We start from the raw sequence: 57,671 nt of genomic DNA on the forward strand, positions 1-57,671 counted from the left end.
GCCGCGGCCCCGCCGAACTCACAGACGAGCGGGGATCTCGGGTCAACTGGAAGGTCTTCATCATCTCCTCGGCCGTGATCCTCGGCTTCTCCATCTGGGCGATGCTCATGCCCGACTTCGCCCAGACCACGATGAAGTCCATCGTCGACTGGATCGCGACGAACCTCGGCTGGTACTACGTGCTGACGGTCACCGTGGTCATCGCCTTCGTTCTGTGGGTCGCCCTGTCCAAGGAAGGCTCCGTCCGTTTGGGACCGGACCACTCCCGCCCGCAGTACAAGCTCTTCACCTGGGTTGCCATGCTCTTCGCCGCGGGTGTGGGCATCGACATGCTCTTCTACTCGGTGACCGGACCGATCACCCAGTTCCTCCAGCCGGTCAACGCCGATCCCGAATCGGCGGCCGCCGCTCAGGACGCCGTGGTGTGGACGATGTTCCACTACGGCATCGCCGGCTGGTCGATGTACTCGCTGCTGGGCATGGCCATGGGCTACTTCGCCTACCGCTGGGGAATGCCTCTGTCGATCCGTGCGGTTCTCTACCCGCTGCTGGGCAAGCGCGTGCGCGGCGCCACGGGTGACGTCATCGACATCTTCGCCCTCGTCGGCACCGTCTTCGGTGTCGCCACCTCGATGGGCATCGGCGTCGTCCTGCTCAACGTCGGCTTCTCCGAACTCTTCGGACTCCCCCAGGGGCTCGCCCTCCAGATCGCCCTCGTCCTCGTCGCCGTCGTCATGACGATCGCAGCCTGCACCTCGGGTGTGGACAAGGGCATCCGCCTGGTCTCCGAGCTCAACCTCTGGTCCTGTGCGGCGATGATGCTCTACATCCTCATCACCGGCAAGACCGCCTTCCTGCTCAACGCATTGGTCGAGAACATCGGCCGCTTCATCTTCACCCTGCCCGAGCGCACCCTGGCCACCTTCGCCTACGTCGATGACGGCTCTGCGTGGATGGGCGCCTGGACACTGTTCTTTTGGGCGTTCTGGTTGGCCTGGGGCCCCTTCGTCGGACTGTTCCTGGCCCGCATCTCCCGCGGACGCACCCTGCGTGAGTTCGTCATCGCGGCCATCACGGCACCGGTGATCTGCGACTTCATCATCGTCTCGATCTTCGGCAACTCTGCCCTGTCCGAGGTCTTCAACGGCAATGAGGACTTCGCGCAACTGGCCATCGATTCCCCCGAACAGGGGTGGTATGCCCTCCTCGACATGTTCCCGGGCTCGACCTTCCTCATCGGCTTGGCCACGCTCTCGGGTCTGCTCTTCTACCTCACGAGCGCGAACTCGGGCGCAATGGTGATGTCGAACTTCTCGTCGACGATCCCCAACCCCGAGGAGGACGGCGCAAAATGGCTGCGGATCTTCTGGGCCGTCGTCACCGCCGTGCTGACCATCGCCATGCTCGTCGCGGGAGGGGTGACGACGATGGAGTATGCGACGCTGATCTTCGCCCTGCCGGTGACGATCATCGCCTACCTCGTCATGGCCTCGTTCTCCAAGGTGCTGCGCATGGAGCGAGCCGAGAGGGAGGGCCGGACCCGCAAGCGTCGGACCACGGCCGTCCACGGTGGCAGGACTCCGGAGAAGACCTGGCGTCAGCGCCTGGCGACGCTGCGCTCCTACCCATCGAAGAAGTCCGTCGACCGGTTCGTCACCGAGGTGGTCGAGCCTGCACTCGAAGCAGTGGCCGCCGAGTTCCGCGAACTCGACTACACGGTCGAACTGACTCAGGAGGCGGGCCCGGAATCGGGAATCACGGAGTCCACGCTCATCGTCGACATGGGCGAGCAGCGCAACTTCCATTATCAGGTCGCCGCTGTCAAACACAATGTTCCCTCGTTCGGCGGACGCAATGCCCCGCGCGGCGATGACGTGTACTACCGGATCGAAGTGTTCACGCAGACCGGTTCCGAGGGCTATGACCTCATGGGGCTGAGCGGGCAGCAGATCATCGACGACGTCCTCGACCGCTACGAGAACCACCTGTCGTTCCTCGCCTACTCGCACGAGCACTCGTATCAGTCGGTCGTGACCCCGCCGACTCCCCCGGCCACGGATTCGATTCCGGCCGTGCCCACCTCGGCCGATGAGGTCGAGGAAATCGAGGAGGTCGGCGAAGCCGAACCGGCGACGGCAGACGACGGGCGCTGATGCGCTGAACCTCTGCCGGCTGCGAAAATAGCCGAACCTGAACCGAGGCTGTCCCCGGCACTGGGGCCAGCCTCGGCGCATTCCTCGGGGTATTGCGCGATCGCGCTCCGGGCACCATAGTCGGGGAAAGGGACGGCGTGGGCCTGGCGAGACCCACGCGGACGCGAGAACCGGGAGGTGAACACCGTGGACATCGCCGCAGTGCTGTCATTCCTGGCCGCCGAGGACTACACGATCGCCCGCGAGGTCCTGCAGCGCGGCGTCGCGACTCTGTTCTTCATCGCCTTCCTCAGCGCCTGGAACCAGTTCCCGGCTCTGCTCGGTGAGCGCGGGCTGACCCCGGCTCCGCGCTTCATTGCACTCACCACCTCGGATCAGGCACCGAGCCTGTTCCGCTGGAAGCACTTCACCTACACCGACCGTCGGCTGCGCATTGTCTGCGGCGTCGGCATGCTGGCAGCCGTGACCGTCGTCATCGGACTGCCCCAGGCCGGTCCCGCGTGGACCACGATCCCGGTGTTCGGGCTGATGTGGTGGCTGTACTTCTCTATCTCGAGCATCGGGCAGCGCTTCTACGGCTTCGGCTGGGAGTCGCTCCTGCTCGAGTCCGGGTTCCTCGTCGGCTTCCTCGGCTCCCACGAGGTGGCACCTTCGCTGCTGATGATCGTCTTCCTCCGCTGGTTCGTCGTCCGCGTCGAGTTCGGTGCGGGCATGATCAAGATGCGCGGGGACAGCTCCTGGCGTGACCTGTCCGCCATGGACTACCACCATCAGACCCAGCCGATGCCGGGCCCGTTCAGCCGCCGCGCCCACCTGATGCCCGGGTGGGTCCATCGCAGTGAGACCCTGGGCAGCCATGTCGTCCAGCTCATCGCGCCGTGGCTGCTGTTCCTGCCCCAGCCCATCGCCTCCTTCGCAGCCGTCGCCATCATCATCACTCAGCTCGCACTCGTCGTCACCGGCAACTATGCGTGGTTGAACTGGGCGACGATTCTGCTCGCCTTCGCCGGGATCAGCGACTCATTCCTGGCCTGGATCGTCGGCGGTCCGTGGCCCGGATGGGGCTGGCCCGTTTCATCCGGCGCCGAGGCGGCCGATGCGTCCGCTTCGACCGCTGCCGTCGGTTCGTCCGACTTCCCCCTATGGTGGGCGATCCTCATCGCAGTCTTCGTCGTCTGGCAGTGCGTGCTCAACGCCCCTGCCCTACGCAACCTCTTCTCGCCCGGTCAGCTGATGAACGCAAGCTTCAACCGGTGGGGTCTGGGCAACGCCTATGGTGCCTTCGGTTCGATGACCGAATCCCGCGACGAGATCATCATCGAAGGCACCCTCGATCCCGAAGCGACGATGACGGAAGGCGACTGGCGGCCCTACGTGTTCAAGGGCAAACCCGGTGACGTGCACCGCCGCTCACCGAGCGTCGCGCCCTATCATCTGCGCCTCGACTGGCTGATGTGGTTCGCAGCCCTCGGCGACTACCGACAGTCCTGGTTCTCTCGGCTCATTGAGCGCATCGGCTCCGGGGATGCACAGATCCGCACCCAGTTGGGTCCCGATCCCTTCGACGGCCAGGCACCGGCACTCATCCGAGTCCGGATCTTCGCATACCGCTACGCCACCGGCACGGAACGGCGCCAGGCACGGGAGGAAGGACAGCCTCGGCCGTGGTGGGTCCGGTCGAATCCGCGCACCATGGTCGAGCCCACGGACCTGCGCGACGGCTGAGGACGGGGCTCAGGTTCGTGTGCGCGCCCGCCTCAGTCGATGCCGAGGGCCAGCAGCACGAGAAGCACGACGTTGAGGACGATGATGAGCGCCGAGGCTGCGATCGCGATGACCGTGATGATCCGCGTGTTCGTGTACTTCCCCATCACCGTCCGGTTCATCGTCAGCCTCACCAGGGGAATCATTGCGAACGGGATGCCGAGGCTGAGGACGACCTGACTGAGCACGAGCGACCAAGTCGGATCCGCACCGATGCCTAAGATGATGAGCGCGGGGATCATCGTCACCGCCCGCTGCCACACGATCGGCACGTTGACCCGCAGCAGCCCCTGCATGATCGAGGCCCCCGCATAGGAGCCGACGGCGCTCGAGGCCAGCCCCGAGGCGAGCAGTCCGATGCCGAAGAACAGGCCGACAAGCTCGCCGAGGTTGGCCGTCACGACCGCGTGCGCGCCCTCGATCGTGTCGGTGCCGTCCTGACCGCGCAGCGAGGACGCGGCGAGGAGAAGCATCGCAATGTTGACTGAACCGGCGATGACGAGGGAGAGGACCACGTCCCAGCGGCTGGCCTTGAGCAGCCGGGGAATCGAGGCCCGCGGAGCCGTGCCGTGCCGGTCGACGGACAGCGCAGAGTGCAGGTAGATCGCGTGGGGCATCACGGTTGCACCGAGCATGCTCGCCGCGAGCACCACCGAATTCGTGCCCTCGAGCCTGGGGACGATTCCACCTGCCGCTTGTCCCCAATTCACATCGCCGACGAACAGGCCTGCTAGAAAGCCAATGGCGATGATTGCGAGCAGGGTGATGATCACCGTTTCGAAGGGGCGCTGACCGCGGGTGGACTGGATCGAGAGCAGGAACAGGGACACGACTCCGACGATGATTCCGCCCAGGAGGAGCGGCAGGTCGAAGAGGATCTTGAGGGCGATGGCACCGCCGATCACCTCGGCGAGGTCCGTGGCGATGGCCACGACTTCCGCCTGCGCCCAGTACGCCAGCCGGGAGCGTCGACTCAGCCTGTCACCGAGAAGACTCGGCAGCGACTGCCCGGACACCAGCCCGAGCTTCGACGACAGGTACTGCACGAGGACGGCGACGAGGTTGGCCGCGACGAGGACCCACACGAGAAGGTATCCATACTGGGCGCCGGCGGTGAGGTTGGCCGCGACATTGCCCGGATCGACGTACGCGATCGCGGCAACGAAGGCCGGGCCCAGGAGTAGGAACGTCGAGACCTTCTTCGGGCGCGTCGCGGAGACTTCGGGGCTGCCGGTTTTCGATGGATCGACGTTCATAAAGTTAAGGTACATTAACTTTCCCTTCCGGGCAACACCTGCTCATTTCACCGCACCCTGTGTCTGAATCTGGTAACTGAACACGGAAAGGCTTAGGATGCGACTATGGTCACTGAACATGTTCACTCACGCACCGATCGGCGGCTGAGAACCGAGGAGAAGATCATCTTCGCTGCCGCCGATCTGTTCCTCGAACTCGGCTACAAGACCACCACGGTCCGAGGAATCGCCAAGCGCGCCGAGGTGTCGGTGGGCAGGGTGATGGCCGCCGGCGACAAGGATGTCCTCCTCGTCCGCTGCTACGACCTCTGGATCGGACAGCTCCAGTCCGGGACCCATGTCCTGCCGACCCGAACACGCACCCAGTCCGGGGCAGCAGCTTCGGCACGAGCCGGGGCAGCGCCCCCGACACGAACCGGCGTCAGGCCGACGGCCACCTCGGCGGTGCAGAATCATCTGCTGGAGATCTTCCTGCCCTTCCTTGAGTTCTTCGCCGGCCACGAAGACCTGTCCCGGGACTACGCGGCCGCACTGATGCGCGTGGTCGGCAAACCACAGGTCTTCGAGATGCTGGCAGCGGACCTGCAGGACAAACTGTCCTCGAGTCTGGTCTCGATCGGAATCAGCACAGCATATGCGCAGGCCAGCGCCTCCGCGCTCTACGACTCCTACTTGGGCATCCTGTTCCGGTGGGCGGCCAGCGATATGGGCCTCGACGAAGCGACCGAGGCGCTCTCACACAGCATCGCGTTCCACACCCAACTGCGCAGGCCGGTGTGACTCTGCGCCCACAGTAAGGAGAACGACATGACCCTGCTCCCCGAACCATGGTGGCCGGTGGCGGTGATGGCCTTCATCGTCCTCGTCGACGGCCTCATGACGTTCAGACCGCCGACGTTCATCGCCGACTGCCTCGACGGAGTCGGGCTCCCTCGCGACTGGTGGTGGCTGCTCGCGGTCGTGAAGTTCCTCGCGGTTGCCGGGCTGGTCGCAGGCGTCTGGATCCCGGGCGTCGGCCTGGCCGCGATCGTCGGCCTCATCGCCTACTTCCTCACCGCCGCGGGCGCCCACCTGCGCGCGGGATATGTCGGCCGCGACTTCTGGCTCAACTGCCTGGGGATGCTCGTGCTCAACATCCTCGTCCTCGTCTTCTGCTTCCTCGTCTGAGGTGCTGCTGTTTCTGCGTCTGAGTTGTTGCAGTTTCCGATCATTCTCGAACCGGCGTGCCCGGCTGCTTGTTTTCCCTTCTCGGAGATTTCATAGTGGAGTCAGGGCCGAGAGGACGGCACCGAGACGGAAGGATTGGCAGCGTGGCCGAATCTGCAGAGGACCGATACGCCCGATGGCAATGGATCCACGAGACAGCGGTGATGACCGGGTGGGACTTCGCCGCCCTCGGCTCGCGCCTCGTCGCCGACGAACCGCCCTGGGATTTTGACCTGACCTGCGCCAAGGCGATGGCACGCCTGCAGCCGTGCCTCGACATGGGAACCGGCGGAGGCGAGCGCCTGAGCAAACTCGTCAAAAGTGTCAGCACCGTAGGAGGCTTCATCAGCCGCAGATCCTCGGTCCACGCCAGCGAAGGGTGGAAGCCGAACCTGGCGGTGGCCACCTCGGCGCTGGAGGAATACGGCATCGAGGTCCGTGAGTACGACAGCGAGACCGGCGAGCCCATGCCGTGGTCCGACGACTTCTTCGATCTCGTGATGAACCGGCATGAGAGCTACGATCCGGCCGAGCTCGCCCGTGTCGTCGCACCAGACGGACGGTTCCTCACTCAGCAGGTCGACGGCACGGAGGCTTCCGAATTCCGGCTCTGGTTCGATGGCCGGCCCGAAGCCCCGGAGAATCGGCTCGGACCACGCCTCGACGAGCTCGAGTCGCAGGGCTTCACCATCACCGATGCCGATGAGTGGACCGGCACGATGGAATTCGCCGACGTCGAGGCGGTCATCGAGTACCTCGCCTACATCCCTTGGGACGTCCCCGGGTTCACGGTGGCCGACAATCTCGTCGCACTCGACCGGCTGGCGGCCCGCAGGTCCCCAATCGAGGTGACGCAGAAGCGCTTCCACATCGCTGCCGAGCGGTAGATTCCCGCCCTCAGCAGATGGTCAGGTTTTCCCGACCTCGGTGACCGGGAAGCCGCATAGGCCGGCACTGGTCGGCGTGGATAGTGTCGAAGACATGACCTCCCCCGACTTCATGTATCCCCAGCCCACCGATGACGAGTTGGCCGCGCAGCAGCCGTACACCACAACGCTGGGGAGTCACGCGCACGTCGTCGACCACACACCCGCCTCATCGGGCACGGAGACCGACCATGACGGAACTCCGCCGGCAGGCGCGAACCGTCCGCGCCTCGGCAAGGTCGCGATGGTTGTCGCGATTATCGCCGCAGGACTGTCCCTCATCGCGTCGTTCGTCCTGGGCCTCACCCTCGGACCGATGGAGATCGAGTACGGCTACTACTTCACCGACACTCCCAGCTGGTACCGGAACCTCGCGATCGCACTGTTCGGCCTCCAGGCCCTGTGCACCGCGATCGGCATCACCGGCCTCATCATGGGCATCGTCTCTGCCGCCACCGGTCGAGGCAGAACTCAGGGAATCATTGCAGTCGCCATCACCGTCTTGGCCCCGTTCGTCTCCTTCGCGATCTTCATGATCCTCGGTTTCGCCTTCGCCTGACGCCGGGGCGAGGCTGTGGCGGATTGATTCCGCATCACACCATTCGGTGCAGACAGAGGTAGAAATCCCTGCGAACGCGTCCGTCATTCAGACTGCCCCTTGACATGATTCCAGTCGCCATGGACGATTGAACAAATCGATTTGGCCGCTGATATGACAAGGGCTGAACATGACGCGCTTCAAAGGAGAGGCCCAATGACTGCACCAACCGAAGCAACTGATGGCGTTCACCCCGTTGATCAGCTCCGACCGATGCACCGGCTCATCCCGTTCGCCATCCAGCACGTACTGGTCATGGTGGCGACACCGATCTCCTCCGTCTTCCTCATCGCCACTGCACTTGACTTGTCGGAAGACATCACCTCGGCGGTCCTGTCTGCAGTCTTCGTGTTCTCCGGCCTCGGTTCGATCCTGCAGTCGGTCGGGATCTGGAAGATCGGCGTCCGGCTGCCCTTCGTCATGCTGCCCGGTGGTGCGGCCACCATTCTCTTCATTACGATCGCGCAGGGAACTGACGTGGCGACCGCCGTGGGAGCGGTGCTCCTGACCGGTGTGTTCTACATTCTCGCAGTGACACTCTTCGTCAAACTGCTCAAATTCTTCCCTCCTCTGGTCATCGGCATCATGGTGATCGTCATCGGGGTCAACCTCGTCCAGGTGACAGGAAAGCTCATCGTCGGCGAAGCCGATGCCGAAGGCTTCGGGGATCCGCAGAACCTGTTCCTCGGCTTCGTCACCATCGCCATCACCGTGCTGAGCTTCCGCTTCCTGCGCGGAATGTTCGCGAAGCTCTCGATCGCAATCGGACTCATCGGCGGCACCGTCGTCGGGGCATTCATGGGTGCGACGAGCTTCTCCGCACAGGCCGGCGGCCCCCTGCTCGCTGCTCCCTCGCTCTTCCCCTTCGGTGCCCCGAAGTTCGATCTCATCGCAGCGATCCCGATGCTGCTGTGGGCGCTGGCCTCCATGGCCGAGGCAACCGGTCAGACGATCATCAACTCAGAGATCGTCGAGAAGAAGGTCGACCCGAGCAGGGACGTGCCCCGACTCATCCGCGCAGATGGCATCGTGACAATTTTCGGCGGACTCTTCGGCACACCTGCCATGGTCACCAGTGGGGAGAATGTCGGCATCGTTCGCGCTTCCGGCATCCGCAGCCGATTCGTCACCGCCTTCGCCGGCGTCCTGCTCCTCATCATCGGCGTCAGTCCGCTGGCTCGAATCCTCAATGGCATTCCCTCGGCGGTCGTCGGCGGGACCGCGGTCGTGGTGTTCGCGATCATCGCGGTCCTCGGCGTGCAGATGCTCGCCCGTGTCGATTTCAACCAGACGGGCAATCTCATCACGGCCACGGTCGGCCTGGCAGCCGGTCTGTTGCCGGTACTCATTCCCGGCATGTACTCTCAGCTGCCACCCAATGCGGCTTCGCTGTTGGGCAGCGGAGTGGCGATGGCGGCCTTCGTCTCTGTTCTGCTCAATCTCCTCTTCCACCACACGGGCAAGAGGAATCGGCACCCGAAGAGCAGAACTCCGATCGATGATCCCAGCAAGCTGGATCAGCGCCCGGGCGATTACCGGATCTGAGGCAGCCTTCGGCGCGCTCCGCTACTTCGCCGGTCCGGCCGTGGATTCCCTGATGACGAGGGTCGGAGCCGCACTTGACCCCCCGGTGCCGGAGAGGTCGTCACTGGTCGGATCGTCCACGCCGGTCTGCGGTGAACCGTCGATGATCGCGACGAGTCGCTCGATCGCCTGGCTTGAGATCTCGTCCAAGCCCAAGTGCACAGCCGTCAGAGGCGGGACGCTGGTGCGTGCTCGCAGACCGTCGTACCGTGTCGCAATGAGCAGATCGCGGCCGATCACACGTCCGGCCTGCGCTCCCGCCCGCACAGCACCGGTCGCGAAGGTGTCGATCGGAATGAAGAAGGCATCGGCTTCAGGATGCTCAGCCAGGATTGACTCGGATGCACGGAACCCGGCGTCCTCTCCTCCGCCTTCGTCCGCCTCGGCGATGATCGGGTCGAAGCCCTCACGCTCAGCGGCTGCCAGATAGGCGGCCCGAGCTGCAGTCTGGGATCCGCGCACGCTGGTGCCGACGACGAGCGCCGGATGCTTCGCCCCGCTCGTCAGCAAGTGGGTGATGAGCAGTTCCGCCGTCTGCGTATGGTGCAGGTCCACAGTCCGCTCATCCGCCGGGCCGTCGATCGCGACGAACGGGATGTCGCGGTCACTCAGGCTTGCGGCAATCGGATCGTCCGCGGTGGGTTCGAGGAGGATCGCGCCGTCGATGTCGAGGCGATCGACCGGGTTGTTGTCGCCCTCCGGTGGTGCGAGGACGAAGACGTAGCCCTTGAGCAGTGCGGTCCGTGCGCATCCCATGGCCAGCTCGGTGAAGAACCCCAACTGCGAGGGCCCGGCAGAGACCGCCGAGGGCATCGAGGACAGAAGAGCGAGCGCCTGGGAACGACCGGAGCGCAGACCCTGGGCACGGACGCTGGGGCGATAGTTGAGGCGGGCAGCAACGTCTTTGACCTTGTCCCGGGTCTCCGAATTGACCTTGCCCAGACCGTTGAGGGCATGGGACACAGTCGTACGAGAGACTCCCGCCTCACGTGCGACATCGGCAATGGTGGCCCGCTGCGGGCGCGACGCTGTCCCCATAGTTTCACCCTACTGGACGATCACGCCGAATAACGGGGTAACGTTCGAGGCACGCACGCGCGCAGGCGTTTCTTGGCACTCAGCCCGTTTATCGGTGGTCGGCGCAGGGGCGCAGGCGTCATTCCCCCACTTTCCCTCATCTCTTGATCACGCTTGGACGATGACGATGGCCCCGGAGATGATCGCGAAACCCAGGACGATGTAGCGCAGCACCGGGCCGTCGAGTCGGTGGTGGACGTACTTGCTGAGGAAGGATCCGATGGCCAGGAAGGGCAGCATGGCCACGGTGAAGAGCATGACGGGCCCACTCACCTGCCCGCTGATGGCGAGGACGATGAGGGAGATGACCTCCCCGACGAGGAAGCACACCGCCACCGTCGAGCGCAGCTCCGGGCCGGGGCTGTGCTGGTAGGCCAGAGCGTAGGGCGGTCCGCCGATGCCCGTCGAAGTCTCCGTGACACCCGTGATGAGTCCGACGACGGCCAGGGCCGGTTTGTTGGGAGTGAACCTCGGGGCCAGGAGCGCAACGACGGCGGCCACCAACGTCGACCAACCGATGAGCAGGGCGAGTTGGTGGAGGTTGACGATGACGAGGATCCACAGCCCGAAGAACGTGCCGGCGAAGCGGCCCACGCTGATCCATTTCACCCCGTGCCAGTGAATGTCGGCTCGTTCCCGGGCCGCGACGTAGAAGTTCAGCGGGATCATCAGCACGAGCAGCATCACTGGGATGAGGCTCGGATCGATGAAACTGACGACCGGGGCCGTGATCATCGCGAAGCCCATGCCAGTGGACCCCTGCACGAAAGCAGAGAGCAGCACGGTGACGGCGACGACGCTGAAGGCGAGAATCGAGAGGCCGAGGACCGTCACAGCCGGTGCTCACTCATCCAAGCGGCGCGGTGTTCACTCGCCGACGGGTCGATGAGGGTGATCGGCGAATCGGCGACGACCCGATGTGAGACCTCGCGGGCACGCTCGAGGAAGGCACGCCCGTCCCAATCGACGGGCCAACCCTTCTCGAGGCGGAGTCTGCCGTCGACGATCACGGCCTCGATCTGGTCGCGATTGGCGATGCGCACGAGCTCCCACGGCACGTCCCACGAGGGCACGAACTCGGGTACCTCGAGGTCGATGACGAGCAGATCCGCGAGCGCCCCTGGTGCGATCTCGCCGACCGCTCCGCTCAAGCCCACCGCGTCGGCACCGCCGCGCAGTCCTTGTTCGAGCCAGGTCCAGCCACCGCCGCCCGAGGAGTCGCCGACAGTGGTTCCGCCGGTGAGCCTCTGTGCCGTTTCTGCTGCATCGAGGAGGCGGAAGGCATCGGAGCGGGTGCCGTCGGTGCCCAACCCGACGCGCATTCCCAGTTCGTGCATGAGGAGCGCAGGGGCGACGGCGTTGCCCTTCCAGGAGCTCGCGACCGGGTTGTAGGCGACGGCTCCTCCGCGCTCGGACAGGACCCGGATCTCGCGCGGAGTCAGCAGCGTTGCGTGTGCGGCCAGAAGTTCGGGTCCCAGGGCGCCGAGGCGGGCCAGTCGTTCCAGCGGACGCTCTCCGTTGGCGATGAGGGATCGTTCGACTGCGGCGAGGTGCTCATTGAGGTGGGTCTGGAACGGAACTCCGGCTTCTCGCGCCAACCGCGTGACCGCGATCAGTGCCTCGTCCGAGGCCACCTCGGGAATCGAGACAGCCAGGGAGGGGTGGATGAGCGAATCGGCATCCCACCTGCTCAGGTGTCGCTGGGCGGCCGCCACCACCTCGGCGACTTCAGCGGTCTTCGTACCCCCGCCAAGGTCATTGCAGATTACGCCGAGCACGCACCGCAGTCCGACGTCGGCAGTGACGTCTGCGATGGCGGAGACGTCGACGCCGGCGCGGGTGCCGGCATCGGCGACCGTGGTGAAGCCGCCGCGCAGGGACTCCCAGGCGGCCAGTCGGGTGGCGACATCGATGGCCTCGACGTCCATGTTCGCCTCCATCGGGACCCAGACGCGTTGGAAGATCTCGGAAGGTTCACCGAAGACGAGCGATTTTCCGAAGGACTGAGTGAGGTGATGGTGCGCGTCGATGAAGCCGGGCATGAGGAGCCGCCCGGGCAGTTCGATGCGGGAGGCGTCGGCGGGTGCAGCGGCAGCAATGGCCTCGAGGGGGCCGACGTCGACGATGCGCCCCTCGGCGACGAGCACCGCATGATGGCGCTGCGGGCCTTCGGGAAGGAGGACCTGTTCGGGGACGAGCAGCGTCGGGGCCTGGTGCATAGTGCGCAGCTTGGTCATGTCATCCTTCGTCGTCACAGGGGCCTCGGCGACCCTGCTTTCCTCGTGGTCAACGATATCGCGCGGAGGGTTCCACTCGAATAGGCCAAATCGATTTGGTTACTCCTAGTCTACGGGGATGGCGAGACCGCGTCAACGGCGCTGCGGTTGGGCTTCCTGCCCTCCGCCGAGGCCGTAAAATGGGTGCATGACGTCTTTGCCCCTCACCCCCACCTCGGCGGACAACGGGCAATTGGAGTGCCACTATTTCAACGACGGACTGTGCCGTTCCTGCACCTTCATCGAGACACCGCACGCGCAACAGGTCGCTGACAAGGAATCCTGGTGCCGCGAGGTGCTGGCCAACCACTCCCCTGCTGCCTGGCTGCCTTCTGTTGTCGGTGCCGACCGCGACTTCCGCAACCGGGCGAAGCTCGCCGTAGGTGGTTCGCTCGGCTCTGTCACCTTGGGCATCCTGGATCAGGGCTTTTACGGCGTCGACCTGCGCGAGTGCGGTATCCAAGCCCCGCAGATCCGCGCGATCATCCCGGTCATCGGTCAGTTCCTCAACGATTCGGGTCTCGACCCCTATGACGTCAACGCTCGCCGAGGTGAGCTGAAGTTCGTCCACATCACTGCGGCCCCGTCGGGGGATCTGATGATCAGGTTCGTCGTCCGCTCACAGCACGGACTTGACGTACTGCGGACCAGACGCGAGCAGCTCATTGAGCTGGCTCCGGCGGCGACTGTCGTCTCCGTCAATCTGCTGCCAGAGCACAAGGCCGTGCTCGAGGGCAGTCGCGAAGAGATGCTGCTTGGTGATTCTCTGCGCATGAACCTCGACCGGGTCGACCTGCATCTGCGGCCGCAGTCCTTCTTCCAAACGAACACCGACGTGGCGATCTCCCTCTACAACCAGATTGCGGCCTGGGTCGACGAGATTGCACCGGCGTCGCTGTGGGATCTGTACTGCGGCGTGGGTGGGTTCGCGCTGCACTGCGCGGGGGCGACCGGTCAGCAGACTTCGCGCACGGTCACCGGCGTGGGCGACGGCGGCGGTGCGGTCAGCCGCCGGGTCACTGGTGTGGAGCTGAGCGAGCAGGCCATCGAATCCGCGAAGATCAGTGCCGCCGAACTCGGATTCGACTCGCAATCCGGCGCCACGGTCGAGTTCATCGCCGGTGATGCCACGGAGTTCGCCGAGGCGAACCTGGCCGCCGGTCAACGTCCGGACTGCGTGATCGTCAACCCACCTCGGCGAGGGATCGGGGTTCGGCTGTCGACGGCGCTCGAGGATTCTGGGATCGAGCACATCGTGTACTCGAGCTGCAATCCGCTCACCCTGGCCAAGGACCTCGATCGGATGCCCAGCTACGCCGTCGAACGGGCGAGGGTCTTCGACATGTTCCCTCACACGAAACATCTCGAGGTGGCGGTGGTGCTGGAACGGCGCGACCACTAAACCAACGTGGAGCATTGAGAGTCACTGCGCGTGGCGCTGTGACCGGTCCTCTTCCTCGATGGTGATGACGGGTTCGTGATGCACGGGGAAGTTCTTTCGCATCCATATGTGAGCTGCTCCGAAAGGGATGAGGAAGATCAGTGACAACGGCAGTGAGCCGACCAGTGCATATCCGGGATCGATGACCAGGAACGTGACGATATTGACGATTCCGTGCATCACCCCCGCAATAAGGCCGCGCTGCCAGATATTGCCCACGGCAATGTAGCCGAACATGATCGACAGACCGATGCAGCTGAGGTTGAAGAGGACGGCGGCGAGGGGATTGACCATGTTCTGCACGTGCCAGGCAGCCCACAGGGCGCCGATGAGAACACAGGCCCAGAGCCGGTGCATCTTTGTCTCCAGCGCTGGCTGCAGGAATCCGCGCCATCCGACTTCCTCACCGATCGACCCGGCTGTCTGCAGTACGAGAAACGCCACGAAGAGTCCGACAGATCCGAACGGGGTCTCGGTGCGCAAAGCCTGACCCAGCCACCCCGCCGCGACGATGAGGAGGCCGAAGGCAAACGTCACACCGATGCCAATGACCAGATGCCGAAGCATGCGCCTCCGGTCGGTTGCACCCGGCAGCAATGAGCGGACGAACGGTCTCTGCTCCGATGGCACATGTGCGAAGACCAGCACCCCGAGCACACCGAGTACCGGAGCAAACTGAGCGATGACGATGAACAACGGATCAATGGCCCAGATGAGCTGCAGGATCTGGAGGCCACCCGCGATAAGCACCACGAGCAGGTACCAGATGCAGATGAGCCAGAAAAGCGATGTGCCGTTGATGAGTGATCTGCCATTGATCATGTTCATGGCTTTCAGTCTCGTCCGCTGCGAACCCGCATGACAGAGGGCGCCCAGTACATCAGCGTACGGTTTTCCCTACCGTCGATGCCCTTGCCTCTATCTGATGCTCTCGGTTGAAATTGCCACTCCCCAAATGATGCTCCACCGAGTAGGGTTTCACCTATGACCGGACAGGCTTTCAGCCGCTCACGGATCGGTAAACCGGTCGACCGCTGAGCCGCACTGGTCGCGAATGCAGAATTCGCGGCCCGCCCCTTTCGAAAAGATCTCCCTCACAGAGCTCCAGCTCACTATGCCCGCAACCAAGTCGGGCCCACTTTTCGAAAGGACATCATGTCAGCAACGTTCAATCACACCATCATCGCCGCCGCCGATCCAGCGGAGTCGGCGCAGTTCTACGTCGACTTCCTCGAAGCCGAGCACACTCAGTCGTGGGGAGTCTTCTCCAACATCACGCTCTCCGAGGGAGTGATGCTGCAGTTCGCCGCGCCACCTCCGGCATACAAGATATTGCCCGTCCACATGGCCTTCCTCTGCACGGACGAGCACTTCGACCGAGCGGTGGCACTGCTGGACGAACGCGGTCTCGATTACTGGGCGGACCCGCAGAGAGCCCGCCTGCACGAGACGAATACGGAGCACGGTGGCCGTGGGGTCTACTTCCTCGACCCATCGGGGATGTACTTGGAACTCATCACGAAGCCGTACATCTAAGGACAGGCGCGACCCTGATGGCCAGAGCCGACTCCATCAAACGCTCTAGCCAAGCTTGCTACCACCTTGGTATCATTAATACATGGCAATGACATTGCGTTTGAACAAGGACGACGAACAGCTTCTAGCTCGCCTCGCCGAACAGGATGGAGTGAGCCGCCAGGCCATCGTCATCAATGCAATCCACGAGATGGCCGAGCGACGAGGCCACGAGGCACAGGTCAGTGCGGCTTCGAAGCGCGCCCGCGAACGGTATGGCGACCTGCTTGACCGGCTCGGCAAGTGACTGTCTACCTTCGAACCGAAGATCTCCTCGAATTGGTCGCCGACCTCAACGTCGGACCGGTACGGGACCTCGGTCTGCTTGACTCTGCTGCGCATCGACCTGCTACCACGCTTTGGGCGACTGAGGTCTATCCGACCGTAGATGATAAAGGCGCTGTTCTGCTGGAGTCGATCGTTCGAAATCATCCTCTCGTTGACGGCAACAAGCGGCTGGGCTGGCTCAGCCTTGCGGTCTTCTACGATCTCAACGGCTTCGAATTCGACGCGCCCGATGATGATGCCTACGATCTCGTCATTTCGGTCGCGAGTGGTGGTATGGAGCCCGCCGCTATCGCAGGGAAATTGAGAACTTGGCGCGCTTGAGCCTTGGACCGCGGAAGGGCTGTACCTCACGAGTCGTGCCACCCAGCGACACTTCGCTCAGTGTCGCCTTCTGTCGCCCTCTCTACGACAGCAGACTCTGCCGGAAACGTTCGGCCACGTCTGGCAATGGGCCGCGCTTGCGGTGAACCACAACCAGTGTGCGCTCGATGGCCGGGTTGACCGGGATGCTTTCGATACCGTCGAGAGCCACCAGCGGAACGACCATCTCGGGGACAACAGAGACACCCAACCCGGCAGCGACCAGACCGCCGACAGCGGGAATGCTGCGCGCCGTCTGCACTATGTCGACACTGACGTCATACTTCGCGAAGGCATGTGCGACCAAGGGGCCGATGCTCGTCACTGAATCGAACCCGATGAACCTCTCCCGGGCGAAGTCGTCCCATTTCAGCGACTCACGACAGGAGAACTGATGCCCAGCTGGGACGATCGCGACCAGCCGATCCTGCGCGACCACCTCGACGTTCAGTTCGTCCGGAATGCTCGAGTCGAGTGCAAAGATCCCTAAGTCCACGGTGCCGTTGAGGATCTTCTCCGCCACGTTCTCCTGCGGCTCATCGTGGATGTCGAGTCCCACCCGGGTGAGATCACTGCGGAAGTGAGAGATCACCGATGGCAGCAGAGTCGCGGTCACCGACGGCAGGCACGCCACCCTGACAGTTCCGTCATCGCCGTTCATGTGACCTGCGATCCGGATCAGTGCTTCGTCGTAGGTGGCAACGGCCATCGCCGCATGAGCTGAAATCTCCTCGCCGAGGTGGGTCGGCCCAACCGAGCGCGTGCTGCGGTCGAAGAGCCTGCCGCCGATGCGCCGTTCGGCCTCAGCCAGTGCCCTGCTCACCGCCGGTTGGCTGATCTGCATGTCCTCGGCGGCGAGGGTGAAGCTGCGCAGTCGGTGCAGCGCTTCGATCGTGCGCAGGTGGTACATCGCCAGATTGATAACCATAGGTCATCAGTGTAGAGCGAATCGGTATTGGACGAGCCCTTAAATGACCGTGGATCATGGAAGTCGATATCTGAGAAAGGAATCAAAGGTGCTTTCACTCATTGGATACGTGTCCATGCTGGTGATCCTCGCTCTGCTGCTCATGCAGAAGGTTTCACCCATCGTCGCGCTGGCCGGAGTCCCGATCGTCGCGGCTCTCGTTGCGGGCAACTCACCATCCGAAGTCAGCGAGTTCGCGCTGGCTGGCATCACCAGTGTCGCCAGCGTCGTCGTGATGTTCGTGTTCGCGATCGTATTCTTCGGCATACTCCGCCACGTCGGGTTCTTCGACCCTCTCATCGACAGGATCGTCCGGCTCGGCGGATCATCTCCGAAGGCCGTCGCCGTGGCCACGACCCTTCTGGCAAGCGTGGCCCACCTTGACGGTGCCGGCGCGACGACCTTCCTCATCACCATTCCGGCCATGCTGCCGATCTACCAGCGCCTGGGCATGAGCCGCCTGATTCTCACGGCATGCGTGGGCCTCGGCGCCGGTGCCATGAACCTGCTCCCCTGGGGCGGGCCGACCGCCCGTGCCGCGGCAACCGTGGGCGTCGAAGCGAACGAAGTGTGGACACCGCTCATCCCCGCGCAGATCGTGGGCGTCGTCGCCGCGCTGGGTGTCGCCTGGTTCCTCGGCACCCGAGAGGCCCGCCGCATCGCCAGGGGCAAGCCCTCCGAATTCGCCGAGGCGGTCCACGGCCACGGCAGTGACCACACCGCGTACACTTCGGGCACCGACGACGGGAGTCCACGGACCGCCTCGGCGATGGTGGACTCCAAACACCAGGGCACCGCCGTCACCGGCGCCAGCGACGTCGGGACCGTCGGTGACGACGACGCCACCGGTGACGGCTCTGCCGCCGGTGACGACGCCGACGGCTCTGTCGTCGAGAAGGATTTCCGCAACGTACCGCTGTGGGTCAACGGGCTGATCCTGCTCGCAACGCTAGCCGTGCTGATGTGGGGCATCGTCTCCCCGGCCATCGCCTTCCTCGTCGCGACGATCATCGCACTCATCATCAACTTTCGCGGCCTGGAGAACCAGTCGCGGCAGTTCGACATCAGTGCGAAGTCGGCCATGCTCATGGCCAGCACGCTCCTGGCCGCCGGCGTCCTCCTCGGCGTCCTCGACGAGAGCGGGATGATCGAGTCGATGGCCGATTCCGCGGTCCGGGTCCTGCCGGCGGGGATCATGCCGATCCTACCCATCGTCGTCGCGATCCTCGGCGTGCCCATGAGCCTCTTCTTCGGCCCCGACGCCTACTACTTCGGCGTCCTCCCCGTCCTATCCGCCGTCGGTGCGAACTACGGCATCGATCCTGTGGTGCTCGCTCAGGCCTCGATCATCGGACAAGAGACCCTCGGATTTCCCATCAGCCCTCTGACCGGGTCGTTCTATCTGCTCGTCGGATTGGCAAACGTGCCGATCGGAAAGCACATCCTCGGTCTGTTCGGCTGGGCCTGGTTGGTCAGTATCATCGTCCTCGCCGCCGCAATCGTGATCGGAGTGATTCCCCTGTGGGTAGCCTGAAACTGTCCAGTCCGTCCGAGCTCTCATCGTCGCCCAAACCCGCGGACCATGTGCGGCTGGGTGCCGGTGCCGGATTCGCCGGTGATCGTTTCGATCCCGCGATCGCCCTGGCTGAGCACGGTCAGCTCGATTTCCTCGTCTTCGAGCTCCTGGGAGAGAGGACCGTGGCCGCGGCTCAACGGCGCGAGCGAGACGCCGCGGATACGGGCTTCGACCCGACTCTTGTCGACCGGATCGTCTCCGTCGCCGCCCACTGTGCCGCCAACGGCACCCGCATCGTGACCAATGGCGGTGCCGCCAATCCCAAGGCCGCCGCACATGCCGTCGCCGAGGCGATCCGTGCCCTTGACGTCGACATGCCCGTCGCGTACGTCGCCGGTGATGACGTCCTCGGCATCGTCGAGAGTCAGGATCCGCTCACCTGGGAAACAGGACAGTCGGCATCCGCCGCCGACGGTGAGCTGATTTCGGCCAATGCGTATCTGGGCGCTCAGCCCATCCGACGCGCGCTGGACTCCGGTGCACACATAGTCATCACCGGTCGAGTCGCGGACCCCTCGCTCTACGTCGGCGCTATGGCGCACCACTTCGACTGGGATCACAGCGATGCCGATCTCATCGGCCGTGCCACGGTCACCGGCCACCTGCTCGAATGCGCCGGACAGGTGACGGGCGGGTACTTCGCCGACCCGGTGACGAAACCCGTCGCGGGTCTGGCCGAGCTCGGGTTCCCCTTCGCCGATGTCGACGCCGATGCGCAGGCAGTCCTGAGCAAACTCAACGGCCCCGGAGGCGAGGTGTCCGTTCGCACCTGCACCGAGCAGCTCCTCTATGAGGTCGCCATACCCAGCGCCTACATCACGCCCGATGTCACCGCTGACTTCTCCCGCGTGAGTTTCGAACAGGTGGAGGCCGACCGTGTGCGTGTGACCGGCGGGACCGGTGTGGCACGGCCCTCTGATCTCAAGGTCACGCTCGGATATGACTCGGGGTGGCAGGGCGAAGGACAGATCACCTACAGCGGTCTGCGCTCGAAGGAGCGTGCCGAGCTGGCGGCATCGATCGTCCTCGAACGCCTTGAGGTGCTCTACGGCCTCGACCCGGACTCGGTGTTCGTCGAATACATCGGAATGGCCGCGGCCTTCCGTGGTCTCGTCAAGGTCGACAATCCCGCCGAGGTGCGTCTGCGGATCGTCGCAAGCGCAGCGACCCGCCAGGATGCTGCGATCATCGGCGATGAGGTCGAGGCGCTGTACACGAATGGGCCGGCCGGTGGCGGCGGTGCTCGGAAGTCAGTACACAGCGTCGTCTCGGTCAAGTCGTGCAGCGTCGACCGGTCGATCATCGAGGAGTCGGTGGGCGTCGAGTTCGCCAGCGTCCACCACCCGGACGACAGCTCAGCCGAGTACCCATCGGCGCGGCGGAGGGGAGCATCCGAATGACCACCATCGACGAACTCGCATCGGTGCGCACCGGAGACAAGGGCGATACCCTCATCCTCGGTGTCATCGCCCACGACCAGGCCGCTTACGACCTCCTCGACCAGGAACTCAGCATTGATCGCGTCGCGGACCACTTCGGGCTCGACCTGCAGGCTGTCCGCCGCAGTGACCTGCCGACTCTGAAATCCTTCAGCTTCGTGCTCTCCGGGCTGCTCGGCGGCGGGGTCACGGGTTCGCCTAATCTGGATGGTCACGGCAAGACCATGAGCTACCACCTGCTCACGCTCGAAATCTGAGGCGTTTACCTGCGCCGTTCGACGACCTACGCTGTGAGTATGAGGGCGCTGATACTGACGTTCGGCACCAAAGGTGACGTCGAACCGTACATCGCCTTGGCATCGGCGCTGAAGTCCGCTGGACATGAAGTCACCGTCGCCACCGCAGCAGGCTTCGAGGACGACGTGCGCTCACTGGGTCTTGATTTCGTCCCCAGCAATTCGCTCATGCTCGAAGTCATGCAGGACGCACTGCCGACGATGGCCAGTGCTGCAGACCTGCAGAGGGCGGCGAAGGCGATGACCGCGAGCATCCGGGTGAGTTTCGACGATCAGCTCCGAGCCGTGCGCGGGACCAACCCCGACATCGTCGTCTACCATCCGAAATGCCTCGGCGCACCGCACCTGGCTGAGCGCCTCGGAGTTCCGGCGGTGCTGTCACTTCCTCTTCCGTTCTACACACCGACCTCGTCCTATCCGATTCCGTTCGTTCCACGGGACCTGGGGCCGCGGCTGAACCGGTGGAGCTATGCCCTGAATCGTGCCGAGTCGCTCATGTACGGCGGCATGGTCAACGACTTTCGGCACAAGCTCGGTCTCCCGGCACTGTCACGGTGGGCGAATCCTCTGGTCAAACCCGACGGCAGACCCGTGGACGTCCTCTACCCGTATTCGCGGCATGTCGTTCCCGTACCACCCGACTATCCGTCGACGGCTCATGTCACCGGGTATTGGTTCACCGGACGCGGGACCACATGGGAGCCGCCACACGAGCTCAGAGACTTCCTGGCCGCCGGAGAAGCTCCCGTGTACATCGGGTTCGGATCCATGGGCTTCGTCAAGGGATCTGACCAACGTGGGGCGGCAATCGCCTCGGCGCTCAAATCGACCGGTGCCCGGGCAATCATCGCCACAGGGTGGGGAAGCATCGCCGCCGAGAGCACCGACGATGTTCTCGTCATCGACGGAGCGCCTCATGACTGGCTGTTTCCCCGCGTGTCCGCAGTCGTCCACCACGGTGGGGCAGGCACAACAGGAATCGGGCTGGCCACTGGTTGTCCCAGTCTGATCTGCCCGTTCCTCGGCGATCAGTTCTTCTGGGCCAACCGAGTCCACGAGCTCGGTGCCGGACCGAGGTCGCTGCCCCGAGCCCAGATCACGGCAAGCGCTCTGGCCGAACGGATCACGGATCTTGTGGAAACGGAGTCCTACCGCAGCAATTCTGCGCGCCTGGCGCGGGCGATCTCAGCCGAGAATGGGGCTGATCGGGCAGTCGAGATTCTCGAACGGCTGGCGTGAGCTTCCCGCCTGCTCACGGGCAAGACATGAGCCGGTGCATCGGGCGAGATACCTCACACTCTTCGCCAAGGCCCCAAAGCGAGGCGGCCTTTTCCGACGAAAGCGCATACACTCGTCACCTACAAGGCTCCACGAACACCTCAGTTCGCGGAGCCTGTTTCTTGCCTTTCCCCACCCCCACCGCCCCCTGACGAATGCTCATGCCCGCCGCCGAGGCTGTCCTGAGTTTGGAGACCACGATGACGATGCTGGACAACCACGTACCTGAACCGGAGCCTGACCCCGGGGCTGAAGCCGACTCGGAGCCTGACTCCGATCCCGAGCCTGATCCCAGTGCGGATCCGGAGCCTGAACCCGACTCTGTGAAGACTGCAACGAAGCAGACAGGCGAATCTGAAGAAACAGCGCGCCGCAGCCCGGTCGGCAGCGTCTTCTTCTGGGCGGTGGCCTTCGTCATCGCCTTCGTCATCTGGGCCACAGTCTCCCCCGACAGCCTCGGCGACATCATGACCACAGCGATGACCGCCGTGTCGTCGAGCTTCGGGTGGATATACCTCGTGGTGCCCTTCGCTGCGATCGTCATGCTCGTGTGGTTCGCCGCGAGTCGGTTCGGACGGATCCGGCTCGGGTCAGCGGACTCGCTGCCGGAGTACAGCACGGTGGCGTGGCTGTCGATGATCCTCGCCGCAGTGATGGGGATCGGACTCGTCAGCTACGGCGTCGCCGAACCGATGTCGCACTTCATGGTTCCTCCACACGGCCTGGCCGAGCCGGAGACCATGGATGCCGCGATCCGGGCCATGCAGTTCTCCTACCTCGACTGGGGCTTCCAGGCCTGGGCCATCTTCGGAGTCTTCGGTCTGGCGATCGGCTATTCGACGCACAGGAAGGGACGACCGGCTCTGGTCTCCACGATGCTGAGGCCGGTACTCGGTCGGCTCGTCGATGGCTGGGTCGGCAAGTTCATCGACATCCTCACCATCATCGCCACGCTCTTCGGAACGACCACGTCGCTGGGCCTCGGCGCCTCTCAGATCGGTGAGGGGCTCAACACGATCTTCGGCATCGACGCGACGATCGTCCTCCAGATCGTGGTCGTCGCCGTGCTCACACTTCTCTTCACCGGTTCCGCATTCACCGGTGTCAGTCGGGGCATCAGGTACATCTCGCAGATCACTCTGACCATGGCGACTCTGCTCGGACTCTTCGTCTTCATCACCGGCCCCAGCGGCTTTGTGGCGAATCTGTTCGTGCGCTCGGTCGGCTCCTTCGCTGGAGACTTCCTCGAGGTGAGCTTCATGACGCCCTCGAGCGCCGCGGACAGCGAATGGATGCTCTCCTGGACCTATTTCATGATGGCCTGGTGGCTGTCATGGAGCGCCTTCGTCGGAATCTTCCTGGCCAAGATCTCGAAGGGTCGCACGATCCGCCAGTTCGTCGCCGGCGTCCTCCTCGTCCCCAGCGCCGTGTTCTTCGTCTGGTTCACGATCATGGGCGGGTCCGCGATCAAGCTCGACATGGAAGGGGCGAAGATCGGAGAGGCGACTGCCGAAAACCTCGATACTGCCTTCTTCAGCCTGCTCGATCAGCTTCCGCTGACGCTTCTGACCTCGATCTTCACCATCATCATGGTGATTCTGTTCTTCGTCTCCTCGGCCGACTCGAACACCTTCGTCCTCAGTTCCCTGTCCTCAGGGGGATCGTTCGAACCGCGCCGGCCGGTCATCGCCACCTGGGGCTTCCTCACCGGGGCCTGCGCCATCGTACTGCTCCTCGTCGGCGGGCTGCAGGCGCTTCAGCAGGCGGCGATGCTCTCTGCGGTGCCGTTCTCCATCATCGTCGTCATCCTCGGCGTCGCGTTGATCAAGGAGCTGCGCAGTGACCATCAGATCGTCGAGGAAGTCGCCCGCAAGAGGCACGTTCTGGGAATCTGAGCACGCTGAGTGAGCGGTCCGCTCGATCGTTCTGCTTAAGAGGTCACCGTAGCTTCGCGGTCACCTCGGCGGCGGCCGCAAGGACCTTGTCCGCGAGTCCTGCGGTTTCGGTGTCCTCGGTCATCGCCTCGCTGGCCAGTGAGAGTCCGATCGCAGCGACCGGACGGGAGAGGACATCGTAGACAGGAGCCGCGATCGTTGAGATCCCGGGGGTGACCTCGCCGTGCTGGATCGCCCAGCCGATCCGCCGGTCCTGCGCCAGGATCGCGTTGAGTGCCTTGACCGTGGTCGGACCCCGCCCGGTTCGGGTGACGAATCCGGACTCGGACTGGAGCATCGCCAGCACCTCTGACTTGGGCAGATTCGCCAGGATCGCCCGACCGGTCGCGGTCAGGTAGCTGGGCATGCGCACGCCGGTGGCGGTAATGACCGCGACCGATTTCAGGGACTGCTCCTTGAGCACGTACTCGGTCTCCCAGCCGCGGATGACGGCCAGCTGTGTTGTCGCCGCAGTGTCGTCGGCCAACTGCCGCACGATGGGCTGGGCCAAGCGCTGCAGGGGGTTCGTGCGCAGGTAGGAGCTTCCCAATTCGTGAACGCCGGCGCCCAGGGCGTAACCGGATTCGGTGCGCACGACGAGCCCCAGCTCCTCGAGCACAGTAAGCAGTTCGTAGGCACTCGAGCGAGGGATCTCCAACGTCCGCACCAGCGCACCGGCGGTGATCGGACGATTCGATGAGGCCAGATGCCGCAGAATCGCGATCGAACGCCGCAGTGCCGGAACCTCAGCCACGGTTCAGTCCTCCATCCCGAGGGCCGCGAACGCAGCCCGGTACAGCTCCGAAATCGGCCCCAATTCGGTGTGCACGCCGTCGCGGACGCGCACCTGAGCCCCGCTGACGGTCATGGACACATCCGCCGAGGTGGCCGAGAGGATGATCTGCTCCCCCGCGGACCCGTACGTGCGCATGCTGTCGGTGGCCACCGCGATGAAGTCACATGCTTTGCCGACTGCCAGTTCGCCGACCGGCAGGTCGAGGCTGCGTGCCCCGCCTTCGGTAAGTGACGTGATGAGTTCGGCCGGTGAGAATCGTCCCCGTTGGCCCGACCGCAGGCGTTCCCCGGCTTCCATGCTCTGGATCTCGCGCAGTGCGTCGAGGACGACGTGTTGGTCGGAGCCGATCGAGATCGTGGCGCCGGCATCGGCGAGTTCGCGGGCCGGGCCGATGCCGTCGGCCAGGTCGGCTTCCGTGCACGGGCACATGACGATGCTGGCTTCGGCCCCGCCCAGGGTCGCGATGTCGTCCTCGCTGAGGTGGGTGGCGTGGACAGCGGAGAGGTTCGAAGCGACGACTCCGGATCGCGCGAGAACCTGCGTCGGTGTCGTGCCGTAGGCAGCCTGGCTGGCCTCGTTTTCCGCCGGCTGTTCCGACAGATGCACGTGGACGGGTCCGTCGAGGTCGGCAAACCTGGGCAGGTTCGCCGCCGGGACCGCGCGGATCGAGTGAATCGCCGATCCCACATGAACAAAGCTCTCACCAGGAGCACCGACAGGGAACTCAGTGGCGAAGGCCTCGGACAAGGCCTCGTGGCGGTCCATGTAGCCGTCGATGGTTCCATCACCGAAGCGGGCCTGTTCGGCAGACAGATCGGTGTCGATGCCACCGGTGAGGTAGCAGGTGTCGAGGAGTCGGATGCGCATCCCCGCCGAGGCGGCCGCCCGTGCCAGCGCCCGTTCCATCGCGTGTGCGCGAGTGGAATCGTCCCCACCGTACGGTGTCCCGTCGGGTGCGTGGTGGACGTAGTGGAACTCCCCCACCGAGGTGTAGCCGCCGGCGAGCATCTCCGCGAAGACCGCACGAGCCACGGTCTCGTAGTTCTCGGGGCTCAGCTTCGCGGCCACGGAGTACATGACTTCGCGCCACGTCCAGAAGGTCCCGCCGTCGCCGTGGGTGCGGCCACGCAGGATGCGGTGGAAGGCGTGGGAGTGGGCGTTGACTCCACCGGGCAGGGTGAACCCGGGGACCACCTCGGCGATGGTGGGCGGGGTGTCGATTCCGGTCTCGACCGAGGTCAGGGTGCCCGTGTCATCGGCGGTGAGCAGGACACCGGTGGCAACCAGACCGTCGACCCAGGCGGTCTCGCACCAGAAGCGCGTGCTCATGATGCCACCTCGAGTTCCCCTTCGAGGACTTTCACCAGCGCGGAGACTCCGGCGCGCTGGTCATCGTCCTCGCAGGCCTCTTCGGGTGCGTGGGAGACGCCGGTCGGGTTGCGAACGTAGAGCATTGCGGAGGGCACGTGTGGGGCGAGAATTCCCGCGTCGTGTCCGGCACCCGAGGGCAGCAGCGGCGCGTCCGGCAGCACGGAGGTCAGCCGTGAGTTGAGTTCGGCGGTGAAATAAGTCGTCGGCGAGTAGGACTCCTGGGAGATGCTCACCTCGACGCCGGCGCCCTCGGCATGCTCACGGGCGCGTTGTGAGATCGCTTCCAGAACCTGTTTCACAACCGCATCATCGGCGTGACGGATGTCGACCCAGAAGCTCATGCCCGAGGCGATGACGTTCGTCCCGCCCGGGTGGATGAGGGTCCGGCCGACCGTGGCCACGGCACTCGCGTCAGTGGCGGCCGCTAGGGTCGGAATATCGCCGATCACGCGGGAGGCCGCGACGACAGGATCGGCGCGGTGGCTCATCGGGGTGGTGCCGGCGTGGTTGCCCTGACCGGAGAACGCGAAGTGCCAGCGGCCGTGGCCGATGATCGACGAGCCGATCGCCACCGCCTGGTCGGTGTTGATGAGTCCGATGCCCTGCTCGACGTGGAGTTCGATGAAGGATCCGACCTTCTCCAGCCGGGCTTTGTCGGTGCCGATGCGGTTCGGGTCGAGCCCGTATCCGCGGGCAACGTCGGCGAAGGTGTCACCATTGGCGTCGGTGAGACCCAGTGCGCGGTCGGCCTCGATGGCGCCGGTGATGAGGCGCGATCCGAGGCAGGCGACGCCGAAGCGTGAGCCTTCTTCCTCGGGGAAGACGGCGAGCGCCAGGGGACGCTTCGCTCGCTCCAGGGCTCCGGATGTCTTGAGTTCGTCGAAGGCCGCCAGCGCCGAGGCGACGCCGAGGGGGCCGTCAAACGCTCCGCCACCGGGGACGGAGTCCAGGTGGGAGCCGGTGACGACGGCGTTGTCACCGGGCGCGGTCGCCCACGCCCAGGTGATGCCGTTGTCGTCGACTTCGGTGTCGAGGCCACGCCGGGCCGCCTCGGCGAGGAACCAGTCACGGAGTTCGCGTTCGGTGTTCGAGAACCCTGCCCGCTGGTATCCGGGACCACGAGTGTCACGGCCGGTGTCCTCGATCTGGGCCAGGAGGGAGACGACGTCGCTCATCTCAGTTCGCCTCGCCCTGGCCCGCGCTGTTCTGGCCGGTGCCGTCGGGGTGGGTCGTTGCCGCGTCCGTGCCGGAGGCTTCTGCGGCTGCGTCGAGGTTGCCCAAAGCGGTGAACTTGGGGTCGTTGACCGCTGGTGACCCGCCCTCGGGCAGCCAGGTGCCGGCAGCCTCGGTGACGGTGTGCTGCAGCGGTGTGACCGACTCGGCCGCGGCCACGAGGGAGCCGTCCTTGACCTTGGCGATCGTCTCGGCCAGCTCCGGGGACAGGAACCGGTCGGGGCCGGGGCCGGGCACGGTTTCGCGGATCGCGGAGATCACGGCGCCGGTGACAGGGGCCGGTGCTGCTTCGCGCATATCGCAGGCCCGGGAGGCGGCGTAGAACTCGATGCCGACGACGCTGGCGAGATTGTCGACGACCTTGCGCAGCTTGCGGGCAGCCGACCAGCCCATGGACACGTGGTCCTCCTGCATGGCCGAGGACGGGATCGAGTCGACCGAAGCGGGGCTGGCGTTGCGCTTGGCCTCGGAGACCATTGCGGCCTGGGTGTAGTGAGCGATCATCAGGCCCGAGTCGACGCCGGCGTCGTCAGCGAGGAACGGGGTGAGGTTCTGGTTACGGGTGACGTCCATCATCCGGTCGGTGCGGCGCTCGGACATCGAGGCGACATCGGCGGCAACGATGGCGAGGAAGTCCAGGGCGTGGGCCAGGGGCGCGCCATGGAAGTTTCCGTTGGAGGAGACCATGCCGTTGGTGAGCACGACGGGATTGTCGATGGCCGCACGCAGTTCGCGTTCGGCGACCTGGGTGGCAAACCCGACTGCGTCGCGGGCGGCACCATTGACCTGTGGGGCGCAGCGCATCGAGTAGGCGTCCTGGACGAGGTGGGTCGAATCGCGGTGGCTGGCGGTGATGCCGGATTCCTTCAGCGAGGTCAGCATGTTCGCGGCGGCGGCGGACTGGCCGTCGTGGGGGCGCAGCGCGTAGTGGAGTTCGGGTGCGAAGACGGCATCGGTGCCGAAGAGCCCTTCGATGCTCATGGCCGCGGAGACGTCGACGGCGGTGAGCAGGTTCTCCAGGTCGGAAAGGGCCATGATGAGCATGCCCAGCATTCCGTCGGTACCGTTGACCAGCGCAAGACCTTCCTTCTCGGCCAGGGTCACGGGGGTGATTCCGGCCGCGGCCAGCACTTCGTCGGCCGGTCCGGCGACCCCGTCGGGTCCGGTGGCCACACCTTCGCCCATGACGACGAGGGCGCAAGCAGAGAGTGGGGCGAGGTCGCCCGAGCAGCCCAGGGAACCGTATTCGTGGACGACCGGGGTGATACCGGCGTTGAGGAGGTCGACGTAGGTCTGGAGCACCTCGGCGCGCACACCCGCACGGCCGGTGGCCAGGGTGCGGGCACGCAGGAGCATGAGTGCGCGCACGACCTCACGCTCGACGGGGTCGCCGACGCCGGCGGCGTGGGAGCGGATGAGTGACTTCTGCAACTGGGTGCGCAGTTCGGCGGGGATGTGGCGCTGGGCCAGTGCCCCGAACCCGGTGGAGACGCCGTAGACGGGCTTCTCCGCCGAGGCGAGTGCGTCGATGGCTTCGCGGTACTTGTTCACCCGTGCAAGGGTGGTCTCGCTCAGGGCGACTTTCGCGTCATGGCGGGCGACGTCGACGACCTGGGCGAATGTGAGGGTATCGGGATCGAGATCGATGGAGACTGGCATCTGGGACCTTTCGGTTGAGCGAGTTATACGTTCGTGTGGTGTCATCAGACGGTGACGACGTGGGTGGGCCGGGGTCGGCCCGCGGTGGTTCAGACCTGCGGTCTGTTGTCGGCGACGAGTTCGCCACCGCGGTACACGCGTTCGACGAGCTGGACGCCGGGCCGGTAGGCGAGGTGGCGGTAACTGGGGGCGTCGAGGATGACGAGGTCGGCGCGGGCGCCCGCGCCGAGGTGGCCGACGTCGCTGCGCTGCAGAGCGTTGGCTCCACCAGCGGTGACGGCCCAGACGGCCTGCTCGACCGTGAAGTGCATGTCGCGCACGCCGATCGCGATGGCGAAGGGAACACTGTTGGAGAATCCCGACCCCGGGTTGCAGTCGGTGGCGATCGCCAGGCTGACGCCGGCGTCGACGTAGCGGCGGGCGTCCGGGTAGGGCTGGCGGGTGGAGAATTCGATGCTCGGCAGCAGTGTGACGACAGTTCCCGCCTCGGCGAGTGCCGCGAGGTCGGAGTCCGAGGCGAAGGTTGCGTGGTCGACGGAGACGCAGCCGAGTTCGGCGCCGAGCTTGAGAGCTCCCCCGTCGGTGAGCTGATTAGCGTGTAGGCGCGGTTTCATGCCCGCTGACTTGCCCGCTTCGATGATGCGGCGGGTCTGCTCCTCGGTGAAGGCGCCTTTCTCGCAGAACACGTCGATCCACTTCGCCTGTCCGGTCGCGGCCGGAATGATCTCGTCGATGACGAGGTCGACGTAGGCTTCCGGGTTCTCCTTGTATTCGGGCGGGACGACGTGGGCGGCGATGAGAGTGGATTCCTCGGTGTGCCGGTTGGTGATTCGCAGCGCCCGCAGCTCATCCTCAAGGGTGAGCCCATAGCCGGACTTGATCTCGAAGGTCGTCGTGCCCTGCCGGGTCGCCTGGCTGGTCAGGTGGACGAGGTTGGCCTCGAGCTCCTCGTCACTGGCAGCGCGGGTGGCGGCGACGGTGGTCTGGATACCGCCGGCCGAGTACTTCTCCCCGGCCATCCGCGCAGCGAACTCCGCCGAGCGATCGCCGGCGAAGATGAGGTGGTTGTGACTGTCGACGAACCCGGGAATGACGGACTTGCCGCCCAGATCGATCGTTTCGAATTCCACTCCCCCGCTCGCCGAGGTGAGGGTGCCGTTGGCGATGTCATCGTCGCTGAAGCCCTCGGCAGGTGTGGAATCGCGATCGCCGAGGTGGTCCTGGAGTTCGGTGTCTGCCTGAGCAGACGGCCCCGACCACAGAATCCGGCCATCGTCGATGAGCACAGCGGCGTCCTCGATGACGTTCAGGTCGCCGAGTGTGTCGAGGTCGTTGACGACGAGTTCGCTGATCCCGGTGATGAGCTGCAAGGGAGGGTCCTTCACGGTCGAGAGTGATTCCTTCTCAGTATGGACTCCGTGAGCTCACCGCTGAACCGTCTTCGGTGAAATTCGTCCGATATTTCGGACAGTTCGTGATGGCCGACTCACTGCCCGCAGCCGTGTCACGGCAGAGCCGCATGAAGCTACATCGAAGTTATACAGCCCTGTTTGCAAGTGCGGCTCTACAACTTCGATCGATCCCTTTCGCGGGTGGACCTCACGCCCTCACGTCTCGCGCAGGTCTCCCTTGAAAATCTTGCCGACCGAGTTCTTCGGCAGACTGGCGACGATGTGGATCTCGCCCGGAACCTTGTACCGGGCCAGACGCGCCTCGAGGAGTTCGTGCAGCTCCTCGACGGTGGTCGCGGCGCCTTCTCGCAACGCCACGTGCGCCACAGGCACTTCGCCGTATTTGTCGTCGGGGCTGGCGACGACTGCCGCCTCGGTGACCTGCGGATGGCTGAAGAGTACGTCTTCGATCTCCTTGGGGTAGATGTTCTCTCCGCCGCGGATGATCATGTCCTTGAATCGATCGACGAGGGTGAGGAATCCGTCCTCATCGAGATAGCCGACGTCACCGGTGTGCAGCCAGCCGTCCTTGAGGGTTTCGGCGGTCGCTTCGGGACGGCCGAGGTAGCCCTGCATGATCGTCTTTCCGGCGACAACGGCCTCTCCGGCTTCCCCGGTTCCCAGCAGCTGGCCGCCCGGGTCCATTGTCGCCACGCGCAGCCCGGGCAGCGCGGTGCCCACTGTGCCGGGGCGACGGGTGCCGTCGGTGCGGTTGAGTGTTGCGGCCACCGAGCATTCCGAGAGGCCATAGTCTTCGAGCATGGTGACGTCGAACCTGGTCTCGAAGCGGGTGATCGCATCGGGCGACATCGGGGCTGCGCTGCAGATGACGAACCGCAGGGAGGAAGTGTCAACCGCCCTTTTGGTCGTGGCCTCGAGGATCGAGTAGAACGTCGGCACGGCGGAGACGTAGGTGGGACGCTCCGCCTCGACGACCTCCCAGAAGCTCTTCGGATCGAACTTCGGAAGAACGTGGACACTGCCGCCGAGCATGAGTGGCGACACCGTGCCGGCAAGCAGGCCGTTGCAGTGGAAGAGGGGCAGCACGAGGAGGCTGCGCACGTTCTCGCCGAACTCGAGCCCGTTGAGGATGGACCACACCATGGCCGAGATGTTCGCCTGACCCAGCACGCAGCCCTTCGGCTTGCCGGTCGTGCCGGCGGTGTAGATGATGAGGGATCCGTCGTCCTCGCGGACGTCGAGATCGCCGGTCGGCTCATCTCCGCCGCGGAAGCAGTCGTCGCCGACGGAGAGGAAGCCGATCCCACGGCCGTCAGCGATCGCCTCGGCGCGGGGGTCGCCGACGAGAAGCGCAACGCCGGAGTCCTCGACCTGGAAGTTCACCTCGTCGTCAGTGAGTGCCGGGTTGATCGGGGTCAGCGCGGCACCGAGCGACCAGGTGGCGAACATCGTGGTGATGACCTCGGGGACGTTGCGCAGCAGCACTCCGACGACCGAGCCGCGGCCGATCTTATGCTGCGTGCTCATAATGCGCGCGGTCGTGGCCACCGCCGAGGCGAACTCTAAGTTGTCGAAGCGACCTTCGGGCCAGCTCAGGCAGGGCCCGTGCGGATTGGACTGGGCGCGGTTGAAGGGGAGTCCGACCAGTTCGTCGACGGGGAAGGTGAAGTCGTCGGTCGGGGCGTCGGAAATCGTCATGACTCAATAGTCACTAAGCGGGTGATGCCGCACGCTCAGGCTGCTGAATGCACTGCCCGCCGACAGGACTGGACAACTGCCAGAAGGGGATCGATCGAAGTTTCAGGGCCCCTCTTTGAAGCTGAGCTATGAAACTTCGATCGATCCCCTTCCCCTGCGCGCAGCCGACTCACGCGCATACGAGCCAACGCGGTGCGGCCAACCCGCCGCAGCGCCCCGCGCACTACTGCGCGGCGGACTCCTCGTCGCGCTTGTCTAGTTCCGGGATCATCGGAACGCGCTGGCCGCGTTCGCCCGCGACCTCGGAGGCGCGGTCGTAGCCGGCGTCGACGTGGCGGATGACGCCCATGCCCGGGTCGTTCGTGAGCAGGCGGGCGAGCTTCTGGGCTGCCAGCTCGGTGCCGTCGGCCACGGAGACCTGACCGGCGTGGATGGAACGGCCGATGCCGACGCCGCCGCCGTGATGGATGGAGACCCAGGTGGCACCCGATGAGGCGTTGACCATGGCGTTGAGCAGCGGCCAGTCGGCCACGGCGTCGGTGCCATCGAGCATGGATTCGGTTTCGCGGTAGGGGCTGGCAACCGACCCGGAGTCGAGGTGGTCACGGCCGATGACGATCGGGGCCGAGATCTTGCCCTCAGCGACGAGCTGATTGAACAGCAGACCGGCCTGCTGGCGTTCCTTGTAGCCGAGCCAGCAGATGCGAGCCGGCAGACCTTCGAACTCGACGTACTCGTTGGCGGCGTCGAGCCAGGTGTGGAGGTGCTGGTTCTCTGGGAAGAGTTCCTTGAGTGCTTTGTCTGTGACTTCGATGTCCTTGGGATCGCCGGACAGTGCCACCCAGCGGAACGGTCCGAGGCCTTCGCAGAAGAGCGGGCGGATGTAGGCGGGGACGAAGCCGGGGAAGTCGAAAGCACGATCGTAGCCGGCCTTGCGAGCTTCGTCGCGGATCGAGTTGCCGTAGTCGAAGACCTCGGCGCCGCGGTCCTGGAATTCGACCATGGCACGCACATGCTTGGCCATGGACTCCTCGGCGCGGATGGTGAACTTCTCCGCGTCCTGTTCGGCCTCGTCTTGCCAGTCGTCGACGCTAACGCCGATGGGCAGGTACGACAGAGGATCGTGGGCAGAGGTCTGGTCAGTGACGATGTCGACCTCTGCAGCCTCGTCGCGATCGAGGATGAGGGGCAGGACCTCAGCAGCATTGCCGACGAGTCCGACGGACAGTGCCTGCTTGTTCTTCTTGGCCTCGATGACCTTGGCGAGTGCTGTGTCGAGATCGGTGTCGACCTCGTCGAGGTAGCGCTTGGCCTGGCGGCGATCGAGACGGGTTCTGTCGACGTCGATGATGAGGCAGGCGCCGCCGTTGAGGGTCACCGACAGAGGCTGGGCGCCGCCCATGCCGCCGCAGCCACCTGTGATGGTCAGTGTGCCGGCCAGTGTTCCGCCGTAGCGCTTCTCAGCGATGGCACCGAAGGTCTCGTAAGTGCCCTGCAGGATGCCCTGCGTGGCGATGTAGATCCAGGACCCGGCGGTCATCTGGCCGTACATCATCAGGCCCTCAGCCTCGAGCTCGCGGAAGTGCTCCCAGTTGGCCCAGTCGCCGACGAGGTTGGAGTTGGCGATGAGCACGCGCGGGGCCCATTCGTGGGTGCGCATGACACCGACCGGCTTGCCCGACTGGACCAGGAGAGTCTCGTCGTCCTCGAGGTCGTCGAGGGTCCGAACGATCGCATCGTAGGCCTCCCACGAGCGTGCTGCGCGACCGGTGCCGCCGTAGACGACGAGGTCTTCGGGGCGCTCGGCAACCTCGGGGTCGAGGTTGTTCATGAGCATGCGCTTGGGTGCCTCGGTCTGCCAGGACTTGGCGGTGATCTCGGTGCCGCGGTCGGCGCGGATCACACGTGAGGGGTCGTGCTGAGTGAAAGTCTGCTTTGTGGTCATGGGGCTCTCCTTGTCGCTGTGTCTGAGGGACCGGAATGATTCGCTTCGCCCGATCGTGGGGTCTGGGCTTCGGTCCTCTGCATTGCCATCTCTGACTACACAAACCATTCTGTCGACTAAGAGCCAAGACGGAAGTGGCCTGGATCAAGTTCTGTCCGATATTTCGGACCCTGATGATCTGGGCGACGCCGCGCACATCCTCCCTGCGATAGGTTCTGCTTATAGTGCCTTAAGGAGATCATCACTACCGCTTTGATCGTCAAAATGGTCGAATGATATGGTCAACCAGGTCCCGCTCGACGAGGAGCACACACATTGGTCATTCTGCACGCAGCCATCGCGATCCTTGCGGTCGTTCTCCTAATCATCCTGTTGAAGGTCGACCCGGTGATCTCGTTGGTCATCGGCGCACTGTATTACGGCATCGCCGCTGGCCTCGGTCTTGAGCAGACGCTGACGACCATCGTCGAAGGATTCGGCGCGATCATGGCCGAAGTCGGTCTTCTCATCGGCTTCGGGGTCTTGGTGGGAGCGCTCCTATTCAATATGGGAGCTCTGCAGAGGTTCGTCGAACTTCTGCTGAGACTGCTGGGACCGCGCAAGTTGCCCTACGCGCTGGCCACCGCTCTCACTTCCGTGTTCCCCTCCATCTATGTCGATGTGCAACTTGTCCTCGCCTCTCCCCTGGCCCGGAACGCCGCCCCCGCTCTCGGGCGCCGCGGTCTCGGCATCATGGCCGGTGCCGTCACTGCCGGCATTCTCGTCGGCTACGTCTTCGTCGTGCCCGGTCTCGGCACCATCTCGATCGCAGGACTCCTAGACATCCCGCTGGCCAACATGCTCGGCATCGGTCTGGTCGTCGGTGTGTCCACGGTGCTGATGACGGTCTTTGCTTACTCTTTCCTCGTCAATCGCGGCTTGTGGAACCCAGAGACCGATGAGGAAGCGGTTGAGCCGTCCACCTCCGACGCTGAGGCGTCCACCTCCGACGCCTCGGGCGACACAATCGTGCGCACGCGGCAGCCGCATCTGGCATTGGCTCTGAGCCCGGTCTACATTCCGCTCGTCCTCATCGCCTCCGGTGCCATCCTCAACGCATTCGGCGCCGGCACCCCTGTCACCGACTTCATCGGCGACCCCGTCTTCGCTCTGTTCCTGGGGTTGGTCATCGCTTATGTCCTGTCCCAGATCTTCATTGGTCGCGAGAAGACCAACTCCTCGATGGAGGAGGGATTTAGCACCACGGGCCAGATCCTCCTGATCACCGGTGTTGGAGGCGCCCTCGGCGAAGTCATCAGCGCGACGAACCTCGCCGACGTCCTCGGCGGACTCTTCTCCGCCAACTCCGCGGCGCCGCTCATCGTCAGCGTCCTCATCGCCTGGCTCATCGCCGCCGTCCTGCATCTGGCGATCGGCTCCATCTCGGTCGCGGCGATCGCCGCAGCAGGAATCATCGGACCGATCGTCGGTCAGCTCGACGTCTCCCCCATCATCATCGGGCTTGCGATCGGCTCCGGCGCACTCTTCGCTCTGCAGGTCAACAGCAACTTCTTCTGGATGTTCAAGACGATGATGCAGGTCACGACCAAGGGCGCGCTGAAGTCGCTGACGTTCGTCACCGCCTTGGCCTCTGTCATCTCTTTGCTGATCGTCTGCCTGCTCACACCGTTCTTCTGACGCCGGTACCACCGCCGAGGTGGGCAGCAGGAACCATCATCGTTTCCCCTGAGCAGGCCATTGCGGCACCGTCACATGCCGCGGCGACCATACCGGTGCCATTGTTCAGCGAGATAGGATTGGCTCCAGGCGACGTCTCTGCACTGCAGGGCACAATGCCGCGTGAAGCGAACGCATGAAGGGTGGATGACAGTCGATGGAAGTCCAGCAGCTGCGGTATTTCATCACTGTCATCGAGTCCGGCAGCCTTTCTCGAGCCGCGCAGTCGCTTCACATGAGCCAGCCGGCGTTGAGTCAGCAGATGCGGGCGCTGGAGCAGAGCCTGCACACAATCCTGCTCGAGCGCAGCAATCGAGGGATACGCCCCACGTCTTCGGGCCAAGCCCTGTACAAGGACGCCTTCAGACTGGTTCGTGAGTTCGATCAGCTCTCCACATCGGTCGCTGCTGCCACCGACGTTCGAGGCGTTGTCTCCGTCGGAGTGACAACAGGAGCCGCAAGCCATCTGGCCGCACCGCTGGTGAGGTGGACACTGCAGAATCACCCGGGTATCCGGCTCGAACTCTTCGAATCGATGAGCGGATACCTGCGCGAGCTCTTTGAGAACGGCCGCATGGACTTCGCCATCTCCTACGACGACTACGTCGAGGATTCAGAGACGAGTGCCGGGGGCCAGGGCATGGTCGAGGCCGGCGGCAGCACGACTGCTCGCGACGTGTCAGCCGCTGTTGCATCCTTGCTCGAAACGGGACAGGACGTCACCTGGATCCCGCTCTTCGAGGAGGAGATGTTCGCATTCGGTCCGCTGTGCTCGGCATATGCACACAACGGAATTGTGCGGCTCGAAGATATCGCGGATCTGCCGATGGTGGCTCCAGGCTTGCGCAGCAATCTGCGGAGCCTGGTGGACAGAGCTTTCCGCAGGAGAGCACTGAACCCGAGGATCGTGGCCGATCTGGAATCACTGCCGACGATGCTCGATATCGCTCGCTCCGGCTCCGCCTTCGCGATCCTGCCGCTGTCTGCGGACAAAGCAGGCACAGTTCCTCATTTCCATGTCGCCGGAGACGCCCTGAGACGCCGGGCGGTACTCAACATATCCAAGTCTCGCGCGACCTCGCCCAGTGCGCTGAAGGCCATCCTCGAAGGGTTGCTCATGGTCACTCAGGATGCCATCGAGCAAGGCGAGTCAACCGGATACATGCCTCTATCCACGGCTTTCGAACTGGACTGAACATCAGACTCTGAACCGGATCAGCAGTCGCAGCACTCGCATCCCACTACACCTTCGGAGCACTGATCACTTTCCTCGACAGCCTCGCCTCCCGCTTCCTCGAGCCCGGGGACTACAGGGCAGAGGTTGGTCTGCAGGAGAAGCCGCCTCACTGAGAGATGGCCTGAGCCCGAACGACTTCGACCGCTGGATGACTTCGCAGCACATCAGCACCCTGCAACTGATGAATCATGAGCACTGATGCCGAGGCAACGCTTGGTGAGAACAGCTGCATCGGCTGCGTCTGGTCACCGTAGTCGAGGGTCAGGGTCATCGCCTCGAGCTCGGGGAAGTACGCGACGACTCCGCTGTAGTAGAACGACAGGGTGCGCCCACCCACCGGAATGATGAAGCGCCGATCGGTGACGAAGACGTCGACATACTGAATCTCACGCCACTGTGCGGCTGCCATCTGCTGCGCCCGCGAGCGTGTGTTGACGTTGCCGATCGCCGATCCGATGAGGGCACCTGTGACGAAGAGAGGGCTGCCCATGGCAAAGACCCCTCCGGTCTGATAGCTGACGTCCATTCCGTAGTACCGTGCATATTTCGCCCGAAACTGGTCGAAGATTCGCTCGCCTTGCGCGAGATTGAGATTGAAGCTGCGGGCATGCTCCGGCTCGTCGCCGCGCAGGAATTTCTCATACCATTGTGCTGCTCGTGCACGAGCCGCCGCGCGTGCGGTCGCATCGCACCGTGGTCCTCCCTCGCGCACGATCTGCGCTTCCATCGCCCGTGCCGCGCGTTCATTGCGCTTGCGCATCTTTCGCGCATAGAGCCTGCTTGTCCGGTAGGTCTTCTGCATGCCGATGATCGTCATGATGAAGAGCACGACCGGAGCCACCACGGCACAGATCACGCAGATGACACCGATCCACATCGCCGAGGCGGTGTTTTCCGAATCCGAGTTGGTGAGCATCGCCTCGGCGATGAGTCCGAAGATCCAGATCGAGAGTGGGATGAGCAGAAGGGGCACCAGCCAGGACAGATGCCGTTCCCAGCCTGTTGCAGTGTTCATTCTGCTCTCCTTCTCGTCTCCGCCGAACAGAGCTGCCCGTCGCCCAGCCACTGCAGACGCTATCCCAGCTGCAGCGATTTTTCAGCTGAAATGACATCGCGTCTTGTCGGAGATCTTCAGCCATCGACTCATTGTTCTGATCGGCGCATCACATGAGCATGATCGCGATGAAGCACCTTCTCCACGGGGTCAAGGGGTCAGGGTCGCGGACTTCTCGCTCTTGCCGGCCGGACCGTACTCCACCGCCATGCTCGTCGTTGAGGGCCGAGGTCAGTCAACCTCGGCGGCGGTCGGGCTTTCCGCATTCACAGCACGCGACTTCCGCGCTGAGCTCACGCGCGAGATTGCAAGGTAGACGATGATCATCGCGGAGATGCTGAAGACGACGATGTACGGGCTGTCGAGGAAGCCTGCCACGACGAACGAGACTGCGACGATTGCCCCGTTGATGACCGCGTAGGGCAGCTGGGTTTTGACGTGGTCGACGAGGTCCGTTCCAGCACCGGTCGATGCGAGGATCGTAGAATCCGAGATCGGCGAACAGTGGTCTCCGAAGATTCCGCCCGAGAGGACAGCCCCGATGCAGACGATCACGGCCGCATCGAGCCCGAACGCGACAGGGATCGCCAAGGGAATCATGATGGCAAAAGTGCCCCACGAACTCCCTGTGGCAAATGACATGGCCGCCGCGCAGACGAAGACGAGAACCGGCACGAGTGCGGCGGGCACGACCCCCGACATCATCTCGACGAGGAAGTTCGCAGTCCCCATCTCTTCGAGCAGGCCCCCGAGCGTCCACGCCAAAACGAGGATCAGCACCACGCTGATCATCTTCTCCATACCTTTGACATAGGTTCCGAGGATCGCCCCGATCGGGTTGATCCTGAAGATGAGCATGAGCGCGATGAGGACGAGCGCGGCGAAGAGATAGGCCGTGCTCAGTGCGGCCCGGAATGCTTCGCCTGGCACCGGATCGGCGGGGAATCCCAGGGTCGTGAGGATCGAGAACAGAGTGATGAAGAGGACGAGCAGCGGCAGCCAGATGACGATCGGGCGGCTTTCTGTGGCCATCCCCTCAACCGTCGAGGATTCCGACTGCCGCAGGGGCTTGGAGTTGGGCCAGTGCAGCTCACCGGTGTCTCGCACACGCTGCTCGGCACGCCGCATCGCGCCGAAGTCCGTCCGTGTCAGCGCCACGACGGGGACGGCTGTCACAGCGAGAATCGCATAGAACTGGAAGGGGATCGCCTGCACGAAAACCGTGAACTCAGACGTCTGGAGACCTTCCCTGTCGAACTCTTCTCGGATGAGACCCATGATGTAGATGCCCCACCCGATGAAGGGAATGAGCACGGCCACCGGCGACGAGGTCGAATCGATGATCCAGGCCAACTTCTCGCGGGACAGCTTGAGTTTGTCGAAGATCTTCTCGAAGATCGGTCCGACGATGAGCGGCGTCCCCAAGTCGGAGAAGAAGACGATCAGTCCGCCCAACCATGCTGAGATCTGCCCCTTGCCTCGAGAGTTGATGAGACGCGCGGCCTTCGATGCCAGAGCGGCTCCGCCGCCGGAACGTTCGACGAGTGCGACGAACCCACCGATGAAGAACAGGAGGATCATGACTCCTGCGTTGTAGCTGTCGGTGATGACCGGAGCGAGATGATCAGTGACCAGGCTCATGGTGGTGGTGACCGGATTCGGCCCGATGACAATCAACAGGCCCACGAAGATCCCAGCGAACAGGGCAACGACGACGTTCCTGAAGAGCACCGCCAGCAGGATCGCCAACAGCGGCGGAATCAATGAAACGATTCCCAAATGGTCCATGCTCAGTCGCCCTCCGTGTCGTCATATTCCGATGAACTCGATGGGCTGCGGCCCGTTCGAAGTCAGCCAATACACATTATCTGTTCTCACGGCACCCTTCCTTGCCGATCGCACTGGTGAGACTCCGCCGTCTGGTTGCGATGAACCATCCGACTATCCGACTGCTCGTTTGATCGAAAAATAATGTTACTCATAGGTTCTACTATCGAGTAGGGTTGTGATGTCTGTCACCGAGAAGATGAAGTACAGAGGAAGCCGCGACGACGCCACCCTCGTCTGACCGGTCAGCGACGCCACCACTGTCCGCGCACTCTCAACGCCGAGACACACGACAGAAAAGGACTATACACATGGGCACCTCCCGTCAGAGATCGGTTCCACATCCACGACGCATCGCAACGCTGAGCGCCGCAGCCCTCACAGGCCTGGCACTAACCTGGGGCACTGCGGCAGCACCGGCCCACGCTCAATCGCTTGTCCCGCAGACGGATGAAGAAGCCACGAGCATCATCGAAGACCGGCAGGCCGAGGATTCCAGCTCCCTGAACAAGAGCAATGTTCCCGATGGGGTGAGCGTCGAACAGGCCCGCACCGCCGTCGACAAGTCCGATGAGATCACCACCGCTGACGTCGAGTACGCCGCGGCACTCGAGGACCTGCCCTCGACTGCAGTTCCAGAAGATTTCTACGAGACTCCCGCGACACTGCCGGAGAAGAACGGCGGCGTCGTCAAACAGGCACCATCGGATTTCTATCTCGACCCGGTCAAACTCATCAAGCACGACGCAGAGACCACGACGTACATGTACCGAACGACAGACGAGGACGGCAACGCGCGAGCAGCTACCGCCACCCTACTCACCCCCGAAGGCGCAAGCGCACCGGCGAAGGATGCTGTTGTCATCGCACCCGGGACTCAGGGGATCGCCGACAAGTGCGCGCCCAGCCGACAGATGAGCATGGGCACCGAATATGAAGGCATCTCCGTTGCCTCCGCCTTGGCATCAAAGCGACCTGTGATCATCGCGGATTATGTCGGCCTCGGCACCGAGGGCTCCCACCGGTATCTCAACCGCGCCGAGGAGGGCCGCTCCGTGCTCGATGCCGCCAAGGCCGTTCAGGAGGTCAAAGGAAGCGGAATCGATGCGCAGACGAAGCTCCAGCTGCGCGGCTATTCGCAGGGTGGACATGCCACCACTGCAGCGCTGGAGCTCGCCGACGACTGGGCACCCGATCTCAATATCGCTTCCGCGTCGGCGGGCGCCGTACCGACGGATCTCTACAGAACTCTCTCCGAGCTCTCGAGCGTGTACACGGGCCTCCTGCTCTATGGCGTCGCATCATTCTCGGAACAGACTGGAGTCGACCTTTCCGAACACCTCAACCAGAAGGGGCTCGACGCGGTCGAAAGCACATCACACCAGTGCACGGCAGAAGCCCAGCTGTCGAATGCCTTCACAGACACGACCACGCTGACGAAGGATGGAAGCTCATTCCAAGACCTCGTTGACAAACAGTTCATGACCGTTGTCGAGGAACAGCGCCTGGGGCAGGAAGAGATTCCCGACGTGCCGGTGCTGGTCAATCACAGTCGCCTCGACGATGTGGTGCCGTTCGAATTGGGTCGTGAACTTGCCTCGACGTGGTGCGACGCGGGCAACAGAGTGGCGTTCGAGGACAACCTCGGCCCCACACACATCGGCGGATACATCGCCGCACTGCCTCGCATAGAGATATTCACGAATCGGACATTTGATGACAAGGCGCCTCTCGACAGCTGCTGGAGGCTCTGACCTCCGCTGAGCTGACACCAGCGCGGCACCGCCTGTTCATTGAACAGACGGTGCCGCGCTTTTCGTCGGCCAGACACTCAGCGCCTCCCTGTCTATCGCCGCCTCCGGCACCCCGCCTCCTTTCCAACCGAAATCACCCTGCGCATTTCATGCAGCCGTGTTGCGTACATCACGCATTAATGACAGGATTGACCCATCGATCGTCCCGCAACCTGCGCGCTCTGCGCTACAGAATGCTGTTCATGCAGCAGTCGACAAGTCCGACTGCCCGCCCGCAGCGAGCGGATTCGACTATGGAATTTGGACCGTATATCGCGCGAGGAAGCCGAGAATGACAACGAACAGCACCGCTCCAGGAGAGCCCTCCGCAGGATCACCGGGAACACCCACAGCGGCCAGCACGAACGATGACCCGTATCATCTCGACCCACGGGACGCCCTCGAACCGCCGACGACATTTGCGGGCAAACTCAAATACCTCGGTCCCGGCCTTGTCATCTCTGCTGCCGTCATCGGCTCCGGCGAACTCATCACCACCACGGCTTTGGGAGCCAAGGCAGGATTCGTCCTCCTCTGGCTCGTCATCATCTCCACCGCTGTCAAGGTCTGGGTTCAGCTCGAACTCGCCCAATGGACGATCCTCTCGGGCAAACCCGCGCTTGAGGGCTACGGGCATGTCGGCCCCCGCCTCATCGGCCGCGCTGGCTGGATCAATCTCCTCTGGATCCTCATGGACTTCGCTAAGGTGCTGCAACGCGGAGGGATCATCGGCGGCGCCGTTGCCGCCCTGTCCATCATGCTCCCGGTCTTCGGAGAGCCGCTGTCCACACCCTCACTCATCTTCTGGACCATCGTCTCTCTTGCTGTCGTCATCTCCCTCCTGGTGACGAACAAATACAGCATCGTCGAGAAGTTCTCTGTCACTGCCGTCATCATCTTCACTGTTTCCACTGTCGGACTCGCACTCTCCCTGCCGTTCACCGATTTCGCATACAGTTCCACGGACGTACTCACCGGACTCACCTTCGCCATCCCGGCCGGCACGCTCGGCTTTGCTGTCGCAATGTTCGGCATCACCGGCGTGGGTGCCGACGAGATGACCACCTACACGTATTGGTGTCTGGAAAAGGGCTACGCTCGCTACACCGGACCGAACGACGGCACAGACGAACGTGCACGTCGTGCGCGCGGATGGATCTCGGTGATGCGCACCGATGTCCTCGTCTCCTGGATCGTCTCGACCGTCTGCACGATGTCGTTCTACGTGATCGGTGCGGCAATCCTCCACCCGCAGGGCCTCGTCCCCGAGGGCAACGACATGATCACGTCTCTGTCGTCGATGTACTCCTCAACCATGGGCGAAACCGGGCACTGGATCTTCCTCATCGGCGCATTCGCCGTCCTTTTCTCGACCTTCATCGCCTCTTCTGCCAGTGTTCCGCGACTGTGGGCGAACACGGTCTCCATCCTCGGCGCTTTCGACTGGACGAATCTGCGCACTCGTACACGGATCATCCGCGTTCTCACCGTCGCGTTCCCGATCATCTGGGCACTGAGCTATCTCATCATCCAGTCGCCCGTGATCATGGTTCAGATCGGCGGCGTCGCCAGCGGCGTCTTCCTCGTGGCCGTTGTCATCGCCGTCTGGTACCTGCGTTCTCGTGAGGTCCCGGCAGAGTTCAAGTCGAACAACTTCTTCACTGTGATGCTGATCTTCGCCTCGTTAGCAATCGGGCTGCTCGGCATCTACTCAATATTCGAGACCTTCGGAATCGAGATCGGAGCCTGATGCGACTCACAGTCCTCACCCCATCATTCGCACAACGATCAGACTCGCCCCGCACCCGTGCAGAGGCCCTTGGCTTGGATCTCGATAATCGCAGTGAGAATCATCCCAAGTCCGGTGAGGAGCTCATTCAAGCCCTCACCGGCGCCGAGGCGGTCCTCGTCGGTCTTGATCAGATGGACGCCGACGTATTCGCCGCCTGCCCCGACCTCAAGGTCGTCGCCAAGCACGGCGCCGGAGTCGACAACATCGACCTCGAAGCCGCAGCCGCCGCTGGCGTTACCGTCGTCAACACGCCCGGGGCCAATGCCGACGCGGTCGCCGATCTCACCATGGGATTTCTGCTCATGGGCGCCCGGCGCATCCGAGAGGCCGAGGACTCGCTCAGAAGCGGCCAGTGGGATGTCTTCTTCGGTAGCGAACTCACGGGCAAGCAGCTGGGCATTCTCGGCTTCGGCCGCATCGGCCGAGCCGTCGCCAAGCGTGCCGCCGGATTCGGCTTGCGCATCGCGGCATATGATCCGTTCGTGCCTGACGACGCAATCGCCGAGGCGGGGGCGCAGCCCCTGAGCCTCGCCGAGGTAGTTGCCGGGTCCGATTTCCTCACACTCCATCTGCCGGGCGGCGAGGGGCCCCTGTTGTCGGCCGAGCACATCGCCTCAATGCCGCAGGGAGCCGGTCTCATCAACGCAGCTCGCGGAGGTTTGATTGACGAGGCCGCCCTCACCTCGGCGCTGCATGACGGCCGATTGTCGTTCGCAGCGCTGGACGCTTTCGCCGCCGAGCCGCCGGGTCTCGACGACCCTTTGATGAACGCCCCCAATCTCATAGCTACTCCGCATATCGGTGCCTATTCGGATATTGCGAACGCCAACATGGGCACCTGGGCCGTCGAGGATGTCGTGCGCGTGCTGCAGGGGCGGGCTCCCGAACACACAGTCGATTGAACAGCACTCAGCTCCATGAGACTCGGCTCGGTCTCAGGTCTCGACAAAACATTGATCGATGCCTCGTCGACAGCTGACTATAGAGGAGCCAACAGTTGAAGGGCCACACGATTCGTGTGGCCCTTCAGCTGTGCATGGATGGACTGGAGCGGAGTCTCCGCGTCTGCAGCCGACGCGGACCCCAATGTTCGGGCAGTCCGGCGATCAGGCCAGTCCGCGCTCCAGATCGCCTGCGACGGTCTCTTCGATCTGGCGCTTGGCTTCGTCGGAGAGAGCATTGAACGGAGCCCGTGCCGGGCCCAAGCCGAACTCGCGCACATTCGCCGCGTATTTGACAACGGTGTTGGGGTTGCCAAGAGCCAGGCAGTTGCGGATCGGACGGATACTGTCCTGTGCGGCCCGGGCCGCGGACGAATCTCCCGAGAGGAACAGGTCGTAGATCGAGGCCATCGTCTTCGGGTAGATGTTCGCGATCCCGCTGATGCCGCCGGCCCCGCCTGCGATGAGCGTCCACAGGATGAGCGAATCATTGCCCGAGATCACGTCGAAGCTTTCCCGATCCGTGCGCTCGAGGTACTGGAGAATAGTGTCGAAGTTCCCGCTCGAGTCCTTCACCGCAGTGATGTTGTCCACCTCGGCGAGCTTTTCAAGAGTCGCGGGCGCTACCGCATTGCCGGTGCGCGCGGGGATGTTGTAGACGACGACCGGAACATCGACGGATTCCGCCACCGCACGGAAGTGGTTCGCGATCTCGGCTTGCGAGGCGGCCGCGAAATAGGGGGTGATGATCGAGAGCGCATCGGCTCCGGCGTCAGCCGCATCCTGGGCGATGGCGACGGTCTCACGAGTGGTCGCTGCTCCTGCACCGATGACGACGGGCGCCCGCCCGGCCACCTCGTCGATGACCATCCGGGTCGCGTCGGCACGTTCCGCTGATGACTGGGCATAGAACTCGCCGTTGGTGCCCAAGGCGAAGATGCCATGCACGCCAGCATCCAGTTGACGGCGCACATGCGCACGCAGAGCTGATTCGACGATCTGCTCGTCGTCATCGAACGGCGTGGCGACTGCGGCGAGGATGCCTGTGATTGGGGACATGGGTTTTCCCTTCGAAATGATGTGAACGCGATTCAGCGGTTGTACTTCGGCTGCGATCCGCGGACGGAGGCTGTGGCCTCGTCGATCGCGGCGAGGATGTCCTCGGACAGCGGGCCCTTGGCAATGGCGGCGATGTTCGCTTCGAGCTGCGAGACACGGCTCGCTCCCAGCAGGAGGGAATCGATCCCCTGCGCCCCGGCCACCCATCTCAGTGCCAGTTCCGCCTGCGGGATCCCGGCTCCGTCAGCCACTGCGGCAAAGGACTCGACTGCGGCCAGAACCGAATCCGAGAGGTATCTCTGCGAATACATCTGCGCCAGCACCGAGCCCGTGAAGCGATCGGGCGTGCCTGCGGTCGACGGTCGCCGCGCCAAGAGACCACCGGCCAGTGGATTGTAAGCCATCGTCGCAATGCCGTGGGTGGCACCGCATTCCAGCCACTCGTCTTCGATCTGCCGGGCCAGCACACTGTAGACGTTCTGCGCGACGACCGGCCTGGGAGCCCCGCCTGCCGCGGCAGTCGCGATGACGTCAAGGGCCTGCCAGGCCGCGAAGTTGGAAATGCCGAGCGCCGTGATCTTTCCCTCGGCGTGCAATTGCGCGAGAGTGTCCATGGTTTCGCCCAGCTCGGCTGCTCGGTCGGGCTGATGCAGGTAGAAGAGGTCGATGGAATCGACATCGAGGCGGCGCAGCGAACCCTCGACGCTGGCCCTGAGCCCGGCGGCCGAGAGCGGCGAGTGATCGCCTGCGTCAGCGTGAGGCATGCCCGCCTTGGTCGCCAGCACTATCTGGTCGCGATGCTTCTTCACCACGGGAGAGATGAGCCCCTCCGTGGCAGACTTCGCATAGCCGTTCGCGGTGTCGATGCCGGTGATTCCTGCAGAGAGAGCCGCCTCGATCACCTCGTGGGCAACAGCCTCCGGGACGGTGTCGCCGAAGGTCATGGTGCCCAGCACGAGCGGCGACAACGGCACACGGACACCGTCTATGGTGAGGCTCTTGTCTGCTGTCATACGGTTCTCCTCGTCGAGTCAATCATGCGATCCATGTGATCGAATCATCTCATTTCTGCGCGCACTGTGCAACGATTTGCGCATTTCACGCACGCATGTCAGTCTGGAAGCCCCAGCCGGACCGGACGCAAAGGAGTGCCATGCCATCTGCCGACTCCGGCCTACTCGTCCTTGCCGACGACCTCAGCGGCGCGGCCGAGGCAGCAGCGACTCTCGGCTCCCCGGTCCGCGTCCTCCTCACCGGCTCGAACTCGTCGCTGTCATCTCACGGCTTTCACGACCTTGCCGCAGAATCACCGATGGACATTGCCGTCGACCTCGACTGCCGCTACCTCTGCCCTGCCGATGCGGTCTCGCGCACCAACGCTGCACTCGATGTGCTGCGGGCGAGGGAACGTTTCACATATATCAAGATCGACTCACTGCTGCGCGGCAACATCACTGCCCACCTGTCGGCAGCCATAGACCACTCGTCCGGGCCCGTGATCTTTGCGCCGACACTCCCCCAGCAGAACCGCACTGTCGTCGGCGGAGTCCCGTTCATGGACGGGGTCCGACTCGACGAGACCAGAGCCTGGAGCGTCGAGGACGGTTCGGCTCCAGCCAGCCTGAGCGACCTCTGCCCTGAGCAGCCCGCCCACCTTGAATTGGGGCAGCTGCGCGCGAGTGAACCACAGGAGCTGACCGCCTGGTTCCGTTCTGCACGCCTCATCACCGCCGACGCCGAGTCGATGGAGGATCTGGAACAGATCGTCGCACTTGCGAAGTCCACCGGGGCAGTCATCGTCGGTTCCGCGGCACTTGCCCGGGCTTTCGCGGACACTCGGTCCGATCACCTCGCTCCCACCGCTGGTTCGGGGACCTCGCAGCCAGATTCCGATATTTCGCAGCGCGACTCCAGGTCATCGTCCGCCCCGTCAGACGCGTCGGACCTTCCGATCCTCTTCGCACTCGGCACTGCGGCCGATCGCATCGACGACCAGCTTGCCCACCTTCGATCCCACGCAACTGTGGATGTGGTCGATATTCCGGCCAGTGAGCTGGCGGCGTGGGCCGACAATGCCGGAGTCCTGGCCGCCACCGCCGACCGGGTGCGTGCAGGGCTGGGCAGGGGCCACCTCGTCGTTCGACTCACGGATTCCGGGGAATCGGTCGATCCTCGTCCGCTTCCCGGACTGTTGGCCGATCTGATCGCACATTCCCTCACGAACTTCGGCCCTGTGCACCTCGCCGCCACCGGCGGCGAAACGGCACGGGCCTTACTCGACCGCCTCGGCATCCATGCCCTGGATGCCATCCGGGAGATCCACCCGGGGGCAGTCCTCTCACAGGTCGGGGCCACCTCGGCGAGTTCAGGTGAACGCACCGAGCTCAGTCGAGTCGTCACCCGACCAGGCGGCCAGGGGGACGAATCCTCCCTTGCACACATATACGACGCCCTGACACAGACCTCAACCCAGTCAGCCTCATCCCCGCGAGCACTCTCGCGAACCACGAAGGAGAACGAATGAACTCGCGTCCCACCGTCGCAGTGACCATGGGAGACGGGGCCGGAGTCGGTCCGGAGATCTGCATCGCCGCCTGCCTCGATCCCACGGTGCTCGCCATGGCCCGCCCTGTCATCATCGGGGACGCCGCCAGGCTGGAACACGCCGCGAAGGTCCTTGACACGGATGTCGACGTTCGCGTCATCGGCTCACCGTCTGAAGCCGAGGACACTCCGGGGGCCATTCAGGTCATCGACCTCGGCCTGCTGCCTGCCGATCTGCCCTGGGGAGAGCTGTCACCCATCGCCGGCGACGCCTCATTCCGCTACATCGAACGAGCATCGGCCCTGGCCATGTCCGGGGAGGTGCAGGCCATCTGCACCGCACCGCTGAACAAGGAAGCCCTGCACTCGGCGGGTCACCTGTACCCCGGGCACACCGAGATGCTGGCAGCACTCACAGACACCGACGAGGTCTCGATGATGCTGTCCTCACCCAAACTGCGCGTCATCCACGTCACGACCCACATCGGACTCATCGACGCCGTCGCCAAGATCGAGCCGGGTCTGGTCGAACGCACCATCCGACGAGGCAACGAAGCGCTGATCAGGGCCGGAATCGAACGACCCCATATCGGTGTCTGCGCGATCAATCCCCATGCGGGCGAAAACGGACTGTTCGGATACGGAGAGGAGCAGGAGAAGATCGTCCCGGCCATCGCCACGCTCCAGGACGACGGCATCGATGCCGTCGGGCCGCTTCCAGCCGACACCGCATTCTTCCTCGCGGGTCGCGGCGACTACGATCTCATCGTTGCCATGTATCACGATCAGGGCCACGGCCCCATCAAGGTCCTGGGCATCGAGGCCGGCGTCAACATCACCGTCGGCCTGCCCGTGATCCGCACGTCCGTGGACCATGGCACGGCCTTCGACATCGCCGGCACCGGCAAGGTCGACACCGCCAGCATGAGTGAGGCCCTGCGCCAGGCGGCAGCGTTGGCCGCTGTCTGAGATTCCAGCAGTCGCGAGCTCTCGCGATACAGTGGCCACACAGCTAAGAGCCATCCACTGACGGGCGGCGCGGACAGCACATCGCGCAGAACCATCGAATGCATGCAGCGGGAGAGAGATGAACGCAGGCGATAGACGCGAAGAGATCATCTCGCGTGTTCGGACCCAGGGCGAGATGAGTGTCGAGGCACTGTCGGGAATGCTGGGGGTAACTGCTTCGACGATTCGTCGCGACCTTGCCCGCCTCACCGAATCGGGTGAACTGACGCGCACCTACGGTGGAGTCATCGCCGTTCCCGCGGAGTCCGAAAGCACCGTGGACGAACGTTCCCATGAGGCCCCCGAGGTCAAAAGGGCGCTCGGCACCTGGTGTGCTCACCAGGTCCCGGCGGGCTCACACGTGCTGCTCGACGCCGGCAGCACCACCGCGCAGATCGCTCGAGTTCTGCGCGACACCACCCCACTCTCCGTCGTCTCCACCGGCCTCACCTCTTTGCAGCAGATGACGGACTCCCCAGGTGTGGAATTCACGCTGCTCGGCGGCCGTTACCGATCGATCAGCCAGGGCTTCATCGGTCCGATCACCGAGGTCGGCTTGGAGAAGTTCACCTTCGACTTCGCCTTCTTGGGCGCGGACGCCGTCACCGCTGAGGACGGCGTGTGCGAGGCGTCGCCGGAGCAGGTCCGCCTCAAGGAACTCATGAGCAGACGGGCTGCGCATGTCTTCGTCGTCGCCCACGCCGCCAAACTGGGACAGCGTCCTTTCCATGCCTGGGCGGATCTGGGCAGCGGATGGACCCTCGTGACCGATGATTCCGCCGCGGCTGAGCAGATCGAAGCCTTCGAGGCCCGGGGAATCCGGGTGGTCACGGTCGACGCGATGGGCGCCGGGCACCCTCCCGGCGACTGAGAATCACATGCACGCGACGAACGAGCTCCCTGACCCTTATCGGGCAGGGAGCTCGTTCGTCTGATGGAGTGACGACAAGCGCTCAGCCCCAGAGCTTGCAATCGGTGTGGACCTGGTCCTCGACACCGGAGATCCAGTCCTCGGCGAAGACCACGTGCCGGACGGCTCGACGTGAGCTGTATGCGTAGACGACGTGGATGAGACCCTCGGAATCGACGATGCCGTGGGGGTACTCCTGACGGCGATTGCTGCGCAGGTTGCCGGCACCGGTGAAACCGTCACCGGGTTCGATCTCGCGGCGAACGGGCCAAGTGCGTCCTTCGTCCTGGGAGACCGCGATGACGACCTTCATCCGCTCATAGGGCCACACAACGTCCCCCGGCTCCTCGGCGACCTGGTGCTCGTTCGAGACCAGAGCCAGCCTTCGGGAGGGAAGCAGGAATGCACTGAGACCGGCGTTGTTGTTCGGAACCTCGGTCGCCTCGGGCACGGTCCAGGTGTCGCCGCCGTCCTCGGACCGACTGAGGTAGACCCAGTCAGCAAACCGTGAGCGGAACAGGCAGACGAGCCGGCCCGGCTCGAGTTCGACGACGTTGGGATGAACCCGACCGGCGGCATCGGGAAACTCAACCTGCCGCCAGGTGACACCTTCATCGTCGGAGATCTGGAGAACTGGCTGATCCGAGCCGTTCTTCGACTCATCATCGAAGCACAGCCATTGGGAATGAACCCACCTGCCGTCGCTGAGCACCTGGATGGGTTGGCGGCAGAAAGTGCCTTCACGGTCGAAGAGCAACTCCGGCTCCGACCAGGTAGCACCGTCGTCATCCGTTCGAATCACCTTCACCACCGAGGTGTGCTGCAGGTTGAATGTCTCCGGAACGCCGGACTGCCGTGAGAGCTGGGAGGTGTAGACCAGCCACACCGCTCCACCCGGAGCCTCGAACAGACCGGGATTCTGGTCGGAGCGGATCTCGTCATGAGTGACGGCCATCGATTCCGACCATGCTGCGGTGTTCGGGTCGAACTTGGACACGAGCACATCGATGTCCTTGTTCCCCTCGTCGCTGCCGCCGAACCAGGCCGCGAGCAGTCCCCCGCTTCGCAGCGCCAGAATCGTCGGGGCATGGTTGGATCGACGATCCGTATCGATGACGGTCGCTGCGTGACTGGTGCCTTCGAAGTACCGAAGCCTGCCATCGGCAGGTGGGGCCGGCACGTGTTCGAGCGTCGGATTCGCGAGCAGGTTCATGCGTTGTTCCTTTTAGTTACTGTCCAGGTCGAAGGTGCTGTCCAAGTCGGTGTGGTGTTGCCGTCGAGATCAGTTCGGCTCACCCGAATGCGGTTTCGAACATTGACGGTATCTGCATGGCGATCTGGACTCCGACGATGATCGCGATGAGGCCGAGAAGAGCGAGGATTGCTGTCTGCCACTTCGGATTCACCGCGTAGTTGTGCATGTGCTTCTTCCTCGACGTCAGCAGGAGGATGCAGACGACGATGATGGGCAGGCTGAGCACGGTCGAGATCGCGGTGCCGACGATGTTGAGAGAGATCAGGTCGGGTGCGCCCGGAATCGTGGATGCCAGTGGAACGATGATGAAGACGATCGCCTGGATCCACCGGAAGGCGGGATTCTCCTCATCACGACCCAGATACTTCCGCATGGAGGGCACCGAATGGTTGATGCCGTTGATGGCCAGCTGTGCGAAGCCGCGGGACTGCGGTGGGAAGCTCGTCATCGCGGCGAAGAAGATGCACATCCACAGGAGGAAGGGGCCCGCCGGGCCGACCGCGACGGAGAGCATGTGAGAGAGGTCGAACTCGTCGGAGATCGAGAAGCCTTCATGTGCAGCGCTGAATTCGGCGGCCACAATCCAGAAGAGAAGGTTGATGACGAGCAGCGGAGCCATGCCGGCAATGAGGTCGAACTGCTGCATGCGCCGATACTTCGGCCCCACCCAGCCTTTGTCGCGCATGAACCCGGAGTAGAGCAGGTTCGGCATATTGCCAGCGATCGTGCCGATGGTCGCCGAGGCGATGACGATGGGAGCGAAGGCCGAGGTGTTCTGCTCTGGCGGGACCTCGAACGCCAGACCCTGCACGAATCCCTCGATGTCGAAGGTGCCGATCTTGATGAGCGCGTAGATGAACGCGACGATCATGGCCACCGATGCGAAGCGCGCGAAGTATTCGAGGACGACGAACTGCTTGCGCAGCATCACCAGTGACAGGGTCAGCGCCACGATGATCAGTGCGCAGAAGAAGCGTCCCCAGCTTCCACCCCATTGACCTCCGGTGAGCTCATGCAGACCGGTAGACGCCGCGAGAACGAAGGTCGCCTGGGTGATGAAACCGGCGATGATGACGACTCCCGCCATGACGCCGGGGAGCGCAGGAGCCAGACGGGCAAATCCGTCGAGGATCTGGCTGTCCCCGTGCTTGTTCATCAGCGTGTACTTCGCAATGGACGAAATGATGAAGGTGCGCGCAACTAAAGACAGAATCAAGGTCCACAGCAGCGCGTACCCGTAGGAAGCGCCCGAGACCGAGGAACTGACGAGATCGCCCGTCCCGAGGAACGACATCGCGAGCACCAGGCCCGGCCCCACCGAGGTGACGAGCCCGAGTCCGCGCGGCAGAGGTATTTGGCTCGGCTTCGACGAGGGGGAACGACTGTTCATGCTATGGACGTCAGTGGCCATGGCGAGCACTCCAGTGTGTAGATGATTGGTCGGGTGAGACCGTTGCACAATCAAAACAGATTCCTCAGGTGAATTCACACCCACCGTGCTGCGCGGTCTACGTAGAGACTAACTCATATATGCGTATTCTGCGCAACCAGTGCGTCCATATGCCGGGACATTAGCTCACTCTGCGCACCTAGGTGGCACAGTGTGAGATAGATCAGTCGATAAGTGCAGTGATCCGCTGTCTCACTCGACGGCGCTGAGGAGCCTCAGTGTCACATTGCGAAGGAGCAGAGTTTCGATGGAATTGGTCCACTACCTCATCATCGGTGCAGTGGTGTTGGGCTCAGCCTGCGTCCAAGGCTCCATCGGGTTCGGTCTGGGTATGATCACCGCCCCAGTGCTCGTCCTCCTCGAATCGGATCTGCTTCCCGCCACGCTGCTTCTGCTTGCGGTTCTCACGTCACTGACGGCATTTCTGCGAGAGCGTGCCGACGTCGATTGGAAGCTGGTGGGCTGGGGAGTTCTCGGGCGCTTGCCAGGAATAGTCATGGGCACCATCGCTGTGGTGCTGTTGCCGAATGAGGGTTTGTCGCTCCTCTTGGCGATCACCGTGCTGGGAGGAGTTGGATTCAGCCTGGTGGGGTGGGCTCCCGAAGCCCGGGGGCGGAACATATTCTTTGCCAGCAGTGTCTCCGGAGTCTTCGGCACGGCGACAAGCATCGGTGGTCCTCCCATCGCCCTTGTGCTTCGGTCCCTCGACCCATCGCCGATGCGCTCAACGATGAGCGCCTATTTCACGATTGGCAGCATCTTGTCACTGACCGGGCTGACGATCGGCGGTGAGGTCAGAAGCGAACATCTGCTCGCTGCGGCAACATTGCTGCCGTTCATGGTCGCCGGCCTGTGGCTGTCGAACCTGGTCATTCGTCGCGCCAATCGCCGGGTGCTCTACCGCATGGCGGTGGGCGCGTCCATCATCGGGGCGCTTCTGGTGATCGGCGAAGTGAGCTTCTCTCTGCTCACACGGTGATGTACGACAGAAACATCGACACCAGCGTCGCCACGACGACCGAGTTGAATGCGAATGCGACGATGACATTGCTGCGCACGAGACGCCACCCCGCGCGTGTCACGGCTTTTCCGGGCAGCGCCGCAGTCATCGTGGACGAAAGCACAGAAAACGTCAGATAGTCGCTGAAATTACTCGGCTCGTCCATATCGAATTCGAGTTGCCTTTCGCCTGCACTCCCCCCGCCGCTGAGATCCAAGCGCATGTATTCGAGCGCGAACGAATACACCATGACAGCCCACGACGCGACGACGTTCGCGAGGCCGAGCGCCACAGCGATGCTGGGGTTCTCGTCCGAGCCCATGGTGACGAGGTAGATGTTGAGCACGATCGCGACATAGGCTGCCAGGGTTGCCCACGACACCGCTCCGCCGCCGCTGAGGTACCGTCTCCACCAGATGCGATTGCGAGCGATCGCCCACTTAGCGTGCACGATGAGCTCCGTTTGGCTCAGCTCCTGCAGGCCGGCATGAGTCCACAGCAGGTAGACGAAGGAGAAGACTGGCCAGGCCACGAGGAAGAGAGCAATGAGCTTCTCAGCGACGCCGCCCAGCTGCGATGCTTCGGAACCCAGCGGGCTGAACCCCAGTCCCAGGACCAGAACGAGGCCGACGACCAGCGCGGGCAGCATGGCCACGTTCGCGCGCGTGTCGTCGGAGATCGTGATCATCTGACTGTGCGTGGGCCTCATGGTCTGACGGCTCCGCTTCGATCGAGCTGGTGGTGGTTCCTTTCACCTTAGCCGAGACAATGCCTGGCCGACTCGTACTTTCGCCCGTGGACCGACTCCGTCCGCCGACCCTGCTGACCTTGGCTCAGAACCCGGCGACGAACTCGAGGAGCATCTCATCACTGTGCGGCCGGCCGACGATTTGGACCGATTCGGGTCGGGAGTCCGGGTCCGCCTCGGACTCTGCTCCAGCTTTCGAGCCACCGATCGATGACCCGCTGCCCCAAGACCCGTCGTGCACCGGCCCGATCGGCAATGTCGCCGCCGGCCACCCCAACACGTTGAAGGGCATCGCATAGCGCATGAATTTCGCCGCAGACTCCTGCCCGATCTCATCCCAGCGAATCGCTTCTCCCTCGATCGCAGGTGTGACGATATAGTCGACATCATCGAAGATTGCCACTGCTTCTGCGCGAAGCTCCTCCAACGCGGCGACCTGCTCTCGGTATTCGCCCTCGGTGATCGTCTGGCCCGACATGATCTTCGCCCACACTCCGGGCTGGTACGCCTCGCCCTGCTCGTCGGCGAACTGACTGTGCAGCACGTAGGCCTCGTAGCGCCGCACGATGTCGTAGATCCCGACGAGCCGCTCGATGATCTCGACCAATTCCTCAGACTTCGCCGAGGTGGTTCTGACGTCACCGAGGTGCTGTTCGGTCCACGCTCGTGCCCCGTCCGCCGATTCGTCGGCGGTCGTCAGAAGGCTGGTGTCGACTGTGGGTGTCTCCGCCTGCACCGCTTTGCCACCGCTGTCCCCTCGACCGTTCCCAGAGATGGCCGCGAACGCCGAGGTGAGCAATGAGATGTCCCGAGCGAAGAGTCCGACCGTGTCGAAGGACGGCGACAGCGGGAACACACCTTCTGTCGGCACAACGCCGAACGTCGGCTTGAACCCGATGATGCCCTGGCACACTGCCGGAATGCGCACCGATCCCGCGGTGTCCGTCCCCACGGCCAGTGGAACCACGCCAGCTGCGACCAGGGCCGCAGATCCCGAGCTCGACCCGGCGGTGCACAGCGCCGGGCCAATCGGATTGACGACCCGGCCGAAGGCGCTCTCATCACCGAGGATGCCGTATGAGTACTCCTGGCAGTTCGTCTTCGCCACCGGCAGCGCTCCGGCCCTCTCCAGGCGGTCCACGACAGGGGCGGTTGTGCTCGGATCCGGTCCGCTGCTGACCTTCGACCCCATCGTCGTCGGAAATCCCGCAACGTCGATGACGTCCTTGATCGCGAAAGGGATCCCCTCAAGGCTTCGTTCCGATTCACCTGCCGCAGCACGGGCTTCTGACTTCCGTGCAAGTGTGCGTGCACGGTCGGCCATCGCCGAGGTGACGGCATTGAGATCTCGCCCGATGCCCTCGACTGCCTCGAGAGTCCCCTCCAAGCGCTCCACCGCGCCATGCCCGAAATGTGCTCCGTGATTCTCGTTCACGATTCCCATCGTGCCAGATGCTCGTCGATCCGCACCGTTCATCCCGGCGCCAGGCCCTCCCACGGCACCAGCTGCTCCACCGCAGCAGCCACGTCGAAAGCGCTGCGGTCGTCGAACGGGTGCGCGATGACCTGCACTCCGGTCGGGATCCCGCAGTCGGCCATGCCGGAGGGCACGTTGACGATCGGCACCCGATTGCAGATGTTGAATGGCATCGTCATGTGCGACTGCCAATAGTGGTCGAGGCCCGTACCTGACCCACCCGCGTCGTATCCTCCAGCACTCACCCCGCCCGCCGAGTCCGACGCCGCTCCACGACCGTCCCGTCCCACGCCCGTGGAATCGATCGTGATCCCGCCCAGATAACTGCCGTCGGCAGCCAGTCCCGCCACCGCCGAGGTGGGGGCGAGAAGCACGTCGAATCCGTCCATTGCGGTGGCGAGTTCCGCTTGGATCGCAGCTTCCGCAACCAGTCCTTCGTACTGCGAATGGCGGGCAGCGACCGCCTCGGCGTCGGCCATGAACTGGAGCGTGTAGTCGGCCAGAGTGTCCTCGTGCCCGCGCGTCGCGGCTCGCATCGCAGGGGCGAGGATGTTTCCGAAGTGGGTGAACGCGGTTTCGAAGATTCGCTCCGCCGTCCACGGCAGTGCGATCTCCTCGACGACGGCTCCGGCTGCCTCGAGCGCCGAGGCGACTGCGCGGGTATTGCCGAGGATGTCCTCGCCGACGGGGAAGTCCCCCAGCTGCAGGCACACAGCGATGCGTTTTCCGGCCAATGAATCGAGAACCTCGGCGGAGTCAGCGTCGAACCCGTCGAGGAAACCGGGAGAATCGATCGTCGCGTGGTCACTGGGGTCGACGCCGACCATCACTCGCGCGAGCAGTGCAGTGTCGGCGACCGTACGTGCCATCGGCCCATCTCCGCGATACCAGTCGGCGGACAGAGGCGGGGCTCCCGGAATCCGGCCATAGGGAGCCTTGTAGCCGACGGTGCCGGTGAATGCGGCAGGCAGCCTGGTCGATCCGGCAATGTCCGAGGCCGTCGCCAAGGGCGCGAATCCGGCTGCCAGGGCCGCACCCGATCCACCCGAGGACCCACCTGGTGAGAGCTCGGGGTTCCACGGATTGCGGGTGACTCCCCACATCGGTGAGTGGGTGATCGTCGCGCAGCTGAACTCCGGGGAGGTCGCCCGGGCATGGACGAATCCCCCGGCCTTGCGGATGCGGCGGATGATCACGGCATCGGCACTCGCCATGGTGTCGCCTTCGTGAGCAAGGCCCTGGGTGAGCGTGCGACCGCTGATCGCGTGCTTCTCCTTGGCGATCACAGGCAGTCCGAGCAGCGGCCGGTGGGCCGTCGCCTCGGCGAGGTCATCGGGTGTGGCATTCGCGTAGAAATGTTCCGCGGCCCTCGCCGAGGTGACCGCTTCCTCAAGGACTTCCGTGACCGCATTGATGCGCTCATCCTCTGAGGTGATGCGGCCGATGACGGCGCCGAGGTAGTCGACCGGGGAGAGTTCCTTCGACCGGAACTTCGCGAGTGCGTCGGTGGCGCTCAACGCCCAGGTGACTGTGGTTCCGGACCTCGACGAGGAGGATGCCGGGCTCATGCGTTCGCCGCAGACTGTGCGTCGGACGTCGTCCGTGCCTGAGCCTCGGATGATGTCCGTGCGGGTGCGACGGACTCGCCGACCCAGATCTCACCGTCGCGTTCTTCACTGAGTTCTCCGCCCACGAGTTCGGTGGCGACGGACGTGAGGACGCGCAAGCCGCGGATCATGTCCTCGTCGGTGG

Annotated in this window: 48 protein-coding genes (2 of these 48 running past the window's edge); 25 read left to right on the plus strand and 23 right to left on the minus strand. The window is 63.9% G+C overall.

The annotated features are described in order from the left end of the window. Positions 1–2,153: the 3' portion of a choline BCCT transporter BetT gene (betT, locus tag BLT92_RS07510; protein WP_092108949.1), read on the plus strand. It extends 103 nt beyond the left edge of the window; only the last 2,153 of its 2,256 coding nucleotides appear in the window; its start codon lies beyond the left edge, outside the window; the stop codon is at positions 2,151–2,153. Positions 2,154–2,330: 177 nt separating this feature from the next. Continuing rightward, positions 2,331–3,878 carry a lipase maturation factor family protein gene (locus BLT92_RS07515; RefSeq protein WP_092104512.1) on the plus strand — a complete coding sequence of 516 codons (1,548 nt, stop codon included), beginning with the start codon at positions 2,331–2,333 and terminating at the stop codon, positions 3,876–3,878. Positions 3,879–3,910: 32 nt separating this feature from the next. Here BLT92_RS07515 and BLT92_RS07520 read toward each other — a convergent pair whose 3' ends face one another. Further along, the gene (locus BLT92_RS07520; protein WP_092104514.1) at positions 3,911–5,173 is read right to left on the minus strand and encodes an Nramp family divalent metal transporter; all 1,263 of its coding nucleotides are present in this window, start codon (positions 5,171–5,173) and stop codon (positions 3,911–3,913) included. 105 nt (positions 5,174–5,278) lie between these two features. Between BLT92_RS07520 and BLT92_RS07525 the strand changes: the two genes are divergently transcribed. From BLT92_RS07525 to BLT92_RS07545, 5 genes are all read left to right on the plus strand, one after another. Continuing rightward, positions 5,279–5,953, plus strand: a complete 675-nt coding sequence (locus BLT92_RS07525) for a TetR/AcrR family transcriptional regulator (protein ID WP_092104516.1) — start codon at positions 5,279–5,281, stop codon at positions 5,951–5,953. Between the two features lie 27 nt (positions 5,954–5,980). Continuing rightward, positions 5,981–6,340, plus strand: coding sequence for a DoxX family protein (locus tag BLT92_RS07530; protein ID WP_092104518.1), 360 nt, complete (start codon positions 5,981–5,983; stop codon positions 6,338–6,340). Between the two features lie 143 nt (positions 6,341–6,483). Beyond that, positions 6,484–7,266 (plus strand): class I SAM-dependent methyltransferase, encoded by a 783-nt coding sequence (locus tag BLT92_RS07535; RefSeq protein ID WP_092104520.1) that lies wholly within the window; start codon positions 6,484–6,486, stop codon positions 7,264–7,266. Positions 7,267–7,360: 94 nt separating this feature from the next. Next, on the plus strand, positions 7,361–7,864 hold the full coding sequence (locus tag BLT92_RS07540) for a hypothetical protein (RefSeq protein ID WP_092104522.1): 504 nt from the start codon (positions 7,361–7,363) through the stop codon (positions 7,862–7,864). A gap of 195 nt (positions 7,865–8,059) precedes the next feature. Then, on the plus strand, positions 8,060–9,448 hold the full coding sequence (locus BLT92_RS07545) for a uracil-xanthine permease family protein (RefSeq protein WP_092104524.1): 1,389 nt from the start codon (positions 8,060–8,062) through the stop codon (positions 9,446–9,448). Positions 9,449–9,469: 21 nt separating this feature from the next. On the opposite strand, the gene BLT92_RS07550 is transcribed toward BLT92_RS07545, so the two are convergent. From BLT92_RS07550 to BLT92_RS07560, 3 genes are all read right to left on the minus strand, one after another. Next, the gene (locus BLT92_RS07550; protein WP_092104526.1) at positions 9,470–10,525 is read right to left on the minus strand and encodes a LacI family DNA-binding transcriptional regulator; all 1,056 of its coding nucleotides are present in this window, start codon (positions 10,523–10,525) and stop codon (positions 9,470–9,472) included. A 147-nt stretch (positions 10,526–10,672) separates the two neighbouring features. Beyond that, positions 10,673–11,398 (minus strand): sulfite exporter TauE/SafE family protein, encoded by a 726-nt coding sequence (locus BLT92_RS07555; RefSeq protein ID WP_092104528.1) that lies wholly within the window; start codon positions 11,396–11,398, stop codon positions 10,673–10,675. After that, entirely contained in the window at positions 11,395–12,801 is a 1,407-nt protein-coding gene (locus BLT92_RS07560) for an amidohydrolase family protein (RefSeq protein WP_092108951.1), read from the minus strand. Before BLT92_RS07560 ends, BLT92_RS07555 begins: the two co-directional genes overlap by 4 nt. A gap of 187 nt (positions 12,802–12,988) precedes the next feature. Here BLT92_RS07560 and BLT92_RS07565 point away from each other — a divergent pair, with 187 nt between their 5' ends. Next, positions 12,989–14,242, plus strand: coding sequence for a methyltransferase domain-containing protein (locus BLT92_RS07565; protein ID WP_172802569.1), 1,254 nt, complete (start codon positions 12,989–12,991; stop codon positions 14,240–14,242). Between the two features lie 21 nt (positions 14,243–14,263). Here the strand turns inward: BLT92_RS07565 and BLT92_RS07570 are convergent, their stop codons facing one another. Then, on the minus strand, positions 14,264–15,109 hold the full coding sequence (locus tag BLT92_RS07570; RefSeq protein ID WP_092104530.1) for a CPBP family intramembrane glutamic endopeptidase: 846 nt from the start codon (positions 15,107–15,109) through the stop codon (positions 14,264–14,266). Positions 15,110–15,436: 327 nt separating this feature from the next. Between BLT92_RS07570 and BLT92_RS07575 the strand changes: the two genes are divergently transcribed. The 3 genes from BLT92_RS07575 (at position 15,437) to BLT92_RS07585 (ending at position 16,465) form a co-directional block, all read left to right on the plus strand. Continuing rightward, entirely contained in the window at positions 15,437–15,817 is a 381-nt protein-coding gene (locus tag BLT92_RS07575; RefSeq protein WP_092104532.1) for a VOC family protein, read from the plus strand. Positions 15,818–15,899: 82 nt separating this feature from the next. After that, on the plus strand, positions 15,900–16,103 hold the full coding sequence (locus tag BLT92_RS07580) for a CopG family transcriptional regulator (RefSeq protein ID WP_092104534.1): 204 nt from the start codon (positions 15,900–15,902) through the stop codon (positions 16,101–16,103). Continuing rightward, the gene (locus tag BLT92_RS07585; RefSeq protein ID WP_092104536.1) at positions 16,100–16,465 is read left to right on the plus strand and encodes a type II toxin-antitoxin system death-on-curing family toxin; all 366 of its coding nucleotides are present in this window, start codon (positions 16,100–16,102) and stop codon (positions 16,463–16,465) included. The genes BLT92_RS07580 and BLT92_RS07585 overlap by 4 nt, the downstream gene beginning before the upstream one ends. 82 nt (positions 16,466–16,547) lie before the next feature. Here BLT92_RS07585 and BLT92_RS07590 read toward each other — a convergent pair whose 3' ends face one another. Beyond that, complete coding sequence (locus BLT92_RS07590; protein WP_092104538.1) at positions 16,548–17,432, minus strand: LysR family transcriptional regulator; 885 nt, start codon at positions 17,430–17,432, stop codon at positions 16,548–16,550. Positions 17,433–17,520: 88 nt separating this feature from the next. Between BLT92_RS07590 and BLT92_RS07595 the strand changes: the two genes are divergently transcribed. The 5 genes from BLT92_RS07595 (at position 17,521) to BLT92_RS07615 (ending at position 23,955) form a co-directional block, all read left to right on the plus strand. Further along, complete coding sequence (locus BLT92_RS07595; RefSeq protein ID WP_092104540.1) at positions 17,521–19,005, plus strand: CitMHS family transporter; 1,485 nt, start codon at positions 17,521–17,523, stop codon at positions 19,003–19,005. Further along, a complete protein-coding gene (locus BLT92_RS07600) occupies positions 18,993–20,447 on the plus strand; it encodes an acyclic terpene utilization AtuA family protein (protein WP_231939082.1) in 1,455 nt (484 codons plus the stop codon). The genes BLT92_RS07595 and BLT92_RS07600 overlap by 13 nt, the downstream gene beginning before the upstream one ends. After that, the gene (locus tag BLT92_RS07605; RefSeq protein WP_092104544.1) at positions 20,444–20,743 is read left to right on the plus strand and encodes an AtuA-related protein; all 300 of its coding nucleotides are present in this window, start codon (positions 20,444–20,446) and stop codon (positions 20,741–20,743) included. The genes BLT92_RS07600 and BLT92_RS07605 overlap by 4 nt, the downstream gene beginning before the upstream one ends. 39 nt (positions 20,744–20,782) lie before the next feature. Further along, on the plus strand, positions 20,783–22,021 hold the full coding sequence (locus BLT92_RS07610; protein WP_092104546.1) for a glycosyltransferase: 1,239 nt from the start codon (positions 20,783–20,785) through the stop codon (positions 22,019–22,021). 239 nt (positions 22,022–22,260) lie between these two features. Next, on the plus strand, positions 22,261–23,955 hold the full coding sequence (locus tag BLT92_RS07615) for a BCCT family transporter (protein WP_092108957.1): 1,695 nt from the start codon (positions 22,261–22,263) through the stop codon (positions 23,953–23,955). Positions 23,956–23,998: 43 nt separating this feature from the next. Here BLT92_RS07615 and BLT92_RS07620 read toward each other — a convergent pair whose 3' ends face one another. The 7 genes from BLT92_RS07620 to hutU form a co-directional block, all read right to left on the minus strand. Further along, a complete protein-coding gene (locus tag BLT92_RS07620; RefSeq protein ID WP_092104548.1) occupies positions 23,999–24,748 on the minus strand; it encodes an IclR family transcriptional regulator in 750 nt (249 codons plus the stop codon). Between the two features lie 3 nt (positions 24,749–24,751). After that, a complete protein-coding gene (locus tag BLT92_RS07625) occupies positions 24,752–26,119 on the minus strand; it encodes a formimidoylglutamate deiminase (protein WP_092104550.1) in 1,368 nt (455 codons plus the stop codon). Further along, positions 26,116–27,336, minus strand: a complete 1,221-nt coding sequence (locus BLT92_RS07630; RefSeq protein WP_092104552.1) for an allantoate amidohydrolase — start codon at positions 27,334–27,336, stop codon at positions 26,116–26,118. Before BLT92_RS07630 ends, BLT92_RS07625 begins: the two co-directional genes overlap by 4 nt. Before the next feature lies 1 nt (position 27,337). Beyond that, complete coding sequence (gene hutH / locus BLT92_RS07635) at positions 27,338–29,053, minus strand: histidine ammonia-lyase (protein WP_092104554.1); 1,716 nt, start codon at positions 29,051–29,053, stop codon at positions 27,338–27,340. 89 nt (positions 29,054–29,142) lie between these two features. After that, complete coding sequence (gene hutI / locus BLT92_RS07640; RefSeq protein WP_092108960.1) at positions 29,143–30,423, minus strand: imidazolonepropionase; 1,281 nt, start codon at positions 30,421–30,423, stop codon at positions 29,143–29,145. A gap of 237 nt (positions 30,424–30,660) precedes the next feature. Continuing rightward, a complete protein-coding gene (locus BLT92_RS07645; protein WP_092104557.1) occupies positions 30,661–32,163 on the minus strand; it encodes a class I adenylate-forming enzyme family protein in 1,503 nt (500 codons plus the stop codon). 223 nt (positions 32,164–32,386) lie between these two features. Continuing rightward, positions 32,387–34,108, minus strand: coding sequence for a urocanate hydratase (hutU, locus tag BLT92_RS07650; protein WP_092104559.1), 1,722 nt, complete (start codon positions 34,106–34,108; stop codon positions 32,387–32,389). A 315-nt stretch (positions 34,109–34,423) separates the two neighbouring features. Between hutU and BLT92_RS07655 the strand changes: the two genes are divergently transcribed. Together BLT92_RS07655 and BLT92_RS07660 are read left to right on the plus strand one after the other, a co-directional pair. Then, positions 34,424–35,785, plus strand: coding sequence for a GntP family permease (locus tag BLT92_RS07655; RefSeq protein WP_092104561.1), 1,362 nt, complete (start codon positions 34,424–34,426; stop codon positions 35,783–35,785). Positions 35,786–35,981: 196 nt separating this feature from the next. Beyond that, the gene (locus tag BLT92_RS07660; RefSeq protein WP_092104563.1) at positions 35,982–37,019 is read left to right on the plus strand and encodes a LysR substrate-binding domain-containing protein; all 1,038 of its coding nucleotides are present in this window, start codon (positions 35,982–35,984) and stop codon (positions 37,017–37,019) included. 148 nt (positions 37,020–37,167) lie between these two features. Here BLT92_RS07660 and BLT92_RS07665 read toward each other — a convergent pair whose 3' ends face one another. Then, positions 37,168–38,076 carry a hypothetical protein gene (locus tag BLT92_RS07665; RefSeq protein ID WP_092104565.1) on the minus strand — a complete coding sequence of 303 codons (909 nt, stop codon included), beginning with the start codon at positions 38,074–38,076 and terminating at the stop codon, positions 37,168–37,170. A gap of 270 nt (positions 38,077–38,346) precedes the next feature. Further along, positions 38,347–39,903: a Na+/H+ antiporter NhaC family protein gene (locus tag BLT92_RS07670; protein WP_092104567.1), complete on the minus strand. Its 1,557-nt coding sequence runs from the start codon at positions 39,901–39,903 to the stop codon at positions 38,347–38,349. 350 nt (positions 39,904–40,253) lie between these two features. Between BLT92_RS07670 and BLT92_RS21320 the strand changes: the two genes are divergently transcribed. From BLT92_RS21320 to BLT92_RS07685, 3 genes are all read left to right on the plus strand, one after another. Next, positions 40,254–41,696, plus strand: coding sequence for a lipase family protein (locus tag BLT92_RS21320; RefSeq protein ID WP_092104569.1), 1,443 nt, complete (start codon positions 40,254–40,256; stop codon positions 41,694–41,696). Positions 41,697–42,027: 331 nt separating this feature from the next. Next, the gene (locus BLT92_RS07680) at positions 42,028–43,485 is read left to right on the plus strand and encodes an Nramp family divalent metal transporter (protein ID WP_092104571.1); all 1,458 of its coding nucleotides are present in this window, start codon (positions 42,028–42,030) and stop codon (positions 43,483–43,485) included. Beyond that, entirely contained in the window at positions 43,485–44,429 is a 945-nt protein-coding gene (locus BLT92_RS07685; RefSeq protein ID WP_092104573.1) for a phosphoglycerate dehydrogenase, read from the plus strand. Before BLT92_RS07680 ends, BLT92_RS07685 begins: the two co-directional genes overlap by 1 nt. Positions 44,430–44,633: 204 nt before the next feature. Here the strand turns inward: BLT92_RS07685 and BLT92_RS07690 are convergent, their stop codons facing one another. Next, entirely contained in the window at positions 44,634–45,527 is an 894-nt protein-coding gene (locus BLT92_RS07690; RefSeq protein ID WP_092104575.1) for a dihydrodipicolinate synthase family protein, read from the minus strand. Positions 45,528–45,559: 32 nt separating this feature from the next. Continuing rightward, on the minus strand, positions 45,560–46,540 hold the full coding sequence (locus BLT92_RS07695) for an aldo/keto reductase (RefSeq protein ID WP_092104577.1): 981 nt from the start codon (positions 46,538–46,540) through the stop codon (positions 45,560–45,562). Positions 46,541–46,680: 140 nt separating this feature from the next. On the opposite strand from BLT92_RS07695, the gene BLT92_RS07700 reads away from it, so the two are divergent. The 3 genes from BLT92_RS07700 to BLT92_RS07710 all read left to right on the plus strand — a co-directional run bounded on the left by BLT92_RS07700 (position 46,681) and on the right by BLT92_RS07710 (position 49,950). After that, positions 46,681–48,051, plus strand: a complete 1,371-nt coding sequence (locus BLT92_RS07700) for a four-carbon acid sugar kinase family protein (protein ID WP_157691384.1) — start codon at positions 46,681–46,683, stop codon at positions 48,049–48,051. Beyond that, complete coding sequence (gene pdxA, locus BLT92_RS07705) at positions 48,048–49,040, plus strand: 4-hydroxythreonine-4-phosphate dehydrogenase PdxA (protein WP_092104581.1); 993 nt, start codon at positions 48,048–48,050, stop codon at positions 49,038–49,040. The genes BLT92_RS07700 and pdxA overlap by 4 nt, the downstream gene beginning before the upstream one ends. A 118-nt stretch (positions 49,041–49,158) precedes the next feature. Further along, a complete protein-coding gene (locus BLT92_RS07710; RefSeq protein WP_092104583.1) occupies positions 49,159–49,950 on the plus strand; it encodes a DeoR/GlpR family DNA-binding transcription regulator in 792 nt (263 codons plus the stop codon). A gap of 82 nt (positions 49,951–50,032) precedes the next feature. Here BLT92_RS07710 and BLT92_RS07715 read toward each other — a convergent pair whose 3' ends face one another. Both BLT92_RS07715 and BLT92_RS07720 read right to left on the minus strand, forming a co-directional pair. Next, positions 50,033–51,202, minus strand: coding sequence for a sialidase family protein (locus BLT92_RS07715; RefSeq protein WP_092104585.1), 1,170 nt, complete (start codon positions 51,200–51,202; stop codon positions 50,033–50,035). A 79-nt stretch (positions 51,203–51,281) separates the two neighbouring features. After that, on the minus strand, positions 51,282–52,634 hold the full coding sequence (locus BLT92_RS07720) for an NRAMP family divalent metal transporter (protein ID WP_157691385.1): 1,353 nt from the start codon (positions 52,632–52,634) through the stop codon (positions 51,282–51,284). Between the two features lie 307 nt (positions 52,635–52,941). Between BLT92_RS07720 and BLT92_RS07725 the strand changes: the two genes are divergently transcribed. After that, a complete protein-coding gene (locus tag BLT92_RS07725; protein ID WP_092104588.1) occupies positions 52,942–53,673 on the plus strand; it encodes a sulfite exporter TauE/SafE family protein in 732 nt (243 codons plus the stop codon). On the opposite strand, the gene BLT92_RS07730 is transcribed toward BLT92_RS07725, so the two are convergent. The 4 genes from BLT92_RS07730 to BLT92_RS07745 all read right to left on the minus strand — a co-directional run. Beyond that, positions 53,663–54,403 carry a DUF1345 domain-containing protein gene (locus BLT92_RS07730; RefSeq protein WP_231939083.1) on the minus strand — a complete coding sequence of 247 codons (741 nt, stop codon included), beginning with the start codon at positions 54,401–54,403 and terminating at the stop codon, positions 53,663–53,665. The genes BLT92_RS07725 and BLT92_RS07730 overlap by 11 nt on opposite strands. Before the next feature lie 124 nt (positions 54,404–54,527). Beyond that, positions 54,528–55,877 carry an amidase gene (locus tag BLT92_RS07735; RefSeq protein WP_172802571.1) on the minus strand — a complete coding sequence of 450 codons (1,350 nt, stop codon included), beginning with the start codon at positions 55,875–55,877 and terminating at the stop codon, positions 54,528–54,530. 38 nt (positions 55,878–55,915) lie between these two features. Further along, positions 55,916–57,487: an amidase gene (locus tag BLT92_RS07740; protein WP_092104593.1), complete on the minus strand. Its 1,572-nt coding sequence runs from the start codon at positions 57,485–57,487 to the stop codon at positions 55,916–55,918. Next, positions 57,484–57,671: the 3' end of a M20 family metallo-hydrolase gene (locus BLT92_RS07745; RefSeq protein WP_092104595.1), read on the minus strand. Its footprint extends 1,237 nt past the window's final position; the window shows 188 of its 1,425 coding nt (coding positions 1,238–1,425); the start codon falls outside the window, past its right edge — the gene reads right to left on this strand; it ends in the stop codon at positions 57,484–57,486. Before BLT92_RS07745 ends, BLT92_RS07740 begins: the two co-directional genes overlap by 4 nt.

This window comes from Brevibacterium picturae (assembly GCF_900105045.1).
Lineage (GTDB): Bacteria > Actinomycetota > Actinomycetes > Actinomycetales > Brevibacteriaceae > Brevibacterium > Brevibacterium picturae.

Excerpts from the sequence above, each read along its gene's own strand:
- BLT92_RS07520 (WP_092104514.1), bottom strand. The coding sequence starts at position 5,173 with ATGAACGTCGATCCATCGAAAACCGGCAGCCCCGAAGTCTCCGCGACG.
- BLT92_RS07525 (WP_092104516.1), top strand. The coding sequence starts at position 5,279 with ATGGTCACTGAACATGTTCACTCACGCACCGATCGGCGGCTGAGAACC.
- BLT92_RS07530 (WP_092104518.1), top strand. The coding sequence starts at position 5,981 with ATGACCCTGCTCCCCGAACCATGGTGGCCGGTGGCGGTGATGGCCTTC.
- BLT92_RS07540 (WP_092104522.1), top strand. The coding sequence starts at position 7,361 with ATGACCTCCCCCGACTTCATGTATCCCCAGCCCACCGATGACGAGTTG.
- BLT92_RS07545 (WP_092104524.1), top strand. The coding sequence starts at position 8,060 with ATGACTGCACCAACCGAAGCAACTGATGGCGTTCACCCCGTTGATCAG.
- BLT92_RS07550 (WP_092104526.1), bottom strand. The coding sequence starts at position 10,525 with ATGGGGACAGCGTCGCGCCCGCAGCGGGCCACCATTGCCGATGTCGCA.
- BLT92_RS07560 (WP_092108951.1), bottom strand. The coding sequence starts at position 12,801 with ATGACCAAGCTGCGCACTATGCACCAGGCCCCGACGCTGCTCGTCCCC.
- BLT92_RS07565 (WP_172802569.1), top strand. The coding sequence starts at position 12,989 with ATGACGTCTTTGCCCCTCACCCCCACCTCGGCGGACAACGGGCAATTG.
- BLT92_RS07570 (WP_092104530.1), bottom strand. The coding sequence starts at position 15,109 with ATGAACATGATCAATGGCAGATCACTCATCAACGGCACATCGCTTTTC.
- BLT92_RS07575 (WP_092104532.1), top strand. The coding sequence starts at position 15,437 with ATGTCAGCAACGTTCAATCACACCATCATCGCCGCCGCCGATCCAGCG.
- BLT92_RS07580 (WP_092104534.1), top strand. The coding sequence starts at position 15,900 with ATGGCAATGACATTGCGTTTGAACAAGGACGACGAACAGCTTCTAGCT.
- BLT92_RS07590 (WP_092104538.1), bottom strand. The coding sequence starts at position 17,432 with ATGGTTATCAATCTGGCGATGTACCACCTGCGCACGATCGAAGCGCTG.
- BLT92_RS07605 (WP_092104544.1), top strand. The coding sequence starts at position 20,444 with ATGACCACCATCGACGAACTCGCATCGGTGCGCACCGGAGACAAGGGC.
- BLT92_RS07610 (WP_092104546.1), top strand. The coding sequence starts at position 20,783 with ATGAGGGCGCTGATACTGACGTTCGGCACCAAAGGTGACGTCGAACCG.
- BLT92_RS07615 (WP_092108957.1), top strand. The coding sequence starts at position 22,261 with ATGACGATGCTGGACAACCACGTACCTGAACCGGAGCCTGACCCCGGG.
- BLT92_RS07625 (WP_092104550.1), bottom strand. The coding sequence starts at position 26,119 with ATGAGCACGCGCTTCTGGTGCGAGACCGCCTGGGTCGACGGTCTGGTT.
- BLT92_RS07630 (WP_092104552.1), bottom strand. The coding sequence starts at position 27,336 with ATGAGCGACGTCGTCTCCCTCCTGGCCCAGATCGAGGACACCGGCCGT.
- hutH (WP_092104554.1), bottom strand. The coding sequence starts at position 29,053 with ATGCCAGTCTCCATCGATCTCGATCCCGATACCCTCACATTCGCCCAG.
- BLT92_RS07645 (WP_092104557.1), bottom strand. The coding sequence starts at position 32,163 with ATGACGATTTCCGACGCCCCGACCGACGACTTCACCTTCCCCGTCGAC.
- hutU (WP_092104559.1), bottom strand. The coding sequence starts at position 34,108 with ATGACCACAAAGCAGACTTTCACTCAGCACGACCCCTCACGTGTGATC.
- BLT92_RS07660 (WP_092104563.1), top strand. The coding sequence starts at position 35,982 with ATGGAAGTCCAGCAGCTGCGGTATTTCATCACTGTCATCGAGTCCGGC.
- BLT92_RS07665 (WP_092104565.1), bottom strand. The coding sequence starts at position 38,076 with ATGAACACTGCAACAGGCTGGGAACGGCATCTGTCCTGGCTGGTGCCC.
- BLT92_RS07670 (WP_092104567.1), bottom strand. The coding sequence starts at position 39,903 with ATGGACCATTTGGGAATCGTTTCATTGATTCCGCCGCTGTTGGCGATC.
- BLT92_RS21320 (WP_092104569.1), top strand. The coding sequence starts at position 40,254 with ATGGGCACCTCCCGTCAGAGATCGGTTCCACATCCACGACGCATCGCA.
- BLT92_RS07680 (WP_092104571.1), top strand. The coding sequence starts at position 42,028 with ATGACAACGAACAGCACCGCTCCAGGAGAGCCCTCCGCAGGATCACCG.
- BLT92_RS07685 (WP_092104573.1), top strand. The coding sequence starts at position 43,485 with ATGCGACTCACAGTCCTCACCCCATCATTCGCACAACGATCAGACTCG.
- BLT92_RS07690 (WP_092104575.1), bottom strand. The coding sequence starts at position 45,527 with ATGTCCCCAATCACAGGCATCCTCGCCGCAGTCGCCACGCCGTTCGAT.
- BLT92_RS07695 (WP_092104577.1), bottom strand. The coding sequence starts at position 46,540 with ATGACAGCAGACAAGAGCCTCACCATAGACGGTGTCCGTGTGCCGTTG.
- BLT92_RS07700 (WP_157691384.1), top strand. The coding sequence starts at position 46,681 with ATGCCATCTGCCGACTCCGGCCTACTCGTCCTTGCCGACGACCTCAGC.
- pdxA (WP_092104581.1), top strand. The coding sequence starts at position 48,048 with ATGAACTCGCGTCCCACCGTCGCAGTGACCATGGGAGACGGGGCCGGA.
- BLT92_RS07710 (WP_092104583.1), top strand. The coding sequence starts at position 49,159 with ATGAACGCAGGCGATAGACGCGAAGAGATCATCTCGCGTGTTCGGACC.
- BLT92_RS07715 (WP_092104585.1), bottom strand. The coding sequence starts at position 51,202 with ATGAACCTGCTCGCGAATCCGACGCTCGAACACGTGCCGGCCCCACCT.
- BLT92_RS07720 (WP_157691385.1), bottom strand. The coding sequence starts at position 52,634 with ATGAACAGTCGTTCCCCCTCGTCGAAGCCGAGCCAAATACCTCTGCCG.
- BLT92_RS07725 (WP_092104588.1), top strand. The coding sequence starts at position 52,942 with ATGGAATTGGTCCACTACCTCATCATCGGTGCAGTGGTGTTGGGCTCA.
- BLT92_RS07730 (WP_231939083.1), bottom strand. The coding sequence starts at position 54,403 with ATGAGGCCCACGCACAGTCAGATGATCACGATCTCCGACGACACGCGC.
- BLT92_RS07740 (WP_092104593.1), bottom strand. The coding sequence starts at position 57,487 with ATGAGCCCGGCATCCTCCTCGTCGAGGTCCGGAACCACAGTCACCTGG.